Origin of the sequence: Micromonospora sp. DT201 (genome assembly GCF_049841575.1) — a bacterium.
Classification (GTDB): Bacteria; Actinomycetota; Actinomycetes; order Mycobacteriales; family Micromonosporaceae; genus Micromonospora.
Genome location: NZ_JBNCKP010000012.1, coordinates 126,210 through 183,880, shown reverse-complemented (window position 1 = coordinate 183,880; position 57,671 = coordinate 126,210). Strand labels below are relative to the sequence as shown.

Annotated in this window: 10 protein-coding genes and 2 pseudogenes (1 of these 12 only partly in view); 3 read left to right on the top strand and 9 right to left on the bottom strand. The window is 67.3% G+C overall.

The window, feature by feature from the left end:
- A pseudogene (locus ACLQ28_RS20445) lies at positions 1 to 2,865 on the bottom strand (hypothetical protein) (its annotated part extends 22,802 nt beyond the left edge of the window); the annotation flags it as partial.
- Positions 2,866 to 3,145: 280 nt separating this feature from the next.
- Between ACLQ28_RS20445 and ACLQ28_RS20440 the strand changes: the two are divergent.
- Genes ACLQ28_RS20440 through ACLQ28_RS20430 form a run of 3 tightly spaced genes read left to right on the top strand, consistent with a single transcriptional unit; the run spans position 3,146 to position 5,073 of the window.
- A complete protein-coding gene (locus ACLQ28_RS20440; RefSeq protein ID WP_425687873.1) occupies positions 3,146 to 3,901 on the top strand; it encodes a hypothetical protein in 756 nt (251 codons plus the stop codon).
- A gap of 35 nt (positions 3,902 to 3,936) precedes the next feature.
- The gene (locus ACLQ28_RS20435) at positions 3,937 to 4,662 is read left to right on the top strand and encodes a hypothetical protein (protein ID WP_425687872.1); all 726 of its coding nucleotides are present in this window, start codon (positions 3,937 to 3,939) and stop codon (positions 4,660 to 4,662) included.
- Positions 4,663 to 4,701: 39 nt separating this feature from the next.
- A complete protein-coding gene (locus ACLQ28_RS20430) occupies positions 4,702 to 5,073 on the top strand; it encodes a hypothetical protein (protein ID WP_425687871.1) in 372 nt (123 codons plus the stop codon).
- 244 nt (positions 5,074 to 5,317) lie between these two features.
- On the opposite strand, the gene ACLQ28_RS20425 is transcribed toward ACLQ28_RS20430, so the two are convergent.
- From ACLQ28_RS20425 to ACLQ28_RS20390, 8 genes and pseudogenes are all read right to left on the bottom strand, one after another.
- Positions 5,318 to 7,510: a S8 family serine peptidase gene (locus tag ACLQ28_RS20425; protein ID WP_425687870.1), complete on the bottom strand. Its 2,193-nt coding sequence runs from the start codon at positions 7,508 to 7,510 to the stop codon at positions 5,318 to 5,320.
- Between the two features lie 363 nt (positions 7,511 to 7,873).
- Positions 7,874 to 8,656 carry a GNAT family N-acetyltransferase gene (locus ACLQ28_RS20420; RefSeq protein WP_425687869.1) on the bottom strand — a complete coding sequence of 261 codons (783 nt, stop codon included), beginning with the start codon at positions 8,654 to 8,656 and terminating at the stop codon, positions 7,874 to 7,876.
- A gap of 169 nt (positions 8,657 to 8,825) precedes the next feature.
- Positions 8,826 to 9,998: a hypothetical protein gene (locus ACLQ28_RS20415; protein WP_425687868.1), complete on the bottom strand. Its 1,173-nt coding sequence runs from the start codon at positions 9,996 to 9,998 to the stop codon at positions 8,826 to 8,828.
- Positions 9,999 to 10,146: 148 nt separating this feature from the next.
- Positions 10,147 to 53,673, bottom strand: coding sequence for a toxin glutamine deamidase domain-containing protein (locus tag ACLQ28_RS20410; protein WP_425687867.1), 43,527 nt, complete (start codon positions 53,671 to 53,673; stop codon positions 10,147 to 10,149).
- Positions 53,674 to 53,741: 68 nt separating this feature from the next.
- A complete protein-coding gene (locus tag ACLQ28_RS20405; RefSeq protein WP_110568669.1) occupies positions 53,742 to 54,077 on the bottom strand; it encodes a hypothetical protein in 336 nt (111 codons plus the stop codon).
- Positions 54,067 to 54,504: a YbaB/EbfC family nucleoid-associated protein gene (locus ACLQ28_RS20400; RefSeq protein WP_110568667.1), complete on the bottom strand. Its 438-nt coding sequence runs from the start codon at positions 54,502 to 54,504 to the stop codon at positions 54,067 to 54,069. The genes ACLQ28_RS20405 and ACLQ28_RS20400 overlap by 11 nt, the downstream gene beginning before the upstream one ends.
- 12 nt (positions 54,505 to 54,516) lie before the next feature.
- The gene (locus tag ACLQ28_RS20395) at positions 54,517 to 56,934 is read right to left on the bottom strand and encodes a hypothetical protein (protein ID WP_425687866.1); all 2,418 of its coding nucleotides are present in this window, start codon (positions 56,932 to 56,934) and stop codon (positions 54,517 to 54,519) included.
- An 89-nt stretch (positions 56,935 to 57,023) separates the two neighbouring features.
- A pseudogene (locus ACLQ28_RS20390) lies at positions 57,024 to 57,671 on the bottom strand (hypothetical protein); the annotation flags it as partial.

Here is a 57,671-nt window from a genome sequence, read left to right as displayed (position 1 = left end):
CGGCACCTCCTCGATCACGTTCAACGTGACCGTCTCGCTCCCCCGTGTCGGCCCACGGCTGACCCAGAAACGCAGCCGGTTGCGGAAGGTCGCCCGCGCGAGCGTCAGCTCGTACTTGGTCCTGACGACGACGCTCGGTGTCTGCGCCTCCTGGCTGACCCGGCTGTTGCTACCCGACGACGTTCCGGCACTGACCGAGCTGCCACGGGTCACGACCGGTCCGACGGAGAACCGCACGAAGGGTATGAACGCGCTGACCATGGCCCGCGCCCGCCCACCCGAACCGCTCTCCATGCTCGTTCCGGAGTCGCTGCCGAAAATCGGCTGCTGCCGCAGACGGGTGGGTCCACCCGGCGTGCCGACCGACTGCATGGAGACCAACCGGACCTTCGCGACCAGCCCGCCGGCGGCCCGCGGCATGCCGAACCGTTCCCGGCTGGCGACCGCCTGCGGGGCCAGGGTGCCGCTGAGCAGCCGCCTGAGCTGCAGGCTCGACCACTGGTTACGGACATCCTGCCGGCCGTCACTACCCGGCTCGACGACCGGCACATCGCTCAACAAACTCACCGCCTGCCGGGCGGCCGCGCCGTCGTCGATCACCTGCAACGCGGCCATGTTGGTCGCCAACAGGCTGCGAGCAGAGTCGTCCAGCTGAATCGGGGGGGCACCGGATTCGTCCAGGTCCATGAGCGCGAGCCGCTTGCTGACCCGGAACCAGTGCCTGCCCACCGACTCTTGGATGATGGGCGGGCCGTCCGTCTGGTCGCGGTGAACGACCAGGTCCAGCTCCGATTCCACCAGGAACGACTCGTTGTCGCCGTACACCACCTGATAGTCGACGGCCGCGGCCGACGTACTGGCACCGTGGTGCATCCCCGCGTCGCTCACCCCAAAATTCAGTGTCAGCGGTACGCCGGCAGCCTGCAGCGGCACTGCGACGTGCCACATCGAACCTTCGCCCGGATCCCTGTTCTGCTCATTGGCCACCCGGTCCCGGCTGTACCGGTCCACTGCGGATCGCACGTCCTTGCGTACCAGGTCGTCGCCTTGAGGACGGGGTACCAACTCGACCCAGACCGTCTGGAACGTTCCCCGCCCATACCAACGGCGGTACGGAACCCGCACGTCGAACGCGCGCCGCGATTGCAGGAACGTCTCCGGTTCTTCGGCCAGTGCCCGAATCATCGGATGGTCGTCGCCAACGGGCAGCCCGGCCCCAACCATGAGCTCCCGAGTTCGGCTGACCAGCCCCGCGGACCAGCCTTCCGGGTCAGTCGGGGTGGCCGGCATGTTCAACATCCACACCGCCCGCGAAACGGTCCTCCGAACTTGACTCGCCTCTGTCGGGTCGGCGCGGACAAACGACCACACCGGGGCGGGGGCGACCGACTCCGGTGTCGTCTCCTGCGCACCGGCCTGGAGCCCCTGGGGCGAAGATGTCGCCGGTACGGCCGCCTCGGCACTACTGTTCGGCACCGCCGACAGCACCGTGGGCGCGGGCGCCGGGGTCACGACGCGGGGGGCAGGTGAGATCGTCGGCGGCTCGGGAGCGACGACCGGACGGCCAGCGGACGGCTGATCCTCGGGGAACGTTCGCGCCGGCCGCCCGGGAAAGCGGACCCGCAAAGCTCCCGGCACGGCCCCCGCGAGCCTCGGGATGAGCAACGCGTCCAGGGTGCGGTCCGGCCCGAAGCCGCCACGCTCTGACCGGTTCATCGACGGGGTGGGCACGGCGGCGAGCAGTGCCGCAGAAGTGGTCGGCCGCCCGGCGGGATCAAGTACCAGCACCCGGGCGCCGGGCAGCGCCATCGCCCGACCCCATCCGTCGGACGCCGGTCCCGGTGCCCGGGCTGCCCGGACGAGCGATCCGGGCGCGGCCGGGTCGACGTACCGGGGGATGACCGTGCCGGTCCGGTCATCGGCCAGGAGCCAGAAGACCCGGCTCGGGTCGCCCGGCGTCTCGATCAGGGCCATCGCGCCCGGCGTACGCCGCACCGCGCCGAACACCATGCGGGCGTCACCCATCGGCGTGAGCGTCCCACCGAGGGCGGACGCCAACACGGCCGGTTGGGGCTGATCCAGGAGACCCGCCGGCAGTGGAGCATTCGCCACGCGCCCGTGCAGCACGCCGAAAACGGCGAGCGCCGCCGCGACCTGGTCAACGGTGTCGGCCACGGCCGACGGGTCGACCGTGGCCAGCCAGTCGGCCAGCCGGGGCAGCGACTTCTGCCGTGGCGTCCGGTCCGCGACGTACACCTCGGCGGCGGCCGAACGCAGTACCTCCCACCCCCACGCGGAGAGCGGCGAAGCGGGCCCGGCGTCGGTTGGCTTCTGCGGAGGTGTCCCCAACCGCCCCCGGGCGTCAGCCATCCACACCTGAACGTTCGGGCCGGCGAATCCGTCGCGCCGCAACGTCGCAAGGTGCGCGTCCACCAACACCTTCAGGTCGGCCTGAATACGCCAGGCCACCTGCTCGTCCCGCAGTCTCTTCCGAGGCGTACGCGAACGACCGGACGGGCGGTCCGGGCGGGCCGGTTTCACCTGGACGGGTTGCGGGTCCGCCCTGGTGCCGGCCTGCCGCACCGCCTCCCACGCCACCGTGGCCGCGAACGCGTCGAGCGTGTCCAGTTGCTCCGGCGACAGGTGGTCCAGCTCGGTCGCCGCAGCGGTAAGTGGCGCGGACATCGGCACAGTCGAGACGGCCGAGCCGCTCTGCGCCGGATCAACGTACGTGACCGCGTCCGTCGTGAGGTGGGGTTCCGCCGCAGTGATCGGCTGTGTCGGCGCGATCGGCTGATCCATCGACGGCAGCGGACGACCGGCGTCGTCGACGAGCGGCGTCACCGATGCTGTCGACCTGGCCATGGTGGACGACGTCCCTGAGGTTGACGACGCCCCTGGGGTATCGGCGGCGACGGAGCCGGGGACCGTCGCGCTCGTCGGGCCGCTCAGCACTGGACTCACCGGTGCGGGGGCACGTCCTGCCTGCGCTGCCGGGCTGGTGACGGGCTGTGGCCCGGCGGAGCGATCCGAGGTTAACGTTGTCTCGGTGGTGCCGCGCACCGGCGCTGGCACGGTGTCCTGGCGGGCATTGCCGGCTGCACCCGTCGCGGTCCCCGGGCTGGCCGGGGTCGACGTGCCCGCCGTGCCCGCCGCGGCCGACGTCCCCGCCGCGGCCGACGTGCCCGCCGCGGCCGACGTGCCCGCCGCGGCCGACGTGCCCGCCTGGGTCGCTGAAGCGCCCGGCGCCGGCGGGTTGACCGAAGATGCTGGCGCGGACGGAGACTGCGGTGGCGTCGGTGCGGTCGAAGGCTGCCCCGGCGATGACGGCGACGTCACCACGGCCGAAGGCGAAGCCGGCGTCGACGACGACGACACCACCGCCGAAGGCGAAGCTGGCGTCGACGACACCACCGCCGAAGGCGAAGCCGGCGTCGACGGCGGCGACACCACCGCCGAAGGCGAAGCCGGCGTCGACGGCGACGGCGACACCACCGCCGAAGGCGAAGCCGGCGACGACACCACCACCGAAGGTGAAGCCGGCGTCGACGGCGGCGTCGGGGCAGTCGTAGTCGCCGGACTGGTCGAGGGACCCGAGACGTTGGGGGTTGTCCGAACGATCGGGGTCGGCCCGGTGGTGTCTTGGGTGGGTTCGCCCGACGGGAGTGTGTCGCCTGTGGTGGTTGGCGTGGGACGGCCCCCGGCAGGTAGCTCCGGGCCGGTTCTCGGGATGGCGGACGGGCCGGTTCCGGTCGTCGTGCCCCCGGTGTCTCCGGGCAGGCCAGGATCGGACCCGCCAGGAACGGACCCGCCCGGACCAGGCTCACCAAAACCAGGACCGCCAGGATCAGGCGCCGGGGCGCTGCTCGGAGGCAACGTCTTTTCAGGCAGGTCGCCCTGATTGCGGGTCTGGTTGCGATCCGCTGTGGCATCGGGATGGGTGATCTGGCGAAGTTTGCTGCCGCCGATGTCCCCCGCGCCCTCAACGGCACCGGAGAGCATGCCGGAGACGGCGGTGACCGGCACCGTACTCCACTGCCAGCCGTCTCCAGTGAGCATATTGAAGGTGCCCTCGCCGACGACCTCGACGGCCCCCTCGGACAAAACATTGTCGACGAACTCGTGCAACACGCTCCGATTGGCCTGATTGGCCACCGCATCCGCCGCGCTCCGGGCCCCGGAATCCGCCGCAGCGCCCAATGCCCCCTTGACCGCGCCCCCGGCCGCCGCTCCTCCGACGGCCGCGCCTCCGACCGCCTTGCCCCCGTCCGCCGCGCCCCCGGCCACCCCCCGCGCAGCATCCTGGACACGTTGGCTGGCCCGCCCGGCCGCATCACGGAGGAACCGACCGCTAAGCCCGCCGAGGACCCCGCCGGCGCCGCCCATCGCCGCACCGATCAGCCCGGTCCACGAGCCAACCGCTGCGGCGTTCTTCGTCAACTGCGAGTTCCAGCCGTGCTGGTGGCCCCTCCGTCGCAGCTCGGCTTGCGCGATCACGTCCATCAACACCTGCAGACCAACGCCGGCCACCTGACCGAGCGCCACCGCGATGATCAGGCGGGCCAGCCAGACCGCGATCTTGAACTTGTCGACCAGCAGCCTCATCGCCAGTTCTTCCAGGATGCCCGGATAGAACCAGGCGATCGCGGCGGCGATCGCTAGGGTGACCATCAGTTCGACGATCGTCAGGACGATCATGATTTGGGTGTAGTCGAGCTGGTTGGCGGTATCGTCCAGACCGTCACCCAACCGGCGGACGTACCGGGACGCGATCATCAGGTAGCCGTCGTCGCCGAGGTAGTCCTTCGACATGTCGACGAACGCCTGGCTGGATTGGCCCACCACACCACTGCTGATGCTGGCGACCGCGGCAGCGAGGATCGGTATGACGTCCTCCACGCCATCAGCGGCGTCGAGGTGAGCCTGTGCGATCAGACGCAGTTTGTCAGGATTGGTCGCGGGAAGTTCCTCGCCCGTGAGCCACTTGAGGAGTTCGGCGCCGCCGTCCGACATTTCAATGGCCATGACGAACGCCTCCTCCCGTCAAAGTCCCGAGGGCCACACCGTCCTTGACGGAATGGCCCTCACGCTGTCGCCGACCGGATCGGTTCGTGCCGCCTTCAACCCCTCCGGCCAGCCTCGTTCAGATCCGAAGAGTTTTACAGACCGGGAGCGGTTCCACCAGCCCTCAGGCCCGGAGCATTCTGCCTTTGACCTGCGATAACAGCGCGCCAGCTATCGCCCGTCTGGCCCAGGCCGACGGGACTCCGTGCGGTGGCGCCACCCGACCCTGTCCGGGTGGCGCCACCGCACCCGGTCACGGGGTCGGATGCTTTTTGGGACCGGTCCCTTCGTTCCCTGGCCGCAGTTCGTCACGGTCGTTCACCCCACTCGATGCGCCGGGTTTCGGCACGACGAGCGGTTCATTTGGCGCAGTGGCCGGGTCCGCCGCTGGTTCGGCTGCCGCGTCCACTTTGCCCAGGCTGCCCGCGTCCGGTACGCCATCCGGGTCACCGAGGCTGCCCGTCTTCGATGCGGCGCCGTCCCCACCTGGCGTATCCGCTTCCATCGGCACGCCGACGCGACCCACGGCGCGGGCAGTCGGCGGGGCCTCCCCTGCCGCCACTGCTGCCGCCGACGGGCGGCGGGCGAGAAGCGCGGCAGCCGCGAGCCCGACGACGACCACCATGGCGATGGTGAGAACGCGGATCGGACCCGGCCCGGACCCACCGTCAGCATCGAGGGGCCGCGCCTCCGAGGCGAGCACCATCGTCACGGCCGCGTTCGGGTTGATCATGCCCCAGCCGGTGACCGGATCCGGGTCGTCATGCCCGGCACGGTCTGCCGTCGACTTGATCCGTTGTACCACCTGGCCGGCGTCGAGGTTCGGGAACGCCGACCGGACCAGGGTCACCGCACCGGCCACGAAGGCGACCGCGTACTGCGAGCCACTGCTGGCGCGCAGGCCCGAGCCACTGACCCCGAGGCTGGCCACGTCGATGCCGGGTGCGGTCACGTCGACCTCGGAGGCGCGGTAGTTCGCCGCCGGTTGGCCCTCGGCGCCGACCCCACCGACCCGGAGCAGGCCGGGCATCCCCGGCTGTGGCGACGCGTTCGTCTCCGCGGTAGGCGCCGACGCCACCACCACGACGTCATGTTCGAGAGCCGATTCGATCGCGTCTCGGACGGCCGGGTCGGACAGGTCCACGTAGGACCCGAGTGCGACCACCTTGGCACCTGCGGAGACCGCGACCTCGATCGCGGTTGCCGCGTCAGCCGGTGCGGACTTCGGTGAGTTGTGCACCACCCGCAGCGGCAGGATCGTCGCCGCTGGCGCCATCCCGGCCATCTTGTTACTCGGGGCCGCCGTGCCGGGCGAGGCGGCGACGATGCTGGCCATCGCGGTGCCGGAACCGAGGCAGTCGGTGTTGCCCCGGCCGCTGCCCGTGGGGATGTCCGCGCCGACGGCGACCCGGCCGGACAACTCCGGCAGGTTGGCGTCGACGCCCGAATCGATGACCGCGACCAGAACACCCTCACCCTGGGTACGACCCCAGGCCTGGTCGGCCGCCATCCGCTCGTGTGCCCAGCCGGAGTTGGTGCTGGTCGACGGCGACACGGTGCAGTGCTCGTTCGGCGTCGGCTTCGCACCCGCGCCTGGGGTGCCGGTAACTGGCGGAGCCGCCGGGGTGGAGGCCGGTGGAGCCGCCGGGGTGGAGGCCGGTGGAGCCGCCGGGGTGGAGGCCGGTGGAGCAGCCGGGGTGGAGGCCGGAGCAGGTGGCTGCGCGGAAGCCGGCGGAGCCGCCGGAGCAGGTGGCCGCGAGGACGCCGGAGGAGCCGCCGGGACGGGTGCCTTCGTGGGAGCCGGCGCAGCGCTGGCCGGCGGGTTCGCCGGTGGTGCAACGCTCGCTGGTGGCCGGCTCGGCTGGGTGGCGGCGGGCGACTGCGGTGCTGACGAGCCACCGGCGGGGGGCTTCGGCGCCGAGGCTGCCACCGACGGCGCGGCACCCTGCGGTGACGGGGCGGCTGTTGCGGGTACGGGTGCCTCGGTGGGCAGCAGGCCGTACTGGACACCCTCGCCGACCGCGTCCCAGGGCAGCACCAGCAACCAGCCGGCGCGCAACTGCATCGAATCGGTCAGCGCCTGCCCGTCGGGCTGGATCCGGCCGACGTTGAGGTGGTAGATGTCCTTAGCCCGACCGGTGGTGCCGAGCAGCCGCCCGGCGATCTCCGTCAGGCTCTTCGCCCCCTGGTCGGCGGCGGTCACCGGGTAGTACTTGAGGTACTCGTCGCCGACGGTGTTGGTGGCCGTCGGCCGAGGCGTCGCCGCCGACCCACCGGCCGTCGTCGACGCGGAAGGGGTAGCCGCCGACGGCGTGGTGGCCACCTGGACCAACCAGGGTTTCGCCACCGCTCCTTCAGCCTGACCCGGCCTGGTCGTCTGCGTGAGCACCGCCAACAGTGCCAGACAACCCAGCACACTCGACCAGGCCCGTACCTTCGCCGTCACCGGCGGCCCCCTTCGCCTCGCCACACGCTCGTGACACGCCTTGTCGTTGAAACCGACAAGGCACCCGTTCCGACGACGCTGCAAACCGGCCTTCGGTTCAATTCCGGTGGGCCGCAAATTTGGAGACAGGCGCGGTCCGGCCGTTCGACCCTCCGACATGGGCGCTTCCGTGGCCGGGCCGGCCGTCGCTGTGACGGGTTCGGTCACCAGCACCGACCAGCACACGGCGGGTAGAGCCGCCAGTGCCCTGACCGGGAAGGTTGGCCGGGTTGGGTGGCACGCCGGGGCAACGTTGTCCAGGCGCGGCTGATGGCTGGGAGAGCCGGGAGGACCGTGCAGATTCCTCCCGGCTCTCCGCGGACCTCAGAAGGCGCTGAGCATCGTCCAGTACTCCGTCGTGCGGAATCCGACGCTCTCGAAGAAGGGCAGGGACGGCTCATCCGCGTGCAGGTACGCGGCCTGGGCGCCCGCCGTGTGACCGTCGCGGAGCATCGCCTCGGTGAGGGCACGCCCGTACCCCCGACGCTGGAATGCGGGAACCGTCGAGATGTTGGCCAGGCCGAGGTACTGGTCGTTGAGGAATGCGACTCCGGCCGACACGGCCTCCCCCCGGTCGTTCTCGGCCACGTACGCCGAGGTGCCGGCCCTGTCCAGCACGGCTGGCATGTAGATGGCGGAGATCATCTCCGGCGGGGCGCCGAATCCCGCGCTGAGTACGGCGGCGAAGATCGCGGCCTCGTCTCCCGACAGGCGACGTACCCGCACCTCGCTGACGGGTTCGGGCCGCGTCGGACCGTACCCGTCAAGCGACACGAGCATGAACGGTTGCTTGGACGTGGTGGTCAGGCCGTACCGCGTCGCCGTCTCCATGATCGCCGGGCCCGGCTCCCCGCGCAGCCGGATGCTCCAGGGCGCCGGCCCGGACTCCCGGTCGGCGACCTCCGCCAACGCGGCGATCTCGGCGGCATCGGGCGTGGCGGCGGCGCTGAGGATGGGATTCAGCGCCGGAACCATGGCGCGCGTCAGGGCGAGCAAAGTGCCATTCGCACCTCGCTCGCGGTATGAGCCGGGAATCGCCGCCGCCAGATCTTCGATGCCTGCCTGGAAGGCGAGTGCGGCCTTCGCGGTTGAATCATTCTCCGTCATCAGAACCCCCTGTTGTCGGTTGCGGGACGCCGATCCCCGCTGTTCAGGGTCCACCGTCCACGCGTTCACAGTTGGCACGATGCGCGGAAACACCGGAAAGTTCGAGGATCGGGCTATGGCCCCGGTCACCGATCTGGCCCTCCTCATCACAACGTTCCCGATCAGAGCACTAGTGCACGCGAGCGCTCTCCACCGACTCGGTCCGGGCCTCGTCTGGGCGAGCGGCATCGCCGGGCACCTCGGTGTCGTCGGCGGTGGCGACCTCGGTGGCCGCGGCGTAAAGCACCGACAACGCCCGGTGCAGCGCCACCGCGTCGACCTCGGGCGGAAGATAGTCGTTGGCCCGGATCTCGTCGAGCAGGTCGGGGGCGGGCGCCAGGCCGTAGCTCCGCAGGTAGTAAGCGGTCGCTTCGGTCCAGATCCACCGTCCGTCGGTCCGGACCACCGCCGGCACCACCTCCGGCCGCTCCGGATCGAGTACGTCGGGCGCGTGGTCCGGCGTGATCAGCAGTGGCACGCCCGCGTCGAGGTAGTCCGCGACGCGATCATTTTCGGCCTGGTCGAGCCGGGGGTGCGTCGGGTCGAAGCCGGGTTCGGCACCGGGTTCAGCGGTGTCGAAGACCGGCACGACGAGTGGTGCCTCCCCCGGTGTGGCCGTCCAGAGCAGCGCGGCGAAGCCGAGGGCGGTCCGCTGGTAGGGCGGCATCGTGTCGGGGTCTACAAAAGCCTCCACCTGCGGGTGGCTCTCCCCGGCGACGGCCAGCACGTCCTGAAGCTTGACGGCCAGCCCGGGAAGGGCTGTCTCATCATCGGCCTGAAGCAGGAACACCCGGCGAGCCTGCGGCTGCTGGATGCCCATCGACGGGAACCGCCAGACGCGCCAGAGCGCACGAACCGGGGCGTCCGTGGCCAGCGACGCCATCGCCGCGACAGCTGCGGCGTCGACCTCGTCCATCCCGCCCGGTCCGGTGTACGGCACCGTCAAATCGATGCTGTACGGGACGGCGGAGCCGTACTGCTCCAGCACCTCGGGGCTGACCGGCGCCGCCCCGTACAGCGGTTGCGAGGCGGCATCGGAGTGTTCGAGCGCGGCCAGCGCCTCGACGTCCTCGCCGGCGGCACGCAGGACGTCGGTGAGCAGCGCGGCATCGGCCTCGGTCACCGCGATCTGACCGGCGAGCGCGGCGAAGGCCACCGCCTGGGCGATCTCCACGAACTCGCCCTCGGCGAGCCAGCGTCGGGTCTCGACGATCAGCTCGTCGGGCAGCCGGCCGGCCATCCGCAGCAACAGTTGGTGGAAAGCGCCGGTCTGATCCGTCCGGCTCTCGGTTGTCTGGCTCATTGCAGCGCGTGGTCCTTCCCTCGGCGCGTCGAGCGGCACCGGACCCGACCGGAGCATCTCCGCGACGGGACAACGTCCGCCGACGTGGTCCGGTTCAATTCCGTCACGAACATCTCACGGCCTGTCATCACATCCGCCGTGCCGGAAGTCAGCGCCTCGGCCGCTGGCGTGGGTCCGGCTCCGGCCCCCGGTACGGCTCCGGCCCCCGGTACGGCAGCGGCCCCCACATCTCGCGGGCGATCTCGCCCGGCGTCCGTGGCGGCTGGGCAGCTGACCCAGGATGCCCCGGGAGGCCCGAGCGGGCGGTGTGCGGGACGTGGCTCGCGCTGGAGCCGGCTGCCGGGAGACCCGGCAGTTGTCGGGTCGGTGGCTGGCTGGCGTAGCGGATTGGCCGACCACTCGTGGTCAGACCGGCGAACGCGGTCGACATCCCCGCGACGTTGGCGGGAGAGGCCGCGAGCAGCGCGTCAATTCTGCCGAGAATGCTGCGAACCTCCCGCGCCCTACTTGCTGCGAAGGTGCTGTCAGCACCCGGCGTCCTGGCGTAGAGATGAACCTGCTGGGCCGCCTCCCCCAACTGCCGCCTGGTCTGCAGCAGCGGTTGCGGCCAAGCGGGGTGAGCAGCGCCGACGAGGATGCCTCCCAGTCGCCGGGAAATCTCGTTCAGCTGGCGCTCGCCCAGCAGATGACCGGTGCCGGGTGCCGGACCACGAAGAACGCGAACAAACTCGGTGATGTCCTTCGTCAGCCGCGCCGACGGCGTCTCAGCGACCCGATCCCTGCGCTCACCCTCGGCGCGCAGATCACCGAGCAGGTTTTCAATCTTGTCATGGTCCGCACCCATCTCATCCACCGATATCCGTTCCCTCCGAATCTTGCGGAGCTCGTATACGGCGGACTTCTTCAATCGACCTTCATTATCGTCAAGACGGTCGAAAACTTTCGAGCCCTCCGACAACCCGCTGTTCATTCCCACGGCGTCATACTGACTGATGTGTTGTTGAGGGTTGTCAAGCAGGGCATTATCGATATAACGACCGATTGTGCCGGACTTAATTTCCAGCTGGAGGAAGTCGACGACTTCGAGGTCATCCCGCTTTCGGTGCTGAACCTCGCGGTAGATGCTGCGCTGAGTGATGTGCGTACGGAATTGATCGACCCACATCTGCCTGATGGTCGGAGCGTCGGCATCAAGGAAGAGACGCACCGATTCCGGCAACTGCGCGCGGACCACAGACAGCGGATTCCGAAGGCCGGCCGCGAGCAGGTTCTTTGTCAGTCCTATCAGCCGGACGCTCTCATCTTCGGCCGAGGCTGAGACATGCGTGTAGGTATGCACCATGAAGTCCCAGAGTTGCGCAACTTCCGGCAAGTGCCGGTACGACTTCACCTCGGCCGGCGTGACACCGAGGTACCGCGCGACGACGTCCTGGCCGAACTGTATGCCGTCGAGCAGGATTCCCTGCGTTTCCGGAGAAACGGAATTCTCGTCCAGTGCGAGCCACTCTGCCAGCCCAAGTCCGTCACCAATGGGCACACCGACGTTCCACTGGACGTACAAGCTCTCGTCGGGGTAGGGAGCAAAAATCTTCGCACCCATGCCCTCGGGCAGGATTTCCCATCCCGCCCTGGCCGGGTAGACGTCCTCAATCGCCAACAAGCGGACAGCTGAAGCTGAACGCCAGCGAGGCGCCGACTTCAACCGGTCTCCCACGTCGATCGTCTCCTGAAAAATGCTGTCCCAGGACGGCCGCCCCTGGTCCCCGCCATGACGATCCACCACCGTCGGATGGGATCTTTCCTCGATGATGTAGAAATTTTTAACCACACCTCCTTCGCGCACCTGCACCGGTGCCGATTCCCGGTTTGGATAGAGGAGCAGGTCCGCACCCTGGAAATACTTCTTGGTATCCAGGGTGGCCTCCATGTCGTACTCCGTCTCGACCCCTTCGTCGGCGATCCTCCTTGCCAGCACCAGACCGTATCCGGGCTTCACTCCCTTGCGCAGCATGACCATTGCCGAGCGCTCGACCTCAGGACCGAGCCCTCCGGCGAGGCCGTTCAACTCGGCCGGATCAACGACCTGCGACTCCTCAGGCACGCCGACTTCCTTGCTCAGCGGGAGGAAGTAGGACTGCTCGGACTCGTTCGGCTCCCGGGCCCAGTCGACGCGCTGAACGTCGAGGAAGTCCACGACGCCGTCACCGCGCACCACCACGTTGTACGCGTGTGCGGCGCCCACCCCCGCGTCTGCGGAGCGCGGGCGAACCAGCATCACACCCCGCGACCCGGCCGGGGCCGCCGCCATCGCCTCACGAACCGACGTGACACTCGTTCGGTAGATCGGAGCAACGTCGTCGTCGGACAGACCCAACTGCTGACGCTGGTAGTTCACCAGGTCGGACTCGGGCCTGGCGCTCTCGTCCGGAGCCGCCCACGTCATCGTCTCACCCGGCTGCAGGCTCATGTCCGCGGCAATCGCGACGAGCACACAGTTCGTTCTGGAGTTGTCCGGATTCACCGACGCCAACCAGGGGTACACCCCGACGGCCGGAGGGCGGGCCGTCGTGCCGGAGCCCGTCGCCAGCGACGAGTTCACCAGGGCGGTGGTGATGATGGCCGGCACGCTTCGCTCGCGCAGGTCCGCCTCGGTCTTCGTCTGGTCGCGGGCCGCGTAATCAGCTATCACGTCATCGACCGTGTACGACCCGGCGGTGCCTGCGGCCGACCCACCCAGATATTCCCGGGCGACCGTCAACGCGGCACCCTGCGCGCCCCGCACCGGCTGAGTCACCAAACGCAGCGGGTCATCAGCCAACTCGTACCGCGACACCAACTCAGCGACCGCCGCCGCCCGCTCCTGCTCGGCCCGCACCTCGGCATACCAGGACCGAATCTGCTCCGGGTCGGCCAGCGCCGCATCCAACACCGCCATCCGCTGCGCGTACGCGCCGGCGTACTCGAACCGACCATCGACCAACCGCAACCGCCCATCCGCGGTTTCGGCGAAGTAACGGTCGAACGCTGACTCCCCCGAGCGCTGCGGCCCACCGTCGCTGGGGAAATACGAGCTGTGCCGGGTGTAGGAGGAGAAGTCCGCCTGGTAGTACTGGTGCGCGGCCCGATACACCTGCTGAATCCGGACCACGTCACCATCGGACAACGGCCCGTCGACCGCGTCCCGACCGTCCACCTCGAACGCGAGCCGGGCAATGTACGAGAACACCTCCTGCGGCCCGTGCAACCCGCGCAGGTAGAACCCGAACGGATCCGAGTCGACCAGACCGACCACCAACCGCAGATCACTCTCGTCACCAAACAACGGCGCGTACCGCCGGACCAACTCGACCGCGAGGATGTGTTCCGGCTCCGCATCGTGCCGGTCCTGGTCATCGCCGTACTGCCGCTTGGCGTTCACCTTGTCGATGTCGTGGAACAGGATCGCCTTCGCGATCACCGCCGTACGCGGGTTGCTACCGAGTTCCGCAGCGGTCAGCGTCCGATACTGCCCCAACACCATCTGCACGTGTTCCGCGTACGTATACCACTCGTTGAACACCGTGATTTCGTCGAACCGGCCGGACAACTCCGGCAGCGCCCCCCTGAGCTGGTCGACCATCTGCAGCACCGAGCTTGGACTGTTGCCGCGCCACAGCCGGTCCAGCTCGGCGCCCAACTGGCGGAGCGCCTCGGCGCGACTCTCCGCCCGCAACCGCAGGGCTGTGAAGTCCACGACCTGCACCTCGTCGGTGACGTTCAGATCCTGCCGAAGCCGCTCGTACTCCTGCACAAGGGTGTGCGCGATCGCCGCCTGCGCCGCCCACGGCTCCACCACCGCGGTCATGAACGCCGCCACATCACCATCGTGAGCCTGGTCGACCCCATGCGCGGCGAGGAACCCATCCAACGCCCGACGCCGATGGAAGAACACCGGAAGGTCATCACCCTCGGTCAACGCGTAATGACGCCGGTCGAACTCCTGCTGCTGCGACTGCCACCACGTCACCAACAACCCACGCAACTCACCAGCGACCCGAGCCGGCCGCCCCGCGTCGACCGACCCCTCCTGCACCTCCGAAACACTCGGCCACGGATCGAACTCCGCGTTGAGCTCACGCTCCGGCACACCCAACCGCTGCCGCAACACACCCAACGACTCCACCACCCCGGCAGCCCCCGCCTGGGAACCAACCGTCGGCAACGAACGCGGATGATCAGTGAAAGTCCGCAACGAACCAGCCACCGCGTGCGCAGCAAGCTGTTCACCGACCTGATCGAACGAAACCGCGAACACGTTCGGCTCCAACTCACCCCGAATGCCCGCCACGCCCGTCAGATCCGCACCCCACGCCGGGACACCAACCGCATTGCGGGTGAACTCCTCATACGCCGACAACGGCAACAGGAACGACCGCACCAACGGCGCCGACTCATTACCCTCCGGCAACCCCAACGCCCGCTGGTAACGAGCCATCGCCCCCGCCAACTTCAATGCCGCCAACGGCCGCCCACCAATAACCGTCAACGGCCGCCGGCGCTCACCCTCAGCGAACAAGATCCTGCCCGACTCGGGATCCTGCGCAACGTCAGCCACATCAGCTTGAGCCGAACCCTGGCCAATATCACCACCATGCAGATTCTGCCGATTCGACACCACCGTGTAGACCCGCACAAACGGCGACCCATCGTGATGCTCAACCTCGAACTCACCCCGGTGCACCACCTCCGGCAACTCACTCACACCATCATGCGGCCCCGCATACCCCGGACGACTCGACACCACCACCGGCACCACCGAGCCCGAACCATCCCCAGCCGGCGGGCCCGCAACAACCGGCACCACCGGCAGCACCTCGGCAGCCAGCGCATCAATCCGCGCCCGCGAATACCCGGGGTTCTCCCAGGCCACGACCAACTCGCCGTCAGCGTTCATCTGCCACGCGCGGACGATGAACTCAGACCGGATCCCGCCCGGGAAGACCACCTCAAGCTGAACTGTGATGCCGTATCTGCGCTGGGTGGCGTTCAGATCGATGCCACCCGGTGCGTCGATCTCATACACATAACCGCCTCCGAATTCAGCCGCGAACGACTTCGATCGGGTGGTCGACACCAGGGCGGTCCTATCGAGGAACAGCATGTAATCGAAAAGATCTTCCGGGGCACGGGAGTTCCACGTCCCGAAGCCATCACTCATGATGATCGTTTCAGGGTCCCGTGCGTCGAGCCGGTAGAGCGGCTCCCGGTCGGTCCGCCACATCATCACATCGCGCCCGTCGTCCGAGTGTTCGGCGATTCGCAGTTCAGCGAGGTTGGTGTCTCGGTACACCGCGACCGCGAACGGATCGATGGGCGGGTCCGCCGAGACTCGGCGAGGCACGGCCTTCGTAAGGGTAAGGAAGTGGTGTCTGGGGTCGCTCCCGTTGCCGTACCAGATCAGATGGTCGTCGGGGTAGGGGATCCGCGTCCAGTCCAACGCGGACTCGTCGAACAGCTCCACCAGCCGCTCGGCCCGGCGAACCATATCGGCGCCATCCAACACCCCGCGCCGTTCCCACCTGGCGAACTCAGCAATATAGCCGGAATACTGTTGCAGCGCGGCCGACCAGTTCGCCAGCGGCCCACGCAACCCCCCGACGTCCGCCAACGCGTCACCGCCAGCATCGGCGATGAAAGCGAACCGTTGGAGGAGGTCCAACACCCCGCCGCTGAAGCTTCTCAGCAACGTGATCAGGGGTGAATCGCCACCGTGCTCCGGCTCGGTCGTGGACGTCATCATCAGCTGGTCCCGCAGCCCGCGCAGCTCGGCCAGATGCTGCCGCACCATCACCTCGAAAACAGGAAGAGGCTGCGCTGAGGTCACCGCGAGAGACTCATCGGACCGCGGCTCAATGCCGTCGATGTGCACATCAATGCGATACGTAAGCTCGCCGCCCGGGTCCGACAATTGTTGCACGGGGCCACGCTCGGCGGTCTCGGCGATAACCAGAGAACGGGCCAGCCGCTTACGCACGCGAATAATTCCCGCCTCGTCCCCGGCCAGGTCGGGCTGTGCCCGCAACGTCTTCTCCAGCCAACCCGACAGTCTCCTGGTCAACTTCTGCCGGACCCGCTCAGCAACCTCGATCGGCTTCCACCCCCGCTTTCGGTGATCCTGCGGCTGAGGGTAGGCGGTGAACCGCACAGACGGCAGTCGCCCATCGCGCTGGGCAACCGCGTACCGGGCCAGCACCTTGCCGATGCCGACGATCCCGTTGAGTACCGGGTCGAGATTGCCTTCCTTCTCCGGGAACGACAGGGCATACCACCCGGTATCCATCTTCAGGACGTTGGGCGCGAAGTACGTTGGTTTCGGGACCGCCGAATCGTCCAAGGTGGATGGCTCTTTTAGCAGCCCTGGCTTATCGGCCCATTCGAGGATGTGATCGCGGCGCTTGATCAGCAGCCGGGCGACGTCGCCGTCGAGACCGGACGCGGTCACGATGCCGGTGATGGCCTCGTCGGTGACCTTCGCGAGCCGCCTGGCGGAATCGCGCAGCTGCTCATCGGTCATCTGCCCGAACAGCTTCGCCGTCTCGGCGTTCACAGGGTCACGCAACGATTCAAGCTCGTTCGGAACCTCGCCGAAGGCGTCGCCCTTCGGCACTCCCCTAGCACGGAACAGCAGCGCACGACCAAGATCGACACGGTGCGGGCGCCCGTCACCGTCGGTAATGATGTTGGACCAGGTGGTACCCACAACAGCCCAGTTCGCCAACCAGGCATCAACCGCGAACCCGGCCTGCACGGCTTCGAGATAGCCCGGGTCGTACATCCGCATTCGAAGATCCGCAACGGCACCAGGCACGACAGCCTCGAAGGTCACCCGCAGGGAGCCCAATCCGGGAATGTTCCGGCCCCGACGCACCTGCGGGGTGTCCACCCCGGCGAGGCGGTACAACGCCGACGCGGCAATCTCGTTCGCCGAATGGACATCTGTCTTCGCCACCTTGACGTTCCACTGGCGACCATCCGCCCCCTGATAGGTGCCGCCAAGACTGGCACCCCCCCCAATCCTGACGAACCCCCTGAGATCGGCCTCCTCAGAAATCGCCATCATTCCGACCTGGAGGTCCGATGCCTCCAGGCCGGACACGGGTTGTGCGTCCTGCGGAACCGCGACATCCGCGGTCATCGGCAGCAACTCCAGGCCCGCAAGATTCTCCGGCAGCCGCGCGGCCCGACCCTGCTGACCATCCAGGAACATCACACCGCTCGACGTACGCACCACGTTCACCGCATGCGCGATCGAAGAGAACCTGTCACGGACCAACAGGATGCCCCGAGAGCCGACCTGCGACCGCTCGAACGCCGCCCGCACCGACTCAGGCCCGGTGACCCGCCACACCAACCCCGGATGATCGTCCGGCAGCCCCAACTCTTCCCGCTGATGGTTCACCAGATGCCCCACCGGCAACGGATCCGCCCCACCAGCCTGATACCGCTCCCCATCCCGCAAATACCAGTCAGTGGCGATAGCGGCGATCACACAGTTGTCCGCCAACCCACGGCCCGAGCCCCGATCCACCGTCAACAACGGATTAACCGACGACAACCCCGGGAACACCGAAAGCACCTCGTCATCCGACGGGTTACCCGCAATCTCCCGCGCGAACATCACCCCACCAGCCCCGACCAAGTCGGCCTCGGTCCCGGAACCTACCGGGGGACCGTCGCCCCGCCGCTCGACCCACAGCAACGCGTCCGAGGCGGACGAATGGATCAGCACCCGCGGCTGCCCGGGTTCGCCGCTCACGTCATACGCGGAGTCCAGATCGAAGGCCACTTGGGTGTGGCCCTCTGGTATCCGGGCGAAAGGCTCGGGGTTGGCCAGCACCGTGGGCCAAAAGCGCGGCGGACCATTCAGCATCGCGACAAAATCGTCCACGTCCGCGGTCGGCACCAGGGTGTACGCCTTGCCCGAATACAACTCCAGTTCGAAGGAATCAATCACCGTGGCGGCGGCCTGCGAGGTGTCAGCCGCGAAACGCCCATCGTCCATCATCCGCACGTTGCGCACGCCCGGGTCGAGGCGCATCAACCGACGCAGCTCAACCTCCGCCAGCGCTCCCGGGGTCCAGGTGTCGATCGGCGGGTCGATCTGGTCGATCCGTCGGCCGGTGCGTCGCACCGTGGTCTCCGGGGCACGCACCTGGCTCTCCTGGACCTGCCAGATCCGCGCGAGGTACCGCACCGCGATCAGTTCCGGCGCGTCGTTGGGCAGATTCCCCATCAACGCCGGCGCATCAGTTCGGCGTGGCATCCGCTCGACCGCCGACGCGTCGTACGCCTGCGAACGAGGATCCGCCGACGCGCTCCGCACGAAGGCGGCGAAGATCCGAATAGGTTCCGCGTCCGGGTCATATCTACGCACGGACGGATACTCATCGATCAGACCCAGTAGGTGCAGCATCTCGTGCAGCAGGACGGACTGCGCGTACTGGTCGCTGGGCCCACGATTGGCCGGGTGGCCTATCAGCAGCGCGACCGGCCAGGTCCCGTGGTTGGCGAAGTCTCCTTCATCGAACATTCCTAGCGGCACGGTAACGACGTGGTGGGCCTGGTCCGGCTCGGTGAACTCCAACAGCAGATGGAACTGGTCACCACCGGGCAACCGCAGCCGCTCGTTGATCCAACCCAACGCCGTCAGCGCGTGCTCCTGAAGGGCTTCTACGTGTCGTCGGTTCACACCCGACTCGCGCTCCAAATGGATGCGCAGACGGAAGATCCGTACCGGCATCTCCACTCGCGCACCGTGCTGATCGACGTCGCTGACGTTGACCCGGGCCACGTCGTACGCCACCGGCGAGACGAAACTTTGAAGCATCCGGTCGGCGTTACCGATCGGATCGGCGACGTCGTTCGTCTCGGTACGCACCGAACGGAATGACGCCTCCGGCAAAGCCCAAGCGATCTCGTCCACCCGCCGCACCGGCGACTCGGCCCGCCACCAGCCGTCCTCGGTGACCAGCGCAGGGCTCGTCATCCACGTACTCAAATAGTCCGGAGTAGGGTTCGCCTCATCGCGGACCGGTGCCGGCAGCCCTGGCGGCAGAACCGCCGTTCGACCGTCGAAGACGTTCGCCCGCTGGCCGCGCAGTACCCGAGGCGAGGCGGGCGGCACCTCTTCCGGGCCGAGATCCACGACCTGTACCCAGTCTGTCGACGAATCCGCCGACGGGTCGGTCAGGAGATACGTCACCTTGGCCGGCCGCACATCCCCTGCTGACCCCTGCCGCTGACCCCAACGGACAAGGCGCTGGTTGAGCTGCCGATTGAACGCGCTCGCCAACCGCTGGGCCACGGTCTCCCGCGTCTCAAGGTCACCGCGAACGCTGACCACGATCTCGAAGGCCAGACGCTCATCCGGATCCGGCCCGTCCGGCCAGAGGTTCGACAGGGCCGCATCGCTGGTCTGAGACCTCGCGTGGGACGTGAGCCAGTCCAGTGTCTGTCGCACCGCCCCGCCCGGGTCGGCCGCACCGACCGACCCGGCGAAGGCCGCCAGCCCAGCCACCCGAAGCGGCGCGCCGTCGACCGAGGACCCCGACGAGGAACTGACCGGGGTAGACGTCGTCCCGGAGTCGGCACCGCCCATCGTCAGCGCTGCAAATCCGCTTGCCAGCGACGTCGAACCACTCGGGTACCCGGAAACCGATCGGGCGCGGTGACGCTCCTCACCGCTGGACGGCCCGGGTCTCCCCCCGGCTGGGTACGGCTGCTGCTGCCTACTGCGGCGAGCGCGGCCACTCTGCTCTCCGGCATCAAGCTGCCACTCCCGCCGAACCCGAGTGGGGCCGCCCCTACCGACGTTCACGGGCGCAGCCAGCCCGGCGACGCCGGCAGTGTTTCCTTCGACCAGAGCGTGCCAGCGCCGGAGCAGGGCGTCGATCTGCCCGATGATGTCCCCGATGCTCTGCTGCCACTGCGGAGTCCGGCTGTGGGCCCCCGGCGTCTCCACATAGGTGTCAAGTCCTCCGGCCACCACCTCCAGTTGCGCCCTGACCACTTGCAGTGGTTTCGGCCACGACGGGTGGGTCGAGCCGACGGAGATTGCGCCGACCTGCCGCAGGATCTCCGTCAGCTGGCCTGTGGTGATTGGGCCTATCTCGTCCGTCGGCGATGCCCACTCCTCCAGCACGCCGAGCAATGAGCTGAGCCGGTACGCCAGATCCGCCTCTGGCGATCGGTCGCGCCTCTCCCTGTCTTCGCCCGCGGCACGCAGCTCGCTGAGCATGTGAACGATCGCGCTGTGATCGTGGTCCATGCCTTCCAACGTCTGCCGCCCGCGCCTGAGCCTCCGAAGCTCGTACACGGCGGACGTCTTCATCCGGCCCTGGTTGTCGACAAGCTGTGTGAACGCGTTCGGATCGGCTGTTCCGCTGTTCAGGCCAACTGCGTCGTACTGGTGAATCTCCATGCCAGGCTGCTCGAGCAGCGCTTGGTTGAGATAATCGCCAATCGTGAACGGGTCTACCCGAGACGTCAGATTTCCGTTGAGTTCGAGTAGGTCTACCTCCGCCAATTGGACGTGGTCGGGGAAGTACCTGGTGAGGTGTGCACGGAGCCGTTCACTCCATACAGCCGAGATGTCTGGAGCGGCAGCCCCGAGGAACAAGCGCACCGGCTCGGGCAGATGAGCGCGGACCAGCGATAGTGGATTCCGAAGGCCGATCAGGAGCAGGTTCTTCGCTAGTTTCCTCGGTTTGAGAGCCGCGTACTGCGCTGCGGCGGAGACATGCGTGTAGGTATGGGTCATGAAGTCCCAGAGTTGCATGACCTCCGGCAGGTTCCGGTGCGCGTCAGCCTGAGCTGGCGCGACGCCGAGGTATCTGGCGACAACATCTCGACCGAAGTCGATACCGTCACGCAGGAATTCCGTGTAGATCGACTGATCATCACGCCCGCGCTCCGCCGCGATCCATTCCGCCAGCCCGAGCCCATCACCAAGGGGCACGTCGACAGTCCACTGGACGTACATGCTGGTGTCCGTCCTGAACGGAACGAACACCTCCGCGCCCGACCCCTGTGACGTGATTTCCCATCCATCTTCGGGCCGATAGATCTCCTGCAGCGGCAGCCCATGACCGCGATCCGAATCGCCCTTCCAGAGCGGCGCCCGCGTCGCCCCTTCGACCACCGCACGCAGTTGCGCAAGGGCGTTGTCCCATGATGGCAGCCCCTCGTCCGCGCGCTGATCAGCCATCGTCGGGTGAATCCTGTGCTCAAGGATGAAGACCGAAACGCTTCTCCCTCCCGATGCAGAGGCTCGGTGGCTCTGGAAGAGTCCGTCGTTGGTTTGGGTCAGGTACGCCCTGTCCACAGTCACGTTCATGTCGTACGTCTCGACATCCGAGGTGGCGCGGCGCTTTGCCAGAATCGGACTCGACCCGGGATCCACGTCGGGGCGTACCCGCACAACTATCCGGAGCTCGGCCTCGCCGGCAACGCCGCCGGTGTCACCGGTCAACGCCGCCGGGTCGACCACATCCGAGGCCTCCGGCGCGTCGATCCCCGTGCTCATCGGAAGGAAGAACAACTTTCCGACCTGGTCCGGCAGCCGAGCCCAACCACCCCGCTGAGCATCAAGGAACCGCACCTCACCACCGTCGAACACCACGTTGAACGCATGCGAGGCCCCCACCCCGACACGCGGCGCCCCATCCCGAACCAACACCACACCCCGGGACCCCACCGGAGCCACCGCCAACACCGCCCGAACAGACTCCACATCCGTCCGATAAACCCGCGCCCGGTCACCCAACAACTGACCCTGACGCGCCACCAAATACGCCTCCGGCAACAGATCCTCATCCGGAACCTCCTGCACCGTGAACGTCTCATCCGGATCCAGATTCACATCCACCGAGATCGCCAAAAGCACACAGTTCGTCACCGAACCCGACGCATTCAACGAACCCAACCACGGATACAACGCCAACGCCCGCGCATCATCAGCAATCGGCAACAACCGATCCCCAACAGACCCCGCCAACCGAGACTGCGACTGCGACGGCGAACCCGACCGCGACGGCCCAGAATCCGTGCCATCGCCCGCCCCGAGGGGATACGGCAAAGCCTGCAACCCGGCCCGCAGCCGCGCCTGCTCCGCACGCCCCACCCGTCCGTACTCCGCGGCATCGACCCGACCCACATCGGCAGGCGACTCGACATACGACGGCGGCTCATAGAGGTCGGCGAAAGCCGGCGGCGCGGACCCGTCACCCACACCACCGACACCCTCGACTCGGGCCGACTCGCCTGGTAGCACCAGTAGGCGGTTTCGCTTCTGCTGGACGAGCTGAGGCCTAGCGGCAGACAGGGCCGCGAGGTCCACCAACTGATACGTCTCACCCCCCACCCGAACCTCTCGCACATAACGACCCGGCACGCCGATCTTCGGATCAACCAAGCGCTCAGTTTTACGCAACACGGCCAGTTCCTGGCTATGGAGCCAATCGCTCACCTGGCTCCTGGGCACGGGCAGCAGCAACCAGAGAACCTGGTTGTTCCTCGGCGGCGTCGCCCGATCGAAGACACGGCGCGCCGCGGCCAGCACCTCCGGACGTGGGGACGATGTCCCGCCGAAAGTCTCGGCCACCCCGGCGAGCACCAGAATGGCGCCCGGACCAAAGACCCCCCTGCCGCCGGCCCGAGGGCCACCGGTCACCTCGGTGAGCAGGGCAGCCAGATGCTGCCGTTCAGTCGAGACCGGTTCCCTCCAGCCCATCGACGACGGCAGAATCTCATCGGACCGCCAGAAGGTGTCCTCATCGATTCGATTCGACAGGTTACGGCGATGCTGAGTCACCACAATCGCGTAGCGCTGCAACTCGCGGTGGAACGGCGACCCGAACCAATCCACGTTGGGCGGCACGTTCGGCAGCACCACGACTGGCCGCCCCTGCCCGATCTCACGCGGTGGCAGCAACTCTTTCGCGTACTGCTCGGCGGTCAACCAGGGACCACCGATCATCGGTCGCAGCAGGCTGAGCCGTGGGTGTTGATCGACCCTTTCGCGGTTCGGATCGCCCAATTCGACAACGACCCGGTCGAGCGAGTCCGGCGGGATGCTCCCCTTCAGGTACGTCCATAGGTCGTCGGGCAGCGCTCGGGCCGCCCACTGATTCCCGGCGTATCCGGTGACCCAGAGGTCCGTCTCCCTACCTCGTTCCAGGTAGGACGGCACGACCAGGACATCCTGCTCCGGATCCGTTTCGGAACGCGGTAGCCGGACCACGCCAGCAGGCAACTCATCTGGCACCTGAACCTCGACGGTCGCCTGGTCCTGGGCCGGAACTTCTCTCAGCACGCGCGTACGTAGCCAGTCCTGAACGAGGTGGATTCGTTCGGCGAAGGCTTCCGCTCGACCGACCGGTACCCGAATCGTCGGGCCGTGCCCGATGTTCACCGTCTCCCCCGAGTATGCGGGGACCTCTGCCACTCGGTCGTAGAGGTTGCGGGCCAAACGAGCATCGGTGAAGCCGTACGCGTTGTCCTCGCCCCGCAGCCGACGACGCACCTCATAGTCGACGTCAACCGACGGACGCACGTGATGCCGGGCCGCACCCAGGGCATGCTCGATCGTGTTGAAGCGGCTGACTTTGCTGGACAACGGCTCGGGCACGTACCACTGTTCACTCGGCTCACTCGGCTGCTGCTGACCGACCGCCCTCGTCCAGACGCTCCTGAGCGGCGAGGGCGGCGCGGGCGGTGGGGAAGGCGCGGACAGCACCAACGCCGCAGGAGCAAACCGCCCATCAAGACGCCGACTGTCGATCAGGTTTTGGACTGCACGGGCAATCTCCTCTATTCGCGGCTGGTCGGCATCATGCACGTAGAGCACGAGGATCTCATTGCCGATCCCGGATTCGCCCAGCTGCTCGAACAGGCCGTCCACTGTGAGGGTCTGAAGGGGAGTGTCCGCACCCAGATACAGCCGCTGGTTGGCCTGCACGTGGACCGCATCAGGTAGCGGCAGCACCGCGCCGACCAGCAACGTATGTGGTCGGTGCGGAAGTCCCCTTATGACCTGCTCAAGCTCGGCCTTGGACACCTTGCCACCCGAGGGCGGGGGCACCATTCGTACCCCAGACAGGAGCTGCTGAACAGCAATTGCTGCTGGCTGCTTCGACGCACCGGGGTGCCGCTCACTCGCCGGCGCTCGGTCCAACCTGGACGTCCCCCCCGACCGGACCGAGACCGCAACCTGCGGGGCGGTGTCCTGCGGGGCGGTGTCCTGCGGCTCGACCGACACCACCGATCCTGGCCTGACCAGCACGGCCGGCTGCCCGGCGCCGTCGCCCAGGTCCAGCGCAGAGTCGTTCACGTCGATTGCGAGCTGCCTATGCCCCGCGGGTACGGTGACGAACGGTTCGGGGCTGGCCAGCACCGGGTGCCTCAGCTCCGCGGGCCTCCTCAACATGCTGACGAAAGAGACCTCGTCCGCTGCCCGCACCACGGTGTACACCCGACCCGTGTACGGCTGCAGCCCACCAGCTTCGGAAACTGCCCGAAGCGCACCGACAAATTCCACCCGGAAGGGTTGGTCGCTCAGAATCCGCAGGTTTCGCACGCCCGGGTCGATGGCTACCAGCCAGCGCAAAGTCGAGGCCACCGCCCGCGCTCCCTCCAACCGGCTGCCGTCCGGTGGGGCGATCACGTCGATCCGCTGGGCAGCGCGTTCCACAGTGGTTTCCGGAGCGCGGACCTGACTTTCCTGGATCTGCCAGATGCGCGCCAGGTACCGCACCGCGATCAGCTCGGGCGCGTCGTCGGTGAAATGACCCATCAACGCCACCGGCAGGTCAGTCCGGCGTGGCATCCGCCCGACCCCCGACGCACGCCGCAGGAGGGTGGCGAAGACGCGTACGGGCCAAGCGGCAGGCCCGCGGCTGCGACCGGACGGGTACTCGTCGTGCAGACCCAGTAGGTGCATCGTCTCGTGCAACAGGGTCGCTTCGGCGGACCGGTTGACACCGGCTCGGTCGGGCCGGAGCAGGCTGACCGGCCAGTGCGCCGAATCGGCGTTAACCCCTGGGCTCATCGAGCGCGGTACGGCGACGACGTGGTGCGCCCGGTCCCGCTCGGTGAACTCCAGCAGCAGATGGAACTGGTCCCCACCGGGCAATCGCAACCGCTCGTTGAGCCTGCGCACCGCTGACACCGCGCGCGATCCCAACGCTCGCACCAGGTGATCTTGGACCCCGGGCTCGGGAACGAGATGAATGCGCAAGCGGAAGATCCGCACTGGTGTCTCCACCCGCACACCGTGCTCGTCGACCTGCGTGACGATGACCCGGGCCACGTCGTACGCCACCGGCGTCTGGTACGCCATCAGCAACTCGGCGTGACCGATCGGATCGGCGACGTCGCGCAACTCGGTACGCACCGAACGGAACGACGCGTCCGGCAGAGCCCGTGCGATCTGGTCCACCTGGAGCAACGGCGACTCGGCCCGCCACCAACCCTCCTGGTCGACCAGCGCGGGGTGCGTCAACCACGTACTCAGATAGTCCGGTACCGGGTTCGCCGAGTCACGGACCGGTGCCGGCAGCAGCCCTGGCGGCAGCACAACCCTGAGCACCGCTGGTGGGGGCTGGTCAGCCGACCCGACCCGGACCAGCAAACCGGCCCGCGTGAATCTGACGCTCTTGACGACGGCGTCGACCATGCTGCTCTCCGGCGCAAGCTGCTCACGGACGGCCGACTCAAGGTCGCTATGGAACAAGCCCTGAACCGCCGAGCCCCACTCATTGACCCAGCGCTCGTCGCTGTGGTGCTCTGTGTAGTCGAGGTCCATTTCGACCCGTGGAGCCCGGACGCCGTTCCGGTGTGCCGTCACGGCAAGGTGCGCGACCTCGACGGCCGTCTCCCGGATCTTTTGTTGGTCCTCCTCGCTCGGCTGCGACGTGCGCTGAGTCCGAGTCAACTCCACCGTCCGGTCGGCGCGGATGTCACTGCGCTGGTCACGCAACTCCCGAGGCTCGGCCGGCGGCACCTGTTCCAGGCCGAGATCCCTGATCCGCACCGAATCGGTCGACGAGTCCGCTGAGGAGTCCGCAAGGGAATAGGTGACCCTCGCCGCCGGCACGTCCACCGCGACCGACTGCCATTGACCCCAACGGATGAGGCGCTGGTTGAGTTCCCGGTTGAGCACGCTCGCCAACCGCTGGGCCACGGTCTCCTGCGTCTCGCGATCGCCCTGGACGGCGACCACGATCTCGAACGCCAACCGCTTCGTCAGGTCCGGACCACCGGACGGGAACCCAGGCAACGTCCACATCACGTTCGGACCGACGGGCCAGAGCCTAGCCAGGCGGGCGTCGCTTGCCAGGATCCTCGCCTGCTCCCGGAGCCAGTTCAGCGTCTGCGTCGACGGGGACGTCGGAAGCGGCACCATCGGCGGAGCCACCAACGAGTCGGTACGCCCTGGGTTGTCCGGGCCCGCACGCAGCCCGGCACTCACCCCAGCGAAGACCGCCAACCCGGACACGTGCAGGACGGGGTCCGGCGTGACGCCTGGCGAATCGTCGAGACTCGTGGCAGCCGCAAAAAGCCGCAAAAAGTCCGCGCTCGTGCCAGGGTCAGCCTCGGCAGCAGCACCCGTCGATGCGGGCGGGTCGGCCAGCGCGCGCGTCAAACTCCTTGGGTACGCACCTCCCGACCAGCCCTGCCCGTGCCTCGCCAACGCCCGCGCATCATCAGCAACCGGCAACAGCCGATCCCCAACAGACCCCGCCAACCGCGACGGCGACGGCGACGGCGCCTGCGACTGCGACTGCGACTGCGACTGCGACTGCGAACCCGACCGCGACGGCCCAGAATCCGTGCCATCGCCCGCCCCGAGGGGATACGGCAAAGCCTGCAACCCGGCCCGCAGCCGCGCCTGCTCCGCACGCCCCACCCGTCCGTACTCCGCGGCATCGACCCGACCCACATCGGCAGGCGACTCGACATACGACGGCGGCTCATAGAGGTCGGCGAAAGCCGGCGGCGCAGGCCCGTCACCCACACCACCGTCACCCTCGACTCGGGCCGGCTCGCCTGGTAGCACCAGGTGGCGTAGCGGCTCGACCTGGACGAACCGGGGCGCGGTGGCAGACAGGGCGGCGAGGTCCACCACCGGATACGTTTCACCCCCCATCCGAACGTCTCGCACATAACGACCCGGCACGCCGATCTCCGAATCAACCAAGTGCCCACTTGGTCGCAACACGGCCAGTTCCTGGCCATCGAGCCAATCGCTCACCTGGCCCCCGTGAACGGGCAGCGGCAACCAGCGAACCAGGTTGTTCCTCGGCGGCGTCGCCCGATCGAAGACACGGCGCGCCGCGGCCAGCACTTCTGGCGGCGGGGACAGTGTCCCGTCGGGGAACACAGCCTCTCCCGCGAGCGCCAGGATGGCAGCCTGCTCAGTGACCGCCCTACCGCCGGGCCGAGTGCCACCGGTCACCTCGGTGAGCAGGTCAGCCAGTCGCAGATGCCGATGCGAGCTGATCGAGTACCGGCTGCCCGTCGGCGACGGCTCGATCTGATCCGACTGCCAATATCTGTTGGCCTCAACTTCCCCAATCGACAGGTAACCATGACGCTGGGTCACGACGATGGCGTGCCGCTGCAAATCGCGGTGAAAAGGCGTCTCGAACCAACTGATGCCAGCCGGCAGGTCCGGCAGCACCACGACAGGCCAACCCTGTCCGAATCCACGCGGAGGCAACAGCTCGTTCGCGTACTGCTCGGCCGTGAACCAGCGACCGTCGGTCAACGGTCTCACCAATGTGCCCGGGTCGTGTCGGCCGTCAACCCTATCTAGGTTCATATCGCCTAATTCGACAACGACCCGGTCGAATGAGTCCGGCGGGATGCTCGTCATCAGATAGTTCCACAGCCCGACGGACACTTCGTGGGCCACCCACTGATTCCCGGCATATCCGGTGACCCAGAGGTCCAGATCCTGTGCCTCGTGACCGATCGGAACGTGGAGAGACGGCACAACCAGGACAGGCTGCTCCGGCCCTAGGCGGGAAGCTGGTAGCCGGACCACGCCACCGGGCAACCGACCTGGCACCTGCACTTCGACCGCAGCTTGGTCCTGGGCCGGCACCCTCCTCACCACGCCCGTACGTAGCCAGTTCCGAACGACACGGATTCGTTCGGCGAAGGTTTCCGCTTCACCGACCGGTACCCGAACCGTCGGGCCGTGCCTGCTGTTCACCACTTCCCCCGAATATTCGGGGAACAGCGGGATGAGTTCGCTGTCGAGGTAGCTTGCCAGAATGGCATCGGTGAAGCCGTAGGGATTCTCCTCACCCCGCAGCCGACGGCGCACCTCATCAAAGACGTCAACCGCCGGACGCACGTGGTGCCGGGCCGCGGCCAAGGCGTCGTCGACCGTGCCAAAGTGGCTGACATTGTGGGACAACGGCTCGGGCACGTACCACTGCTCACTCGGCTGCCGCCCACTGAAGAGGTTCGCCACGGCGCTGCGGAGCCACGAAGGCGGCCCGGACAACACCAACGCCGCAGGAACCAATCTCCCCCTAAGACGCCGGTTGTCGATCAATCGTTGGATCGCACCAGCAATCGACTCCATTCGCGTGCGGTCGGCATCGTGCACGTAGAGCACCAGGATCTGATTGCTGATCCTGCTTGCTCCCAGATGCTCGAACAGGTCGCTCACTGCGAGGACGTGGCCTTGAGAGTCCGCACCCAGATACAGCCGCTGGTCTATTTCTGCGTGGACCGCGTCAGGTGGCGGAAGCACCGCGCCGACCAGCAACGTGGCTTGTCGGGCCGGAATTCCCTGCAGGGCACGCTCAAGCTCAGTCTGGGACACACTGCTGCGCCGAGGCGGGGGCACCAGTCGCACCCCGCGACGGATTTCCCGGCTTGGTTCCATTGGCAGCTTCGCGTGGGCATCTGATCCGGTCATCATCCCGGCTCGGCGCGTGCTCGACGCCTCCAGCAGCCCATCAGTGAGCGATGTGCCGACCGCGTCCCGGCTGGAATGAACAGCCGGTCCGGACGCATCGGTCAGATCCACCTGCCGCAGATGTCGGCTGTCGTCGAGCACGAGCCGCACCGGCCCACGCAACGCCTCCGGCAGAGTGACAGGCGCGCCACCCGGCTCCGGCAACCGCACTCCCACAAGGCGGCGGCTCCGGTCAGCCTGGGTCTCCACCAACACCAACCGGCCATCAACCTGACGCGCCACCAACACCACATGCCGCGGCCGATCCGGCCGCTCCACGTGAACCGCCGTCGCCGACCCCGCCGCCAGCACGGCCAACCCGCCCAAACCAGCCGGCCCGAACACACCCCCGAGACGCTGCGCCACCACATCAACCGGAGGCTCAGCGTCGTCACGGGACACCGCTCCCGACAGACCAAGCCCCGACAACACCCGGTCGACCCGGATCACACAGTCGGGCGTACGTCCGTCCCACTCCGGCAGGGCAGCGACCGCGTCAACCAACCGTCGGTCCAACTCCACCCGGCCGGCATCCGCCGGACCGGCATCCGCCGTCGCATCGGGACGGTCCCGCCGAGGGTCGTGGGCCGCCAGCAACTCGGCGGCCGGTCGGCGGCTCATGCCGTACAGGCCTTCCGGATAGGCGAAGTTCACCACCTGCCCGTTCGGCAGATACGCCACCACGGTCATCCCGTACCGGTAGTACGTGTAACCCGCTCGGTCCTCCGGGCCCCGCGAGATGATGTCGCCCAGGCCCCGACCCGAGCGCTGCCCGGGATCGAGCGTCGCCGGTCGACCCGCTGAGGGGTCGGCCATGGTGATCTGGCTGGTCTCCCGCTGGCCGTAACCGCGTCCGTCAAGCTCTGCCCGCAGCGGTCGACCGTTCTCATCGAGCAGCGACGACACCTCGGTGAGGACTGCGCCGAGCCGGATTCCGGTGCCGGGCAGCTCGTACCGGTGGGCGAGGAGTTGCGCCAGGCGGGGACGCAGGTTTCGCTCGCCGGTGAACTGCGCGGGGTCGACAAGGACGTCTCCGAGCGAAAACCCGGTGTCCGACATCAGGTACTGGTGCAGGAGCCGGGCCAGCCGGGACGTCGAGTCGTTGCCCTGGAGTACCTGCGGCACGTCGGCGGCGGGGTCCGCGCCCTGATTCGTCCCCTCGGGTCGCGACGCCAGCGTATTGAGCGCGTCGAGCAGACCGGCCCCGAGGTCGCGGGCCGCCGGTAGACCCATCGGGACGAAGGTCCGGTCCTGGGAGACCAACGTGTTGAGGTTCGGTCCCGTCGGCGGAGCGTTCCACTCCGGCGAGGTGGCCGGCGGTGACGCGTCCGTCGGCCGCAGGTCGGACCCCGGTACGCGCAGCAGGTGCAGCCATCGCTCGCTGGTGTCCTGCGCCGACCTGGTCAGGTGCGCCGGCAGCAGCCGGCGAACGGAACCGCCCGCGATCTCGTGCACCTCGTGCCAGACGAACGGCTGGTGTTGGTCGAGGAAGGTACGCATCGTCCGGTCGGCCCCGAACCAGCCCGCCACGCCCACGAGCACCGATCGGGCACCCGCGCCGACGGTCTGCAACGCCTCCGGCATTCGGGCCGAGTAGCCGATCTCGACGACGAAGGTGACGGCGTTGTGCTGTTCGTGCGAGCCCGACGTGCCGTACCGGAAGGTGTTCCGCACGCTCGTACGCTGACCGCCCCCGGGGCCGCCGCCCAACCGCCGGGTCAGCCCGAAACGCCCTCCCCGAGCGGACCACCCCGACGACTCGCTCTCCTCCACGGCATCGATCGCCTCGTCGTGGATGGTCAGGCTCGTCTCCGGCCGGCTGTGGTCCGACAGCGGCGCACCGAGGTGCCCGGTGATCCGGACAAAGACAAAACCGATCCCGTTCAACGCCCCGGGTGCCAGGAACCAGCCGTGCACACCCGATCCGAACAGGTCAGCCGGCGCCCACGACTCGAGCGCGTCCGAGGAGAAGGCCCGGGAGATACCTCGCCACAGCTCGTTCGGCCGGTCGTCGTCGCGCGAGATGAGGTTCCGCTCGACGAGCGTCGCGTGGATCCGCTCCCGCAGGCCGTCCGCGCGTAACCGCTCGAAGCGGCTCGCCGCCGTGCCGAGCACCGGGTCCACGTCGATCCGCAGGGGTCGGTCCGGCTGGGTGACCGGGTTCGCGTTCGGCAGGCCGAGATCTGCGGCCAGCCGATCCGGTACCACGAACTCCAGCCCGTGCTCAAGGTCCAGAGTCGCCCGCAGGTCCGCGCTGGTGGAGGCGTTCCACCGGACCAGCCGCACGGTGAATCGGACCCGTCCGGCGCGGTAGGCCCGCACAACATCGCCGTACGTGGCGCCGGTGATGCCGCTGCTACCGGATCTGACCGCCTCGGCCGTGGCCCGGTTGCTGGACGTGCCGCCGGAGAAGCCAAGGTCGGGAGAGTTCAGCGCCGCCGAGTCGTTCGGCAGGACGCCGCTGCCGCTGGAGCCAGCCGAACCGGTCAGCTCCGTCCGCTGAATCACGTCGAAGTGGGCATTCAACTGCGAGTACTGCTCGAGCACGATGCTGTCGCTGTGCCGCAGGTGCTCCGGCGCGGAGACCTCGGCCGAGATCTCGGCCGCCGACTCCCAGTCGTCCAGGCTCCCGAGCGGAACGAACCAGGGTGAGCTCCGCCCGACCAAGGCGGCGAGGTTGGCCTCGAGTTCGGTGGACACCCCCAGGTTCCACACCGCCTCGGGCCAGTTCATCGGCTCCAGATACCAGCTCTCGGAGCGGTTGTGGAGCCTCCCGTAGAGGCGGGCCACCAGCGCCGCCAGCTCCGGCAGATCCGCGAAGCGCGGAAAGACCCCGGAGATGCCGAGTGTGTCGAGCGGAACCCGCGGTGCGCTGACCGGTGGCGGTGTGCCGGGCAGGTAGATCCGGGTCTGCACTGCTGCCGCCGCCGCTTCGGTGACCCGCTGCTGCGGTAGGTGTTCCTCGGCCACGACCACCTGCTGGCGGACGTCCGGCCCGTCGATCAGCCACGTCGACCGTTCGCCGCCGTCCGGCCGTACGACGACCTCGTACACCATCTCGTACGTGTGCTCCCGCACCATGCCGTTGGTCGTCGTACGCCGATAGCTCCGGGCCACCCGAGACTGCGAGCGCTCGGTGCTCCGTACCAGCGAGAGGTCGGTCTGCAGCGCGTTGAGCGAGATTGGGTTGGCATCACCCGCCGCGACGGTGAGACCCGCCGCGAGGCCGACACCCGCCGACTGCGTGACGGTGACCCCGGCCCCCGATCCGGCCGCGCGCATCGCCTCCCTGCTGATCGTCATCCGGTACGACTGGCTGTCGAGCCATTGCCTCGGATACCCGACGACGAGCACCGAGTGCCGCCTCCCACCGACCTCGAAGGTGGCGAAGATGCCGGTCCGGAGCCGCCCTGGGGCACCTTCGAGCGCGGGCGTCCCGTAGTGGAGGTAAACGCCTCGCTGTACCTCTCCCCATTGGTCGGAGTTCAGGGTCACAGCGCCGGGATCGATCGTGGCCCGCAGCACCGCCAGCACGAGCGGCGCGACCCGCGACCCGCCGGGCAGGCTGCTGGTGGTGCCCGGGCCGTCGCCCCTGCGCGCAGCCAGGATCAACGGCTCGTCGGGCTGCGGCACCGCCAGCCGGTCCGGTACGCGGACCTGGGGCGCGTCCGGGCGGCTCGGGCCCAACTGCTGGGCGATCTGGTCCGCCGTCATCGGTGCCGGCGGCTGCTCCAGGATCGGCGTGATCAGTGGCCGGAACCGAACCGGCACGGCCCCGGTGTCGATCGGTGCGCCGAAGTGGGCCCGCTCGAAGGCGTCCGTCTCGGTCGCCGGCACCCTGATCTCGGCCTCGGTGGGTGCGGTCACCGGGTCGAACCGGTGGGTGCTCGACGTGACGCTGACCCGCACCGTTGCCGACGCCCGGTAGCGGACCTGCGGTGTCATCCGGCTGAGCAGCGTGCGGTTCATGCCCTCGATGCTGAGATCCTGCGCCGTCGCGCGTCCCCACTTCTTGTTCACGCGCGGGCCAAAACCACCCTCGACGCCGCCGCCCGCACCCGTCGTGTTCAAGCCCAGTGCCCCGGTGACGGCGAAGGAGGAGGATTCATCCCAGCCCGCCGACACCCCGCGGGCGACTCCCAGATCGTCCTGGACCGTGCCGTCCGGAGTCGCACCGAGACGTTGCAGCTCCCGCAGGGTGAGCTCGACGGTGACGTACCCCTGGAACTGTTGTCCCCCCTCGACCGGTGTCACCAGCAGATCAGTGCTGTCCACACCGCTCAGCAACCAACGGCTGCGTTCGCTCGCGGTCTGCTCGTTGAGCAGCTGGCTCACGACCTGCCGGACGATCTCCGCGGTGGAGGCGGCCGAAAGGCCGCCCTCCCGCAACCTCCCGATCAGGTGTCGCTCGGCATTCGCGAAGTTGATAGCAGTCAATGTCTCGCGGGCCACCGCTGGCCCCGGCCGCGCACCGTCGGCAGGCCCGACCAGGGGCGCCTGGCGCAGTCGGGGGTCCTGGCCAGCTCTCTGCTCGGGCAGGTCGACGATCAGCAGGCCACGTTCGGCCGGCACCGGCACCGGCTCGCCCCAGCGGACTCCGTCCACTGAGATCTCGAAAGCCACCCCGCTAACGAAGCTGACGGCGGTGTCCGCACGGAGACTCCGTCCCGAAATGATCGCGTACGACTCGACCGTCGAACGGTGCTCCGTGCTGCTGGTTCCCGGGCGCACACCAGGCAGCGGAGAGAGATAGTTGACCGCGAAGCTGGCCGCCGTACTCAACGTTCCGGCGACGCCGCGCGGCACCGCCTGCCGTCTGCTGGTGGTGCTGCTCGTGGTCGACGTACGGGGAAGGTCGAGCTGACTCCCGCTCGACGCGTCGCCCGTCGTCGCCCTCGGGGCGTGCAGCCTGGGCCTGATCCGCACCAACCGGTCGGAAATCACCCCGAGCCAGCCCTCGCGCAGCAGGTCGCGCCACTTCTCAGTGTTCTCCTCGCCGAGTGCCCGGTCGGCGACGGTGCTGGCGTCGGTGTCGTCCGGCGTGGTGGGTTCGGCCGTGGCGCTCGGCTGGGCGTCATCGGCCGGCTGTTCGACCCGGAGGAGTGCGGCGAGTTGGTCCTGCACCCCCTGGCGCAGCGTCGCCTCCTCGGCGTCGGTGCCCCCCGGTAGCCCTTCCGGCAGGGCTGGCAGCTCCCCCACGATCTCCTCGGCGAGCGCGGCTTCGCTCTCCCAGCCGGCCGACTGGACGCTGAACGCGCCGCTGGCACCGTGCCCGATGTACCACGGTGTCGACGTGTCGTCGACGGACGCGTCGTCGACCGACACGTCCATTGCCGATGGGACGGCACCTGGCTCGTCGCTCGACGCCACACTCACCGACGGTTGAGCCGAGGCGTGCGACAGCGCGGAGCCGGGTCGCAGGACGCTTCTCGTTCCGTCACTCGATTCGCTGAAGATCGAGCGCCGGGCGTGCTCGACCCTGTCGGCGAGATAGCGCACATCGATTTCAGGTTGTGCGGGTGGTCTGGACCCGAAGCCTTCGGACGGCAGGTCGACCCGGAAGCGCCGCAGTAGTCGCGAACCGCCCCCGGCCGGCACGTCGAATGCCTCGGCCTCCGGCACCTGGTCCTCGGTTGCGGATGCTGGCCGCTGACCTGGCGTGGGCTCGACCTGCGACTCCTGCTGCGCGGAGGGAGCCGCCGAGTCGGCTTCGAACTCCGCAGCCATCCGGCGATGCCGGGTGCGCTGGTCACGGGTCGCCGAGCCGTCGGCTTCGGACGGCGACTCCACGGCGGCGGCCGACGGCGTGTCCCCGCCAGAGACGGCTCCGGCCGCACCCGTCAGCTCGTCCGGGTCGACCCGCGCCGCACCCGCCGGCATGTCGATCCCGTCGGTCACCGGCAGGAACAGCAGATCCACCACGCTGTCCGGCACCCGGGCCAACCCACCCCGCTGCCCGTCGACAAAAACAACCCCGTCGTCGCCGGCCCCAACACTCTCGATCCGCAACACGTTGAACGCGTGCGACGTGCCAATCGCACCACCACGCGCCCGGCTCCGAACCAACACCACGCCCCGCGACCCCACCGGAGCCGCCGCCATCACCGCCCGAACCGACCCCACATCCGTCCGGAACACCAACGAATCAGCATCATCCGCCAACCCCAACAACTGCCGCTGATACGCCACCAAATCCGACTCCGGCAGCGGACTCTCCGCCGGCGCCTGCCACACCAACCCCTCACCCGGAACCGCACTCATATCCGCCGCGATCGCGACCAACACACAATTCGTCCCAGAGGCGTCCGGATTCACCAACCCCAACCACGGCAACACCTCCAACAACGCCGCATCATCACCAAACCGCGACGCAACAACCCCACCAGCCGAACCCGAACCCGGACCCGCCGCCCAACGAACGCCTCTGGGGCCTGGTTGGCCATCGCGGCCAGACGGCTTCGCAGACGATCCACCCGGGTTGGCGCCACCCGACTGGGCGTCCCCGCGCTCCGGAACGCTGGGCTGCCCCGGTGTGCCCTCGGCTGGATTCGCGGGTTGGGACCCACCGCGGGAAGCTGGGCCGGTCGACTGCCCGACGTTGAACTGCCGCTTCCGCCGGAGCCGGCCGGGCTCGGGCCGCTCCTGACGCTCAGATCGGGCACGTATCTGGCGGAACTGACTCGCCATCCAACTGTGGACGACATCAAGCTCGTCGATGGTCAGCATCCTGTCGAGGTCGTTCCGGATTTCGAGCACCACCGACTTCGTCAGCAGTCCGCCGTTGTCGTCCAATTCGGCGAACTGACCCACTTGTTCATTGATGCCGAGGGCCCGATGCTGGTCCACGATTCTCTGCGGCCGGTCGAGCAGGAAGTTGTCCAGATACTGCTCGTTGCGGTAAGGGAACTGCCCCAACCGCAGGATATCGATGCTCCCGGACTCCTTCTCGTTGTGCCGCTCCGCGTAGCGACGGTCAAAGTCGGGCTTCCCGGCGCGGTAACGATCGACCAACAGGGAGCGGATGGCGGGAGCCTCAGCATTGAGGAACATGCGCACGGCTTCCGGGAGCTCGGCTCGCACCACGCTCGGTGGGTTCCGTAGGGCCGCCGCGATCGCATTCTTCGAGAGCATGCCACTTGGCTCAGGGAGTGCCGAATGCTCGATCCGAGCCGCAACGTGTGTGTACGCGAGCGTCATGAACCCGATCAGCTCGACAACTCCGGGAAAGTGCATCAGGCCACGCACGGACCCTTCGAAGACACCGAGATAGCGAGCAGCCACGTCATTCGCGAACTGCATTCCCTCGAGCAGCAGCCGCTTCGGTTCACGTATGAAGGTGCGCTGCGCCATGAATTCGTAGAAATTGGCCAGGTCGGCGACTGGGACTCCCACGTTCCACTGAACGTAGATCTTCTCACTGTGCAGATAGGGTGAGAAGACCCGGGCACCGCGTCCTTCCTCGGTGATGACCCACCCGTCGTCGGCCCGGAAGATGTCCTCAATCGCGAGCCCCTGCCCCTCCCGCCACTCACGGGCGTTCATGATCGGGGCGTGCTGCATCAGTTCGGTCGCCTGTCGCCAGGGGTCATAGACGGATTGCCAGGAGGGCCGGCCCCGATCACCGGAGGCATGCAACACGGTCGGCTCCGGAGTCACCTCCAGGATGTTGTACTTGACCTCTACGGCTGGCTGCACAACGTCGGCGTCCGCCCTCCTGTGCAGCCTCCCATCGGCTCCGAGCAGGTAGGGCCGATCATCGACCTTCGCCGTCAGCCCTTCCCTCGTGGCCAGGACCAGCCCCTTCACAGAGGTCATGCCTGAAGCAAGGATAAGGATCTTGTCGTGCTCGCCCTCGGGACTGAGCCCTCCGGCCTGACCCGCCAGCTCGTCCGGATCGACCCGCGTCGCACCCGCCGGCATGGCGATGCCATCGGTCACCGGCAGGAACACCAGATCCACCACGCCGTCCGGCACCCGGGCCAACCCACCCCGCTGCCCGTCGACAAAAACAACCCCGTCGTCGCCAGCCCCCACACTCTCGATCCGCAACACGTTGAACGCGTGCGAAACACCCACTCCACCGTCAACCGTCCGGCTCCGAACCAGCACCACACCCCGCGACCCCACCGGAGCCGCCGCCATCACCGCCCGAACCGACCCCACATCCGTCCGGAACACCAACGAATCAGCGTCATCCGCCAACCCCAACAACTGCCGCTGATACGCCACCAAATCCGACTCCGGCAGCGGACTCTCCGCCGGCGCCTGCCACACCAACCCCTCACCCGGAACCGCACTCATATCCGCCGCGATCGCGACCAACACACAATTCGTCCCAGAGGCGTCCGGATTCACCAACCCCAACCACGGCAACACCCCCAACACCGCCGCATCATCAACAAACCGCGACGCAACAACCCCACCAGCCAAACCCGAACCCGAACCCGCCGCCCAACCACGACCAAACGACCCCGCCGGACCCGGCTGCTGCCCCGGCTCGCCACCGGTATATTCCGGCGGTTCGGCCGTCATGATCTGCTGCAGCCGACCCTCGCTGTCCAGCACCAAGCGCACCGGGCCCCGCAGCGCCGGCGGCAGCACGTGCGCGACGTCCGCGGCCGGCCCGAGGCCCAGCGCCGCCCGGCGCCCCGCCGTCAACGACCCCTGCGCCGGCAACGGCTCTGGGATATCGAATTCGAGGAACGTCTCCCCCGGGTCTCCGTGCGGATCCCAGACCACCAGTTGGCCGTCCACCTGGCGTTCCACGAGTGCCATGAACTCCGGATGATCCGGTCTCGCCACCAACACGGGCGTCGCCGCACCCGGCCGCAGTTCCACCAGACCGCCCACACCGGCGCGGGTGAACGCACCACCGAACGCTACCGCCAGGTCCTGACCGGACCTGTTGTCGCCTGAGCTATCGACCGGGACTACGCCCAACGCCATCGACACCTGGCGTACCCGTTCCACAGAGTCCAGCGACACGCCGTCCCAGGGCGGCAGTTGGTAGACCGCCGTCTGCAACGGCGCCGACACCAGATACCAGTGCGCCGGCGGCAGTTCCGGAACGTCAGGGACGGGCCGAGTGATCGACCACTGCTGACCTTCGCCCCTGATCCATTCGGCCGAGAACCCATCGTCGATCAACGCGGTGGTGTCCACCATCGAGTACAGCAGACCTGCGTGACTAGCGTCGTACTGAACGATATAGCGATCCGGCACCGTCAGGGTGATTAAATCGCTCCGAGTAGCGTAGAAATTATCGAAATCGATATGGTCGGGGTCACTGAACCCGACCGCGAGGCCCCCACTGCCCGCCAACCAGTCCCAGATGGTGTGCGGTGCGGGGACACCGACAAACCCGAACGTCAAGTCGGTGGTGCCGGCTCCGGAGAGCCAGACGCTCAGGTTCAATCGCCGGATCCTGAACAATTCCTCCCGCATGGCGGACGGATCAGGCTGGTCCCGCAATCTCGTGATCATATTGACCGCGCCTCGTCGTCGGTCAACGCCCAGTCGCGAGCCCAGAAGCCTGCCGAGGTCAGGTCCGGCGAGCGTCGAACCCGCCGACCGATCTCGCCACTGCATTTCATCCGGTCCGGCCGGATTACCGGACGGCAGGATGCTGGCCGCAACGACTGTCGTGTTCGCACTGGACAGGTCGCGGATGAACACGGGATCGTCCCCGCCAGCCTGCGGCGTCAGCGGCGCTAATAGCACCACCACCACCCGCTGCTCTTCCCCGGCGTCGGGGAGCCGCAGCTGGGCGTATTCACGCCCGGTCAACCACCGACGATGACGCGGGGACCACAGCACCGAGCCGGCTGGATACCGCGCCACGACCCTTATCTCGACCGCCGGGTTCTTCGCCACAAGAGTGGCGTACTGCGTCTCGGTCACCCGCCGCATCGGCGACTGCGCCACGGCATCATTCGTCGCGTCTGAGGGCAGAGGGTCCAGCTCAAGAAGCTCTTGCGTGTTCAACTGACCCGGATCAAAAAAGAGCCGGTCAAGCGCGGCAAGCGGGATTCTCAGATCGATCAGTCGCCCAACGGTCAGCCCGGTGGGGAGCACCTCCGCCGCGAAACCATCAGCGAACCCGGAAACCCACAGATCCCGCCAAACGGGGTTTTCGTTAGCGTCGAGGCCGTCCGGCGGACGGATGGTCACCACGTGCAGCTCCGGGCCAGCTTCGCCAGCCGGCAAGTAGACGACCGGGGCCATCACCTCCGGCGGCAGCGACACCTCGACCGCGGGTTCGGCCGCCAACGGCACCCGTTGCACCGTCCGCGACCGCACCCAGTTCCGCGCCGCGTCCAGCCACATTGATTCCGTCCGGGCCGACCCCACCGGCACCCGCACCGACCCAAGCGGACCTACCGGCGGATCCCCCTCAATTACCTGATAGGACGGCATACCCAACGCCTGCGTGTCGAGGTCAACTCCCGCGCGTTCGGCAAGCAAGAACGACAAGTCCGCGTCGTCGAGCAACGAGCTTCTACCCGCCAATCGGCGTCGCAGCTCAGCAGGGAGGTCGAGCCGGAGCGGCTGCCGATCTCGGGCGTCACCCACCGCGTCCCGCAGGCTGTCGAATGGTCCGGTCGCCTCGTCCTGCCCCGGGCGCGTCACCCACCACTCGGGAACCGCTGATGGTCCCCAACCCGCAAAGACCACAGCCCGCGGTACCGGGTAACCGTGCGTGGCGCGCTCGTCAATCGCCGACTGCACACGGTTGGCGAACCTTCGGGAGTCGTCCTGCGTCCCGCGCACATACAGCGTCAGGACGTCCGGGGAGCTGACCCCTACCCCGTCGGCCCCGCCCGGTGCGCTGAACGGCCCGTCGAGGAGATCCACCGCCCGTAGTAACCCACGGTGCGCGCCCCGGCCGGCGATCCCGTAGTGCCTGACCAGCACACCGACAACCAGCGCCACGCCCTCCGGCGCGGCCAGCTCGGCCGTCACCGCCTCGACCGCTGCCACGTTCACCGGCATCCCGTCAACCACCTCCGGTGGTGGCACCAACCACACGCCGTTCGGCAAACGCCGCAGTGGGGATTCGGGCCCCTCCTTGCCTGGGTCCGGCGCCAATGACCGACCCAATCGGGAAGGGCCCGCCTCGCCCAGCGCAACACCGCCCTCCCTGGCCGAATCCGAACCGACCGCCGGTCCCCGCAGGCTCGACAGATCGACAGTTTCCGACCTCGACCACGCGGTCCGCGATTCCAACCAAATCTGGGCGAGAGCCCGACCCACGCTGGTCCCGCTTCGCGCGCCCAGCATGCTCAACAGCCGTATCCGCGCCTCTCGGCCCGACAGCCCCGCCGGCCACCCATCCCGATCATCCGCCGCACCCTGAGCCGAGACAGTGATTACTTGGTCGGCTTCCTCCGGCGAGCTGGGAACGACCAGCAAGTGGAACTGCTCGCCACTGGGCAGGTTGAACCGACCGTTCAGCGAGGCGGCAGCCTGCTCGGCCAACGCCTGCTGGTCCCGGAGGAGCTGCGACCCGACTCCTTCACCAGCACGCCAGCTCAATCGCAACAGGAACACCCGAACGGGACCCGCATCGAGTTCTACGTTCCCGTAGAGATAGGAAGTGTGCTCGCCGTCGAACGGAACATCCGCAAGGCCCGGAGAGCCCACCCGGTAGAAATCGAGCGGACCGGCCGCCGCGAGCCAAGCCTCGATGCCAGGGATCGGATCAAACTCCCACCACCAGCCCGGAGCGCCCCCCTCGTCGGCCGAGAGCACCCCCAACCCCGGACTGAAAAGCCCTTCGCCCTGGCTGGGGCGGGGGGTGGCGAACCTGACTTCCAGACTCCCCGCAAGTTCCCACTCGGACGGGTTCAGGCGACGCTGAATCGGAAGGATCGCCTGCCTCATCGCCACGGCGATCTGGTCCGGTAAGTTTGTCAGGAACGACGTGGCGCGACTGAATGGAGGCCTGTTCATGGCCTGCGTCAGCCAATAATCGAAATCTCGTTCCAACTCCGCCAGAAGGCGCGATTCAGGGGCCCCCTCGTACGAATCTTCATTCGCGGTGAAAGTGACCGCCAGCCGAGGCATCGGCAGTCCGAGAATATTCCGGGCCACTACTTCGTCAAGCAACACAGGAACAAACCGTTCGGTGCCGACCACAGCGGAGGGCAGCGTCGAGCCGTCATATCGCGACGGGTCCTCCTCGAGGTCGATACGTAGGTCGACCCGGGAATCTGCATCGGCCACTTCCGCATAGGGCACAGTTTCCGACGAGATCGCAGGCTCGGAGTAACGGTGGATCAGCGGATCGCCGACGGTCTGCTGAAGCAACCAGATCCGCATCAGATAGTCGGTGGGAACTTGCCCGGATACCATTTCGTCCCAATACGGCCCTTCGCTGGCCACGTCGTCGACGCCCAGCATCCGAAGCAGCCGAGCGAGCAGCGCCGCGTCCGCCTCGGCAGCCGAATTGCCTTCGGAACGCAAAAGATCTGTTGGCCATTCGTCAGGCGACATTGCAGCTGAGTCTTGCGGCACGGCACCGTCGACCAGGTTCACCCGCCAGTCGGCTGCCTCGCCATGTCCGAAGGTCAACGAGACATCCAGATGCAGCAGTTCCCCGGTGGGCAGAATAAACCGCCCATTGACGAGGTCCGTGACCCGGTTGACGAGGCGTCCCAGACGGCGCCGGTCCCGACTCTCAGCGTTCACGTTGAGCCCGAGCTGAAAGACCAACACGTTCTCGGCGCCGGTCGCATCGTCAGGTTGGAGCCGGAGCAACCCGTACCTCGCAACGGGGCGACTCTCGTTCGGATCAGGCGAATCCAGACGTACCGCTGTGATCTGGAGGTTGGCCTGACCGGCCATCACCTGAGTGACCCCTGCAGCACGGGCCGTCGCGGCCGCCTCCGCAGAGCTGATCCGCAGCGTGGGGAGGTCGTGACTGTTCATCCAGCTCGGAACCGCGTCGTCGACGCCCCGCACTTCCAGCCCGTAGGCCCCTGGGCTATCCGGCCGCAGTTCCTCCACAGACTGCCTAACCTGCAGTGACCACGACGGATCCCATGGACTGGTCGGGACTCCGGCATCGAAGAGCCACTGGTGGTGGTCCGGTGCCAACTCGGACACGATTCGGCGCAGCTCGTGGTGCACCTGGTAAGCAGGCGGCGCCTCCTGAGCGACGTTTCGATAACGGACGACGAGTTCCGCCGATGGCATCGGTAGGCCGAGGCCGAATCGAAAGACCGCGGCGAGAGCGAGCCGGTCAGCCAGTCGTTGGATCGCGGTGAGACCGATTCCGGAGAGGTCCTCGTCCATGGAGTCGAACACCAACTCCACGACGGATGGAGAGTTCTCGGCCGGGCGCGTCTGCCGCTCGATGTTGAACGCCTCGGTGGGGTCGTCGCCGAAGCCAGTGGCCTCGCGGTCGTCCCCATCGGACTCGTCATCGGTGAATAGGATGTCGCTTCCGGCGTCACTGGCGGTACGGAAGACGGATGGAGGGAGGAACACAGGCTCGGCTTCGGGGTCGTCACCGTTGGACAACTCGGAACCAGTCTCGTCCATCAATTCCGACGCGACCGGTAAGTTGGGCGCGGAGACCTCAAGTGGCGGGAACGGGCTGCGTGGCGCGTCGCCCACGGTCTGCTGGACCCTCCAGATCCGCAGCAGATAGTTGTCGGGAACACCTCCGGCGACCATCTCGTCCCAGGCCGGCCCGTCGCTGGCGACGTCATGGACGCCCAACATCCGCAACAGTCGGGCGAGCAGCGCCGCTTGGGCCTCGGCAGACCCGTCCGGCTCGGCAAAGAGATCTGCCGGCCATACATCCGGACGGTTTGCGGCGGACGCGACATCCGACGTCGAACGCTCAACGACCACTTGCCAGTCGAGGTCGTCGGCGTCGTTAGTGTGATCGCCCCTGGCGATGTTCAGGTGCACGTTCAGGTGCAGCATGCTGCCGCCGGGCAGCGCGAATCGCCCGTTAATCCGACCCACGACCAGTTCGACGAGCCTCTTCACCGGCTCTCTCATGGTCCATTGCTCGACGCTCACGCGGAGACTGAGTGCAAAGACCAGGACGTTGCGGCCCTCGGACGGCTGATCATGCACTAACTCGACCACCCGGTACGCCGCCGTCGGCAGGTCTGAGTTGAACTCCCCAGCAGATGGCCCTAGCCGAACCGGGGCAAGCACCAAGTCCTCATTTGCGACGAGTTCGTCCTGCACGTCCCTAATGAGTCCGGCCACCTGCCCGGGGTCCAAATAATTGATTTCCCACCCAAGCACTGCATTGTCGATTACCCAGTTAGGAACCGTGCTGTTGCCATACGCGACTCGCAACACGTACCGCCCCGCGTGATCGGACCGCTCACCCCCCCACTCCATCGCCACCGGCAGGCGCCAGTGCGAATCCCATTCTCCATCCACCAACCCCGTGACATGGTGACGCTGGAAATGTTGCGGCGCGTGCTCGGACACGTGATTGGTCAACGCCGAAGACAGTTCGCGGGCAGCAGCCACTTCCCTTGGGTTCTCGCTCTGTTGGCCAGCAGGCTGAGGGATCTGGATCCTGACCATCGGCATCGGCAAGCCGAGGGGGCCCCGAATTGCCGCGGCACGAGCGAGCTCGTGACCCAGATCTCGAATCTCGTCGCCGACGGCTCCGGGGTGTTCCCCGTCCGTCGAGTCGAACAGCAGCTCTATGACGTGAGGCAAGCTTTCGGCCTGCTGCTCCTGCGGCCCGGGCCCGTCTGCCGGGTCGAGGTCGCCGCTGGATTCGGCGGACTCGGGCCTAGCGCCATCGGAACCGCCGTCGGTGTAGGACACCTCGGAGCCGGTCTCGTCCGGCCCTGCCCACCGGCTCGGCGAGCCGGGTGGGGAGACCTCAACTGGCGAGTACTCGTTTGCCGGCACGTCGCCGAGGGTCTGCTGAAGCAACCAGACCCGCAGCAGATAGTCGTGGGGCACCTCCCCGTCGGCCATCTCATTCCAATACGGCCCGTCGCTGGCGACGTCGTGGACGCCCAACATCCGCAGCAGCCGGGCGAGCATCGCTGCTTCGGCATCGGCATCGGCCAACTCACGACCTTGGACAAGCAGGGGGTCAGCTGGCCACAGCTCAGGGAGATTCGCAGCCCCGTCAGGCGACCCCGGACCGTCAACGAGGTTTACCTCCCAGTCGGCGTCGTCGGCGTCGTTGAAGTTCATCTGAACGTCCAGGTGCAGCAGGTCGCCGAACGCAGTGAACCGTCCGTTGACCCGATCCATAACCCGCTGGGCGATCCGGATCAATCTCGGCTGGTCCTCAACCGCAGCCGTCACGGCGAGCCTGAGCTGGAAGACCATGACGAGCCGCTCGCCGAGCGCACCGGCGCGCTCCAAGTGGAACACCCGGTAAGCCGCTACCGGCCTATCGATGGCCCCGTCCAGATCAGACGGGTCAAGTCCAGACGATGCAAGCCGAACCCGAAACGCCTCGAAGTTGTCACGGGAGGCGAGCACCCGCTCGACCTCCTGAGACAGATCGAACGTCTCGCGTGCGATCTGGGTATCGATCCTCGGCTGCCTGAAATCGGATTCCCATGCCCAGCTCGGAATGCTGGCGTTGGCCTGCTGAATCTCCACGGTGTACCGGCCAGCCAGATCCGGACGCGCAGCCTGTGATAGCCACCAGATCCGCCAATTCAGCGACGAATCCTGGCCGGAGCCAGGCTCGACAAGATCTCGCAGCCGCGCGGATACGACCTGAGCCAACTCGCGGCGCACCCGACGAGCGGCAGCTACCTGCCGCGGATTCTCGTGCCGTTGACCGTCCGGCCGATAGACAGCGATGCCCACGGTTGGCATCCGCATGCCGAAACGACCTCGGAAGACCGCGGCCACGGCCAACTGCTCACCTATGGCTTGGATCCAGTTGAGATCGGAGTCGCTCGGCTCGCTGTCCTCCGAGGCCAACCGCAGCACCCCGGTTTGACGGGCGATCTCGGTCTGGAGGTATGGCTCTGTCGCGCCGACGACGGAGCCTCCGTCCTCATCGTCGGCGTCGTAGGACGTGTCGCTTAGGACGTCGTCACCGGGATTCTGCGGGGTGTTGTCGGACAGGACCAGGCCGTCCGCGGGTGCCGCCGGCACCGCCGCGATCCCGTCGAAACGCCGGTAACCGCCACCGTCCAACAGGTCGTTGACCACATCCCAACCACCACCAGACGCACCCTCCACCGACGGGGAGAACAACACCCACGACTCACCACCGGACGACAACACCTCAGCAAGCTGATCCCGGCTCCCGACCGTCACCGCACCAGGCGGAGCCAACACCTCCACCCGCCGAACATCCGACAACCGCTGCGCAAACCCGTCACCCAACAGACCCGTACCACAGGCAACCAACAACAGATCCACACCCTCAGGCGCGACCCCGTCAAGAATCTGAGACAACTGCTCCGCAGTGAGCACCACCGCCCCACCACTGCCATCACCGAGCCGAACCGGAACCCGCACACCCTCACCCGCACCATGCACGAGTACCGCAAACCCCGTACCGTCCGGCAACAGGCGCTCAGGATCAGCAAACAACCGCCAATCATCATCAGCCAGCAGAGCGACACCACCACGGGCACCACCCAACGACCGCACAACAACCGGCAACCCATCCGCCAACCAACCACCATCATCAGCCCGCGACACAACCGCCACACCAACCGGCACCGAGCCGACACCACCGGCCATCTCCAGACCAATGCCACGCGACTCGTCCGCCAGCGTCGCGGTCGAGGACGACGTGGTGGCGACCGTCTCCCCGGAGCCCGCCACGACAACCTGCCGCAGCTGCCCCTGACCGTCGCGCACCAACTGCACCGGCCCTCGCAGCAACGGCGGCAACACGTCGGTGGTTGCCTGAGCGCCCTGCCCAAGATCGAATCCGAAGAACAGGTCGCCGCGTTCCCCACGTGGGTTCCACGCCACCAACTGCCCGCCGAACCGGCTCTGCGCCAACTGGTCACTCAACCGGCGTTCCACCAACACCACGCCCGCCGCACGATCCGGCCCCGCGATCCACACAGCCGTTATCGCACCCGGCCGCAGATCCGCGAGACCACTCAGATGCGAGTCGACGAACGCACCACCAAACGCGGCCGCCACGTCATGACCGGGATCCGCACCAACGCCACCCGGCTCACCGACCGGTGCCACACCCAACGCCGGCAACACCTGCCATACCCGGTCCACACCGTCTGGTGACCCCGCCCCAGCCGGTAGCTGCCGCACCGCCGCCGCCAGCGGCATCGACGGCAACTGCCACTCGCCGCTCTCACGTGCCGGCGGATCCGGATACGACGGCAGGTCCGAATAGTTAACTGGAAGCTCCGTGAGCAACCAACGCGAGCCATCACGCTGAATCCACTCGGCCGAGAAGCCGTCCTCGCGCAACGCGTCGAGGTCCAGGTACTCGACATCACCGACCACATCCGATCGGCCAGCTTCGGCGGGCCGCCGGGAGATATAGCGAAGCGGCACCATCAAAACGACCGCCGTCGACCGGTCGCTACGGGGTCGAATTTCGAATGGGTTCGCGATTGACAGCGCGCGCCAGATCGCATTCGCCGACGCTCGCCGCCCGGCCAGCAACCGAAGCTCGATCCTTCTGAGCTCATCCCCGGACTGATCGAACTCAGGCACCGACCCGACCGGGGACACCTCATCCCGACTACCGGACCCATCGTTCAGATCGCGGCCGGACGCCGGCTCGGCGGCGAGTATCGAATGCAGCAGGTGGACCAGGTCCTGATGCCCACCGCCGTCAGGCTCGCCGTCCGGCGAATCGTGTGCCTGCCAGATCTGCCAGAAGCCTCCTACCGGGATAGCTCGACCATTCCCCGTCGGTTCGTCCGTTGCGGTGGCCACAACAACTGTCGTGTTCACGCCGGACAGATCACGGATGAACACCGGATCATCCCCGCCGGCCTGCGGGCTCAACGGCGTCAGCAGCACCACCACCCGTCGCTCGCCGCCGGCATCGGGTAGCCGAAGCTGGGCGTACTCACGCCCGGTCAACCATCGAAGATAACGCGGCGACCACAGCACCGAACCGGCCGGATACCGCGCCACGACCCATTCCACGGCCGCCGGGTTCTCCTGCACGAGGCGGGCATACCGTTCCTCGGTCACCCACCGGTCGCGCCACAGGGGACCATGCCGCTCCTCAGCCACCTGCCGTTCGTGCCATGTCAGCGCCAGCGCCTGCGCATCGCCCGTCGCCGCAGAAGGCAGACGCTCCCCGACCTGCAAAGGGTCCAACTCCACAAGCTCTTGCGTGTTCAAGTGACCCAGATCAAAGAAGAGCCGGTCAAACACGAAAAGCGGAGTGGCTCGCCCAAGCAGCCGCACCGTGGTGATCCCGGCCGGCAGCACCTCCGCCGCGAAACCATCGGCAAAGCCGGAAACCCACAAGTTCGGTCGAATACGGGAGTCGCGTTGGTACCCGTTCGGCAGCCGAATGGTCATCACATCCAACGCCGGATCCGCCCCGCTGGCGGGCAGATGCAGAACCGGCACCGCCACATCGGCCGGCAGGAGCACCTCGACCACGGGCTCCACCGCCGAAGGGACCTGTCGTACCGTCTCCGGCACCAACCACGCACGGGCCGCGTCCAACTGCGCCGAGGCGGTCTGGGCCGAGCCCACCGGCACCCGCACCACCGGCCCGATCGGACCCACCGGCGCCACCGCCGGTGCATCCTGCTGATAAGCGGGCGCACCCAACCGGTCCGCGTCAGGATCCACGTTCCCGGCCGCGGCGATCATCCTCGACAGTATCGAGTCACCAACGAACGTACTCGAACGTGCCAACCGACGGCGCACCTCCGTTGCCAGCCCGACTCTGGCCGGCTGCCGCGACCGGGCCAACTTCACCGCCATATCGAGGCGCGGATACGGCCCCAACACCGTGCCCAGGCCCGGCTGGACAACCCCCCAACCATCGAACCCGGACGGGTTGCGCCCGGCGAAGACCACCGCACGCGGCACGGGAGCACCCCATGCAGCGCGATCGTCGATCTCCGACTGCAACCGCACAGCGGCCTGCTGGAAACGGTCCATGGGCGCCCAATGCCCAGCCCTCCGCCACCCTGGTCGGCCGATGTCGTGAGCAGACAGGTGATACAGCACCAGGACATCCGGGGAACTGATCGGCGCCGTTGTGCCCTCAGCCGGCACGCTGAACGGCCCATCGAGAACATGGTCCACCGGCATCAACTCGCGGCTGCCCTCACCCCGCGCGGCCAGCTCACCGGTTGCGGTCAGCACCCCAACCACGAGAGCCACATCCGGCGGCACGACCATCCCGGCCGCCATCGCCTCAGCCTGTTCCGCGTCAACCGCCACGCCGTCAACCACGTCTGGCGGCGGCACCAACCACGCACCGTTGGGCAACCGTCGCATCGACCTAACCGGTGATCCCTTACTCGGATCCGGCTCGCCAGCCGATGACCCCGCAACAGCCGCCCCGGATCTCGACGGACCCCCCTCACCCGACTCCGCCGGCCTCTCACCCAGGGCAGCCAACACATCCGGGTCAAACGGCCCGGGACCTGACGGACCGAAATCGCCCAGGAGACTCTGCTGAGATGGACTGGCCGGAACAGGGGAAAAGAATGGCGCTGGGTAGTCATCAGCGTCCCGCAGCGGAGACCCGGGTTCGTAATCGGTGTCCAAATTCAGGTCGGTGGTCGGCGTCGCGACAAGGCTCGCCTGCAACCTCCAGATCCGCAACAGGTACTCGTCGGGAACGCGCCCGGCACGCATCCTGCCCCACAGCGGGCCTCCGCTGGCCACATCGTGCACACCCAACATCCGCAACAGCCGGGCAAGCACCCGCACCCTGGCTTCCTCAGGCGCGGCCTCGGACAGCAGACTATCGGGCCAGACCTGCGGATTCGCCGCCGCAGACAAACCCGAGCTCGAATCGGTGAGGGTCACCCGCCAATCAGCGTCTCCAAAATCGACCACATCGACGTGCACATACAGCACCGCCCCGTCAGGCAGGACGACACCCCGCTCGTTGATCAAAACCGCGATTTCCCGGGCCAGTCGCTCCGCTGCATCCGCACCCCGGATAGACCCGTCGAAGCCGAGTCGCAACCGTATGACCTGGACCTCGACATAAGCATGCGACAACCGGAATACCTCGTACTCCGCGAGCGTGTCCCCGCCCGCGTCGTAGTCGAACGGAAGCAACCTCACATGCGTGCTGCTGAACTGGTCACGGCTGTCGAGCAGCGATCCAACCTCCTGGGCCAGAATGACTGCATCATCGGCCTCAAGACGACGGATCGTCGGGCGCTCCCGACCGCTCTGACCCGAGAGTGGCTCCGGCTCCTCCCAATCCAAACGCTGGTTGACGATGTGAATCTCCATCGCAGCTTCCGGCGGCGTGGGCGGCACCAGCGCCCCGATCGCTCCGTCGACCGGCAAATCCGGCAAAGACCACGAGAGGTCCACGGCGACCGGACCCAAGTCGTCCCCGCTGGCAACGAGGAGCGCGTGCTGTTCCGGCAACTGCTCGGACACGATTCGGCGCAACTCGTCCCGCAGCCACGAATTCGATTCCGCCATCCCATACTCGAACTCACGCCGATGATTCACAAGAATCGATGGCATCCGCAAGCCGTAACTAGCTCGACGGAGCGCTGACAGCGCAACTTCCCGACCCAGCTCATGGATCACGTCGCGATCGCGCGCGGAAAGGCGGCCGTCAGCGGGCCGCTCCCCTTGCGTACGCCCAACGTACGTAGATACAACGGGCTCCCGCTGAACAATCTTCGGCCGGGTGCCGGGCATCTGCGCGAGGACATTGCGAGCAGCGTCAGGCGTAGAACGACCAGAGTCGGGCGCGAGACGACCAAAGTCGGACTCGGGCACACCCTCGCTGTATTCGCGATCGGCGTGCATGTCATCGTCGCCGATCAACGCGGATAGCTCGGCACGCCAACGATCACTTCGGGAATCGTCGTCATCAGAGTCAACGGCGTCCGGCGTGGCATGGCCAGAGCCGGCAACGGGTGCATTCTCGCCATCCTCAGCGGTGTAGAAACTGTCGTCGCCCTCCTCTCGCTCTCCGTCCTCGTCGGCGTCGTAGAACCTGTCGCTCAGGTCGTCGTCACCAGGGTTCTGCGGGGTGTTGTCGGACAGGACCAGGCCGTCCGCGGGTGCCGCCGGCACCGCCGCGATCCCGTCGAAACGCCGGTAACCGCCACCGTCCAACAGGTCGTTGACCACATCCCAACCACCACCAGACGCACCCTCCACCGACGGGGAGAACAACACCCACGACTCACCACCGGACGACAACACCTCAGCAAGCTGATCCCGGCTCCCGACCGTCACCGCACCAGGCGGAGCCAACACCTCCACCCGCCGAACATCCGACAACCGCTGCGCAAACCCGTCACCCAACAGACCCGTACCACAGGCAACCAACAACAGATCCACACCCTCAGGCGCGACCCCGTCAAGAATCTGAGACAACTGCTCCGCAGTGAGCACCACCGCCCCACCACTGCCATCACCGAGCCGAACCGGAACCCGCACACCCTCACCCGCACCATGCACGAGTACCGCAAACCCCGTACCGTCCGGCAACAGGCGCTCAGGATCAGCAAACAACCGCCAATCATCATCAGCCAGCAGAGCGACACCACCACGGGCACCACCCAACGACCGCACAACAACCGGCAACCCATCCGCCAACCAACCACCATCATCAGCCCGCGACACAACCGCCACACCAACCGGCACCGAGCCGACACCACCGGCCATCTCCAGACCAATGCCACGCGACTCGTCCGCCAGCGCCGCGGTCGAGGACGAAGTAGCGGCGACCGGGACCACTGCTCCCGACGGGTCGAGGACAACCGCCTTGGCTGCGGAAACCGGTCCCACCAGCTCACGCGTAATGAGCCGCGCACCGTTCTTGCCCTGCGGCTGCACCCACTGCAACGGCTGGTCCGTATCGGTGGTGTGGTGCACCGCGAACGCCTGCCGGACGCCACTAGCAACCTGCCGCCAGACCAACGCGGTACTACCCGGCCCGGCCTTCGTCACCCGCCGCTCGACATCAACCCACGACGACACCGGACGCCATTCGTCGCCATCGATGCGATCTGTCAGATGCCCCGCATGGACGGCCGAGGTGTCCTCGGTACCGGCCACGTCGAGTGTCCGCTGCGGATACAACGCATCCTGGAGTCCCTTGAGCAGTTCGACGCTCTGCCGCCGATCTGCCCCACGCCGGCGAGGCGATGATCCGCGACGGTCTGCGACCTGGGCGGCAACCATGTTGACCAGGGATTCCAGACCAGCCCGGTCGAGCTGTACCGGTGCGGATGTCTCGGGCGAGAGCGCATCGGCTTGCTTTGCACTCCCAACCGTCTCCGGGCCGTCGACAACACCCGCAGGCTGGTCCGCCTCGGAGACACGACGCCCACCACCCTCGCCCGAAGAAACCACCGACCCGCCGGGGGAAACCACTGGCGTGGCTGCGGCACCGCTGGTCGCACCGGTGAGCGGAGCACGCACTCGGGCCGTTCCACCGTCGGTGACCGATTCGACCGAGCTGACCGGGCCACCCCGCCCAGCCGCGACCGACAAATCTCGTACCGGGACCGGCCCCGAACCCCCACCAGCCGGAGCACCTCCGGCGCTGCCAACCGGAACCGGACCGGACATCACCGCAGCGCCACCAGTCGCAGCCGCCCTGCCAGCCGCGGCCGCACCACCACCCGCGGTCGCACCACCAGCCGCGGTCGCACCACCACCCGTGGCCGCACCACCACCCGTGGCCGCACCACCACCCGTGACCGCACCACCACCCGTGACCGCACCACCACCCGTGACCGCACCACCAGCCGTGACCGCACCACCAGCCGTGACCGCACCACCAGCCGTGACCGCACCACCAGCCGTGACCGCACCACCAGCCGTGACCGCACCACCAGCCGCGGCGGCACCACCGCCAATGGAACCGGGGCCGGCGCCGAGGCCAGTACCGGTCGGTGTCACCGCTGGCAGAGCATTCGACGTGAGCGGGCCAGCCACCTCCCCGACGAGGCCCGATCCACCAGGCGCGGAGACCGCGGTCGGAGCAGCGGGCTCGACCACATTCCCCTGACCGGTCAGCAGCCCTGGCGACCCCGGCGGGCCATCGACGTCGTCAACCACATTCGGCCCGCCCGTCCATGACGCGCCGCCCGGCGACAACGGGCTACCAGCCGACGGTTGCGCCGACGTACCACTGGCCCACTGCCCCGGCACCGAAGCACCCGACGACGAAACGGGCGGCCGGCCGGAATCGGACGGCTCTGGTCCACCAGCTACCGAGCCCGTCCGTGGCAGGGCAGCACCAGGAGCAGGCCCCGGGTCCGCGACCACACCACCAGCCGGAGGTCCACCCGTCCCGACACCACCCACAGCGGGAACCTCGACAACGGACGGCCCGTCCTCGACGCCACCCACCACCGGCCCCACCCCGGCGCCCGGACCACCCGGCTGACCTGGCTGACCTGCCGGAGTCGTCGGGCTCAGCTGGCCCAACTCCACCGGCTCACCCGACTGATCCCGCTCACCCAACCCGAGCAGGCGAGGCCCTTTACCGGTCAGACCACCGTATCTTGCGTTCAGGCCCCGACCCGCCATGTCGCCGGTCTCCGTGGCGATGCCCGACAGCGCACCAGAGATGAACGTCACCGGGGCGGTGCTCCACTGCCACTGGTCCCCCTTGACCAGGTTGTAGGTGCCCTCGCCGACAACCTCGACAGCACCCTCCTGGACAACCTCCCCGATGAACGTGCCCGGCGTGTGCTTGACGGGAGCCGCTCCACCCACACCACCAGCACCACCCGAGCCCGGCTTCGCACCCAGCCCAGGCCCAGGCCCAGGCCCAGGCCCCGGGCCGTCCACGGCGTCCACCCCACTGGCTATCCCCCGAGGGGGCCTGATCCGCCGCGCGATCTGCGTACCGATCGCACCGCCCGCGGCACCCAACACCGTACCGATCGCGCCCACCCAGGCGCCGACCTCAGCCGCCTGACCGATCCGGTCGAGGTTCCACCCCACCTGATGACCCTGACCCCGCATATACGCCTGCGCGATCACCTCCATCAACACCTGCAGACCAACACCAACAACCTGACCCATCGCCACCGCGAAAATAATCTCCGCAAGCCACGCCGCGATCCTCAGGTGCTCCACGAGCAGCCTCATCGCGAAGTCCTGGATAAGATTAGGGAACAGCCACGACAGCGCCAACACGATGGCGAACTCGACCATCAACTGGATGACCGTCAACACGATCATCACCTGCGTATAATCAACCTGGTTCGCCGTATCGTCGAGCTGCAAACCCAACCGTCGAATATACTTCGACGCGATACCCAGATAGCCATCATCCTTGGTATAGTCCTTCATCAACTCGACGAAGGCCCGCTCGGAGTCACCCACCACACCATCCGCGATGCTGTTCACCGCGGTAATAAGAATCGGAATTACCTGATCGATGCCATCCGCGGCATCACCGTGCGCCTCCGCCAACGCCCGCAACATACTCGGCCGGGTGCCGGGGAACTCCTCACCACTGAACCACTTCAAAAACTCGGCACCATCATCCGAGATCTGAATATCAGCCACCCCGACACACCCCTAACCAGACGACGGGTCACACCCTCGACGGCGAGGGTGTGACCCGATCAATACTTTCAGTGCTTGGACGTGCCCGAATTGGAGTTCGGGTTTGCCAGGTCGGCGTTATCGACCTCTACGTCGTTGAGCATTTTTTGCAGCCACCCAACAGCGGTGGTGTCACCGTGAGCAAGCTTCGTGATGCCATCGATCACGTCAGTAACCAGAGGGAGCTGCACGTTGAGCCCATCATGGATCTGCTTGTCGACCTTGCTCCGAACCTTTCCTGGCGGCGAGTTCTGACTTACAACCTTCTCGAACTGATCCTTGACTGCGGTCATGTGCCGGAAGGGCGGAATCAGTTTCGCGTTGTTTATCAGGTCCGTGTCAGCAGCGAGATGGTCAGCGGCCATCGGTCGTCCCCTCCCCCGCAGCGCGCCTCGACCCCGGGAAGGGCTCATTGACCGAACGCATCGCTTCTCGCATCATCTCGTCAAAGTTCACTGTGCCGTTGAGCATATCTTTGATCGGCAGACCGGGCGGCAGCAACTTCTGGTAGGCGTTCGCCGCCTGTCCCCTCGCCTGATCGCGGGCGGTCTTGAGGGTTTCCACCAAGAGGTTCCCCAGCTCGGCCGGCGCCATCGTACGGTACGAGTTCGTCGGGAACTTGACCTCCACGAGGTCGCCCCGACCGTCCACTATGACGGTGAGCGCGCGGTTCTTGGCGGTCACCGTCGTCTGTGCCGTCGACAGTTCCTGCTTGACCTCGGCGATCGCCAACTTCTTCTGCTCGAACTCGGCATACGCCTGTTCGATCTTGTCGTGCAACGGACTTGTCATTCTCAACTCCTTCTAGTTTTGGCGGTTGGTTTGCCGGCCGGTTCCCCGGGCCGGGCCGAACGGGGACGCGGGCGTGCCGGGTCCGCTCGGCGACCAGGGAGTACGCTCCCCCACCGAGTCCGGGACCTCATCACGGCCAATGACCCCTGGCATGGCGTCCGGATCCGTACCCCACACCTCTTCTTCCTCGGCCAACCAGGTGGTGCGCTCACGCTCCTTCTCCTGCTGACCACCACCTGCTCCCCCCAGGCCACCCATCGGCGGCATCATGGGCGGGAACCCTCCCGCGGCTCCGCCCGCACCCGCCGCCCCAGTAGCCCCCGGGATCAAACCGTCCATCCCAGAGGTAGGGGCCACCGGCGCCGGGCCGAGCGCGCCGACCATCAGACCATTCGGCAACGGGGCACTGGGCTGCCCGGTAAGACCGCCACTACCGGACCCCACACCACCCACACCACCCAACTCCGGCAGATCGCCGCCAGCGCTACCACCGAAGAAGTCGTTACCCCCCACACCACCCACACCCGAACCACCCAGGCCGGGGAACGAACCACCCGAACCCGCACCACCCAGATCGGGAATCGACACACCCGAACCACCCAGACCCGGGAACGAACCACCCGAACCCGCACCACCCAGATCGGGAATCGACACACCCGAACCACCCAGACCCGGGAACGAACCACCCGAACCCGCACCGCCCAGACCCGGGAACGACCCACCGACACCCGGTAGGCCATCGATCGGCGACGGAATCTCGTCGAAGTCACCGGCCCCGGGAAGCCCGATCGGCGGATTGGCCGACTGATTGTCATCACCAGGCCGACCGTTCAGACCACCCAAACCAGGAAGACCACCCAGACCACCGAGGCCAACCCCGCTACCTCCACCGGGCAACTCGACACCACCACCGGTCAGGCCACCAAGGTCGACACCACCGCCGAGGTCGAGACCAGACGGCAGTCCTCCGGTTGATCCACCGACACCGCCCTCCAGACCACCGCCACCGACAAGCTCCTCCAGACTGGGACTGCCACCACCACCACCAACGCCGCCACCAATGTCGGCCAACCCGGAACTGCCACCACCACCGAGAGCGTCGGCCAGGCTGCCACCGCCACCGCCAACGTCGGCCAGCCTGGAACTGCCACCATCAACGCCACCGCCACCGAGAACGTCGGCCAGGCCGGAACTGCCACCACCACCGGCAACGTCGCTCAGCTTCGGGCCACCACCACCACCAGCACCGCCACCGAGCTTGCCAAGAACGTCGTTTATGTTGGCACCACCACCGCTACCGCCAGCACCCGCGGTCGGCGGCGGAATCGGCGCGTACGTCTGCAGATCGACCATGTTCGTATAGGAACGCTCAAAGCTTTCCCGCAACTCCTTGAACCGCTCAGCCATCGCAAGATGCAAACTGGCCGCAGCCTTGGCGAAGGCCGCATGCATCCTCGCGTCAAGCGCCTGCAACGCCTCAGCCGGCTTCTTGAAGTCGTATTGCTGCGAATCAAGGCCATCGCCGATGTCGATCGAAATATTCCAACTCTCGAGGTCGTCCCAGGCGGTCAGTTTGCCGTCGTCCCATGCCTGCTGGTTCCAACCGTCTGTGCTATGCCCCAAATCGTCGATGGATTTCTCGATATCCTTCATCACGCGCTCGACCATCGTGTTCGGCTGGTATTCCGGTCGACTCGCGAAATCTGCCCACACCTGGCGGATCTGCGTCCAGAAACGCTGCGCGGCATCACCGTTGTCATGCAGCATCCGCACCCAGTCGTCGGAGGTCTGAAGATCCTGCCGCAACAGCTTCATCTCGCCGTGCAGATTCTTCAACGCATCCGACAGCGCCTGCGACGAAGAACCCTGAAAACCCGAACCGCCGGAACCCAGACTGTCGATCTCGGCCTGGATGCGCTGCGCCGAACCGTCCAACCACATCGACAGGTTGTAGAACGACTCCGCTGCCGTGTGGAAACTCTGCGGATCCAACGGCAACGGAGTGGGCGGAGTGTCCAAGATGTCGCGCGAATGGGTCCAGAACTCATTCCAGAAATATTCGTGCGGCGAATAGCCGCCACCCGACTTCGAGAACCAGTCGACCCGCCCCTTGATAATCCAGAACGCCTCATGCGAGACGGAGGTCCCCCCAGGCGTACCCGTCCTTGCGTTCGTGTTGGTTATCACCGAAGAAGCAGTACGCCGGTAGATGGTGAACTCGTTCGCGCCCGGCGTGCCCATCGAGTCGTTCCACGGCTGGTTTCCGGACGTGATATAGGTGCCGGCCAGGGTCAGGCTGAGCCAGGCGGGCCGGGTGAACCGCCGACTGTCCATGTCGCCGGCGCCGAGAACCTCGATGAGACCCTGCTCCCAGGCCGGCAGACCCATCGGGTCGGTGCCGGGCAGAGTACTGGGATTCGGCTGGGTCATCGAAGTTCTCCACTCAACGCAGAGTCGAGTGGATTCACGCCAGCTCTGACCTGGGCACCCTGGTTACGAATCTTCATGCTCAAGTCCTTCTAGCTTTGCCGGTTGCTCTGCCGGCCGGTTCCCCGCGCCGGGCCGTACGGGGACGCGGGCGTGCCGGGTCCGCTGGGCGACCAGGGAGTGCGCTCCCCCACCGAGTCCGGGATCTCGTCACGGCCAATGACCGCCGGCATGACGTCCGGATCCGTACCCCACACCTCTTCTTCCTCGGCCAACCAGGTGGTGCGCTCACGCTCCTTCTCCTGCTGACCACCACCTGCTCCCCCCATGCCACCCATCGGCGGCATCATGGGCGGCATCCCTCCAAAGGCACCACCCGCGCCAGCCGCACCGGGGGTGTCCGGGATCAATCCGTCGACGGCAGAGGTGGGGGCGACCGGCGCCGGGCCGAGCGCGCCGACCATCAGACCATTCGGCAACGGGGCGCTGGCCTGCCCAGTAAGACCCCCGCTACCGGACCCCCCACCGGGACTCCGCAGCTCGGGGAAGGAACCACCCGAACCCGAACCACCCGAACCCGCACCACCCAGACCCGGGACCGAACCACCCGAACCTGCACCACCCAGACCCGGGAACGAACCACCCGAACCCGCACCACCCGAACCCGGGAACGAACCACCCGAACCCGCACCACCCGAACCCGGGAACGAACCACCCGAACCCGCACCACCCGAACCCGG

Bases quoted from the DNA above. Each gene is read 5' to 3' on its own strand.
- ACLQ28_RS20435 (WP_425687872.1), top strand. From the start codon at position 3,937: ATGGGTGATCTGGCGAAGTTTGCTGCCGCCGATGTCCCCCGCGCCCTC.
- ACLQ28_RS20420 (WP_425687869.1), bottom strand. From the start codon at position 8,656: ATGACGGAGAATGATTCAACCGCGAAGGCCGCACTCGCCTTCCAGGCA.
- ACLQ28_RS20415 (WP_425687868.1), bottom strand. From the start codon at position 9,998: ATGAGCCAGACAACCGAGAGCCGGACGGATCAGACCGGCGCTTTCCAC.
- ACLQ28_RS20405 (WP_110568669.1), bottom strand. From the start codon at position 54,077: ATGGCCGCTGACCATCTCGCTGCTGACACGGACCTGATAAACAACGCG.
- ACLQ28_RS20400 (WP_110568667.1), bottom strand. From the start codon at position 54,504: ATGACAAGTCCGTTGCACGACAAGATCGAACAGGCGTATGCCGAGTTC.
- ACLQ28_RS20395 (WP_425687866.1), bottom strand. From the start codon at position 56,934: ATGACCCAGCCGAATCCCAGTACTCTGCCCGGCACCGACCCGATGGGT.